This is a genomic window from Aurantiacibacter xanthus (genome assembly GCF_003584015.1).
In the GTDB taxonomy this organism is placed as follows: domain Bacteria; phylum Pseudomonadota; class Alphaproteobacteria; order Sphingomonadales; family Sphingomonadaceae; genus Alteraurantiacibacter; species Alteraurantiacibacter xanthus.
Genome location: NZ_QXFM01000142.1, coordinates 1 through 56,895, shown reverse-complemented (window position 1 = coordinate 56,895; position 56,895 = coordinate 1). Strand labels below are relative to the sequence as shown.

Sequence of the window (56,895 nt, the reverse complement as noted above, 5' to 3'; positions counted from 1 at the left end):
GTTTCAAGTGGGGACTTTCGTCTGATAGGCTTGTTCTCGGCGTCCGGAACGTAGACTTTCGGAACTCCAAAGATGAGAGCGGACGTTCCGCAAATGGCCAGTTGCTGCCTGTAGCGGTCGGATAAATGAACGGCATCTATCGACGAACGATGCGCCCGCAATGAACGACCGCTGTGTTGGCGATAGGTCGCTTGCCAACTTCTCCTTAATGCTGCTCAGCTGCCTCGCCGCAGCGTAGCGGTCGTATCACGGTGCCTCATTGCCGAAGTTCTGCTATTTGACAGCGACGACGGGAGGGAAGATGGCTGATACTACCATAACAGCAATTCTTGGACTGGCGACGATATTGGGTAGCGGCGTGGTGGCTGGGTATGTCACTCATCGACTGACGCGAAACCAAAACCAGTTTGTTTTTCTTCGTGAAAAGGCTGAGGCCCTTTACCTCGCCGCTGATGAATACGGGAGACGGTTTGGCGGGCAGATGGTCACATATTTCCCGCTGCTCGAGGGGCGCTACGATTACAACGACATGCTGGACAAACAGAATGAGTTCGGGTCCGCATCATCGAAATATGGTGGCGCAGAGACAATGACTATGATCGTCGAAATCTACTTCCCTAGTGTCAGGCCTGCGCTCCAGGGCGTGTGGGATGCAAGGGCAGAGTTCAACAAGGTGACGGCGGCAATCCGAGCGCTTTGGGAGCGACAGGCGGAGGTGAGCGAAATGGGCACGCCGTTCCGGCGCGCATCGCTGAAGGTCGATAAAGCCATCGAGAACCTGAAAAGCGAGATAGTGATAGCAGCGCGGGCAAAATCGGGCGTCAAACAGTGAGCGTGCCGTTTCCAGCCATTGGGCAAATCATTACGCAGATGAATGAATGGCAGGGTTCAGGGAGCGGATTTGAGACCGCGAATGTCACATTCGTCCGCGGTCGGCGACCAAAACAAGCCGTTAGCTTTTGACGAACCCAGCCACTCGCACTTCATCGAGCAGACCGACGCCAGTGCGCCCAAAGCTGTCCTCCACCTCGATGATCAAACATCATATAAGCCACCAGCTATGGCGCGGTCCCGACGGTCTCGCCAAGCGGCGAGAATTCCGCCAGCACGGCGGCAACAGGCCGCAACAATCACGCGTTGGCGTCTCTGGAGCGCCCGCCATTGACTCGCTGGGCGACAAGTTCACCGCCCATGGCGGAACGGCTTGAGTCGCGAGCGCGGCACGGTCCTGCCGGATGAGACGGATTCCGCTGCGCGATCATATTCGGCGTCGACGATCCTCCAAGCATTGAACTGAAAGGACGTTAAAAAATCCGGCCGCGCCACGAGATAGGACGCGCCTTGCGCGGCAGCTTCCCGGAGATGGCCGAGCTGGATGTTTAGTTCCTCAGCGAAGGCTCCCCGCGGTGAGATGGCCAAACTAATTGCGTTGCTGAGCCGCACAAGTTGCCGACGGTCCTCGTCAGTGTCGATCGGAGGCGTTTGCAGCATCCACTCGACGATGGAAAGCAAGTCTGCAAAATCTTCATGCAATCGTGCCGCACGCCGCTCGACGATATCGGCATACTTCGTGGCCGCCGCGTTTTCGAGCTCAATCGTCTTGAGATCCGCCAACGTGGAGGCGGTGGCCGCTGCTTGCTCAGCCATTGCGGCGCCGTGTCGTTGAAAGGCTTGGGTAAAGCGGATGTTACGGGCGTTCACCACCGCGGTCAGCATGACGGTCAGGATAGCTGCCGCCAAGGTCGTGACCGCTGCGGGCCAAGTGGGTTGTGCAAAGAAATTTTCGAACATGTGATGTGTTCTCCTAATCTTGCCTCATCGACTGACGCGGCGTTTTGTCCTTCAGTTCAGTCGATCGCCAATTTGGCTACCGTCGCGTCAATATTCGAGGCGAACCTTACCAGACCACCCCCTGGGCCCTTCATTTTGGAGCTCCAGCCGCAACGGCAATTAATCGCCCGAGGAATGTTATGATTGCCGACGCAACCTCAGATTGGCCAAGCTATCTAACGAGCGATTTGGTGCTGGTGTCGGTGCCCGTGTTCGTGATGGGGAACTGCGTGCCTCCCTGCACGAACAGCAGGTTTCGGGGCAGCAATTTAACATTTCAAATGGCTGCCTTGTCAGCGCATAGCGGCGGCACGCACGCGTACCACTTTTCTTCGAAAGCGTCACAGTGGAACCGGTGGCTGTGACTCAATCATAAAGTCGCACGCGATCTGTACCAGACTGGAATGTCGACAGGTGTCCAAATCTATGAAATACTTGGAACGGGAATAGTAATCGACAGGGGGAGCCTGACAATGGCCAAGATGCCGAAATACGATCTAAACAAGCGCGATGATGGTAAGTGGGCACTTGAGCCCGAAGGCGGCGGCAGAGCGAAGAAGCTGTTCGATCGCAAGAGCGACGCAATTGCTGGTGGCGTCTTGGGCAACGCCTTGGGGCCAAGTGGTGGATCTGTTCGGATACGTAAGGAAAACGGGCAATATCAGGAAGAGCGGACCTTTCCTCGATCAAAGGATCCAAAAAGCTCGCCTGGATAACTCTTCGTCACAGCGAGCGGTGGCAGGCCGCCACGGCACCATTGTATGCTTATGGGCTAGGAAGAACCCATCACCGCTTGCAAGTTGACCGCTTTGGTCTCCGGCGACCCTCAAGAAGGCAGTTCCTGAATTGATATTTGGTTTGGGAGATGTCGGCTCTCCCAGTTTCTGATGCTAAAGACGGAAGGTAGAAGACGCCCCAATCTCCGTCATCCGGTAGCGGCGCAGTTGTCGTGGCCGGCGAATGCCTGAACCTAGGGCAGCTTCTGCGATCGCAAGCATTTCACCTTCGGGCGCATCGACGATGCGCTGGTGACAGTCGCGGTACCGCTTGCCGTTCCCGCATGCGCAGGGGTCGTCGAGGCCGAGCTGTTGGAGTGGCTTCATGGGGCAAGAATAAATTCGGGTGCCATCCACGGCAATGTTGGATTTTCTGTCGCAGCGAAATAACGCAGGCGGTTGTTGACACCGACGCCTGCTCAAACGACTTCGCTCGTCACTCTCGCCTGAGTTGCCATTGATGACTGCATCTGTTCCTGCTCCACTCAAAGGTTCCGCCGAGCGTGAGGCCGTCGACTCGCTGCGCGGTTATTCCTTCCAGATACTGCGCAGCATCGAGGCATGGATTGACCTTCCAGACGGCGCGATCCTTGTGCTAGAAGGCGCCGAGGATCTCGATCGCATCGAGGAAACCGGCACTGTCACGGTCGAGCAGGTGAAGGACACCTCGGGCTCTGGCAACGTCACCTTGCGGTCCGAAAGCGTCCTCGAGGCAATTGGCAATTTCTGGGATCATCTTGGACGAAATACTGGCGTCTCGATCCATTTCAGGTTTCTCACCACATCGGGAATAGGCCGCGAAAAGAAGCGACCTTTCGGGTTTGGCCTTCCAGGACTCGAAGCGTGGCAGCGCATCCGGATAGCTCCAGACGACACCGTGTCGGTCGAGATGGCGGCGGGCATACAGGCCTTTCTCAAGGACAATGACACGCTCAGTGAGCCGTTCAGGCTGTGGCTTGGCAGCGCCTCAACGGAAGATTTCATCGCCCGCATCGTCCTGCCAATGGAGTGGGTCGCCGGCTGGCCCACATCGACCGACCTCTATGACACGATCGTCGCCAAGCTCGTGGAACTGGGCGAGAAACGCGATGTCGGTTCCGCCGATGCGGTCAAGGCGCTCGATGCCTTGCACACTGAAGCTTGGCGCATCGCGACCACCAAGGGCAGCCGCGTGCTGAGGCGCGGCGATCTACACAGGATATTCGACCAGGCGGGCACGACCGCCATTCCGAACAGCCAACTGCTGGCGCTTCTTGGCGTCGTCACCGGTGATCAGACCGGCACCACTGCCATAGCGGTCGCTCCTGAGCCTTTCTCTCCACCACCGAGAGCGATCGCCGGAAGGCATCCGCGTCCGGCGCTTGAGGGGGCGATCCGTGAAGGGCTCGCGGTGGGAACGGTCCTCATCCATGGCGGAACCGGCATGGGCAAGACCGCCTTGGCGCTCGCGGTAATCGCAAGCCCTGACAGGTGTGCATGGTTGGATCTGCGGGATATACCGCCAGCTACCGCGGCCTCACGCATCGATGCCGTGGCCGTCCGGATCACCGAGACAGCCAGCGTCTATGACGTCGTACTGGACGACCTACCCGCCGGAGGTGACGCCCGCGCCCTTGAAGGCGCGCTCGGCCGACTGCGGAGCGTTCAGGACAGGTTCGCTGGCACGCTGCTGGTGACCTACTCCGACCGATTGCCGACCCGCCTTGCAACCCAGATCGCGCTGGACCCGGCTCGCACATTCGCAGCGACTGCCTTCGAGGTCGAGGATATTGACGGCTACCTTGCCGCCCGTGGCTGTCCAGCTCCTTATGCCGAGAGCTGGGCCAAGCTCATCCACGCTTCCACGAGCGGTCACCCCCAGCTCGTCGACGCCCGAGTCTCGGCCCTAACCGATGAAGGCTTTCCAAAGCCCGACCTCGCAGAGCTGCTGGTGGTGCCGGCGGGCATCCTTGATGTCAGATCCGAGGCGCGTCGTCTGGTGGCCGCGCGGCAGGAAGAGGATCGCGAGCTCCTTGCCCGAACCAGCCTGCTTCTCGGCCAAGCGTCGCGCGACAGGCTGATGGCGGTCGCGCAGATCCGGCCACCCATCCTTGAACCTGGCGATGTCATCGACCGGCTGGTCGGGCCCTGGCTCGAGCGCGTAGAGAGCGACAACCTTCGCGCCTCGCCGTTGCTGCGCAATCTCGGCATCGACACGCGGGGACAGGAGTGGGCCACCGGCATGCACCGGGGAATCGCGCACTCCTTTTTGAGGGGCGGCACGTTGCTCGCCACTGACATTTTCGAGATCGCGACACATGCGATGCTGGGCGGCAGTGCCGCCCCGCTGATCCCGATCTTGCCCGGCCTCCTGCAGGCGTCGCCCGAGGTGTGGGAGCAGGTTGCCCAGACCTCCTCGATGCTGACCTACATGGGGCTCGACGGAACAGCATTGCCTTTCCGCGACCCTCTCGACACAGCGGCGTTCCGCACCCTGCAAGTTCGGATCGCCATCGAACTGGGCGACCACGACCGCGCCTCCAACATCGTGACGCAAGCCCTCGACGAATTTGACGCCGCAGGCGAGGCCGCCGTCCTGGGCCCGGGTCTGTTCGAGGTGGTCTTTCTTTGGCAGGTCCTGCAGCGACCAGGGAACATTTCGCTTGAAGAGCGCCTGCGTCTCTCGATCCGCTTTGTGAAGGCAGGTGCCCGAACGGCAGAGGTCCTCCGCAAGGCTGTTCTCCCAGAGGGGGTTGATCCAGAAGACAGGCATTTCCCGGACCTGTCGGCCTTCGTTCCAATGACGCTGGTTCCAGCAGTCTCCGACGTCGAAGACTTCGCCAGGCTGCTGGACTTGGTGGAAGGGCTGGACGAGGAAGACCGCACCACCGCACTCGGCGGCTATGCCGCCAACGGCGAGGCGGCTGCTCTCGCACTTGATCGAATATGGCTGGGCGAAGCGTCGCGTCCCGACCCACGTTGGTCAGATCTCGAACGCGAACTGAAGCGCGCGATAGCACTCGCCGGCGAACTGACGATCCCGCAGCTCGGTGTAGCCGCCGCGCCGTTGCTGATACGCGTGATCGACGAAAACCTGCAGCAGCCGGACACAGCTCTTGCGCTGGCCGATGCGATGATCACCGATGATGCTCGACCCGCGCGCGTGCTGACAGCCAAGGCGAAAGTATTGTGGCGAAGGGGGCAGGCTGCAGAGGCGATACCTCTCTATGAGGAAGCGCTTCCGGTCTTTCCGTTGGGCCTCTCTTGGAAGACTGACGCGCTGCGCGAAGCAGCCATGGCGGCCAGCAAGGTCAACGATTGGCCGCTTGCCACCCGCCGCCTGACTGAGGCTGTCGCTAACCTCGCAGAAGACGAGCCACTCGTGCGGCACGTCGGATTTCGGTTCGATCTCGCGATCGCGTTGCAGCTGTCGTCTAGGACGAGGGAAGCCGTCAACCAATTGGGCGAGGCAATTGGTCTTCTCGTGGACGACGGCCAAGAGACACCGCCCGAGCCGCTGCGCTCAGTCCGACAGGTCGGGTCCCAGGCGATCAAATCCATCGGTTTCTCCCTTGGGTTGAAGGGTCTGCTCGGGGATCCCCAGATGCCGCTCGAGACCCTTTTTGGCTCGACGAGCAGTCTTGAAGAATTGCAGTGGGGCGATCAGCAGCCGGCCCCGCTCGACATAGTGGTTCTGGTCATGGCCGAACTCGACGTCCAGCTCCCCGAATACCCGCTGATCGCCGAGCGCTTGTCGCCGAGGCTTCGCGCCTCGCCTGATCTCCTTGCACAGAGCACGCAGGGCGATCTCCTGACGAGGCTCGCCGTCCGCACGCTTGATATCGCGGACGGCGCCGATGACGCGATCCGCGAGGTTCGCGCTCTTGCCTTTGCCGTTGCCGAGAGGAAAGCCGGTCGCGACACGGCTGGCCAGATTCTCTCGTCAGCCCCGATCGCACTGGAACCGCGCTGGCAGGAGCTCGTCAAATACCGTCTTCTCGCGCGTGTTGTTGCCATGATTGCGGCAGGAAGGGCTAGCGCCATTCCAGTCGAAATATGGCGCGACGCCGTCAGTCGGGCAGAAATGGGCGACGTTCTCGCAATGGTCGACGACCTTGGCCGGTTGATCAACGGATCCGAGGACGCGTCACGCCGCGTCATGGGCGGTAACGCAAGCTGGAATGACCATCTGCTCGCAGCGCTGATGGCACCCGTCCAACGCCCGATAAACCCGGATCAGCAACTGATATGCCATGCCGTTGCCGCGCGCTATCTCCACCAGGAAAAGCTGACAGAGTTTACCGCGCAGCCATTCTCGGCCATGGTAACAGACGCTTGGTTGGATCGATGCGACAACCCGGCCCAGCTTGTGACGCCCCGCTTGACCGTTCCGGCAATACGACGCGCGGCCACCAGCACGGCCGCAGGCTGGCAGCGCGTTCTGGCGGTACTAGAAGAAGCCAGACACGCAGTGTCGGCATCCACATCATCGTCTCTGAAGGAGACCATGAACGAACTCCGAAAAGCCATTGTCGGGTAACCAGCGCCGCTCACGTGCAAAGTCTGGCCCTTATATACGCCGGACTGACACGCCTAAAAAGGAACGAACTTAGCAGTTGGTTGACCGTTGCTTGTTGCGCGCCAGAATTAGCAGATTTCGGCGCATCGTTTCCCGATTATCAGACTGGAAGTGACCCAGCCGACGTTAATGAAACCGCCGTTGTGGTTTCATAGAGGAGTTATCCGAGCGCCATCCAAGAAACCCAATGAGCTTGTTCTCGACAGCCGACATCCTCGAAAGTCGCATTTTGGCAAGAGCTGCCCTTCAACATGTCGCATACAAACGGCAGTAATGTCCCAAACCCGCCAGCCAAATCGTCCAAAAGCAACGGCTGCTTCCGGGCATCCGCCGGCTTGGCCGTAATGACCGAGATGAGGGCGCGAACCATCCGTTCCCCACTCGACTTCCATGAGGCAGGACCGGAAAGAGCCGCTTCAGAACAATACTTGAATGCCCAGCGTCATGCCGACGCGAATCTGGCACCGCTCTGTGCGTGCGCGACCGTAGCCATCCGCAGAACAATATTTGACGAATATTTGACAAAATGAAGGCCGCGCCCACTAAGTCATTGAAAAACTGGTGCACCCGACAGGATTCGAACCTGTGGCCTCTGCCTTCGGAGCGATCCCGCAAAAAATGCCCCGACTTTCATCTCATGAGGCGCTTCGCCCCGACACCACAAAATAAAATAGTGCGCCCGGCTGAACTGCTTAATGGGCAAAAAACCCGGCGTCGCGCGCTTTGCCACGATCAGTTTCCACTCTGCGTCGAACTACGCGAAATGCGATGCCTCGGTCACAGCGCCAACCTTGCGAGCGCATCGGTCGCCGCCTGATCGGTGAGCTGGTAATAGTGTTCTTGCAACATCAAGACGCTTGTACCCGCCAACTTCGCGACAGTATTCGGCGGCACCCCGTGATCAACCAAATCGGTCAGCACCGCGTGGCGAACGTCATATGCCGACACACCATGCTGGCGGAGCAGCACAGCCCAGTCGTGTCGCTCCCACCGCTTCCCGTCCGGCTGGACGAACATCCACGCGGCAGGCGTCTTGCCCTTGCATTGTGCGGCGATGAAATGCCGCTGCGGACCTGAAAGAGGTATCCTCCTGCCAGCGCCTGCCTTGTCCGTGGGGATTGTAAGAGCGCCGCTGCGCTTGTCGAAATCCCTGACTCGCAAGGCTGCCAAAGCACCCGGACGGATGGGCAGAATCGTAAGCGCCTTAACCAGTGGGGTCAGCTCGGCGAGCGCCTTGCGTTTTTCCTTGGTTAGATAGGTCCGCTTGTGTTCCTCGGGTTTCACTTCCTTTTTAGGGGCCGGTTTCAGCGCCTCTTGCCACGCGGCGTCGGTTCCCGGTCGTCCCGCCTCCTTTACCGCGCCCAACGCCGCGCGGAGAGGAACCATGGCCCGATTGATCGTCGACGGCTTGCCTGTCAGCCGCGAGCGCCATTCTCGCAAATGGTGGCGCCGCAGCTTATCGAGTTTCACATCTCCAATTGGATCGCTGAACACCAATCGTTGGAGTGTAGCCTTGTCATTCCCCTTTGCCTCATAAGCTCGGCAGGCATCGGCCACGGTTTCAACCTCGCGATGGATTTCACCACCGGTGGCGATGATCTCGGCCAGCTTCTCAACCTCGCCCTTGGCGGCTGCGAACCGATCCCGCGCCAGGAGCGCCACGAAATCTCCCAACGCTTTTAGGTGATACTTGCGAGCGTCGTCATCGTAGATGCGAGCGACCCAAGTGCCCAACCCTTCGCGCTGAGATGGCCGATAGCCGAGAAAGCGGCCAGGGCTAAGCCGCTGCCAATACGGTTCCCTTCGCGCTTTGAGTTTCTGTCGCTCGCCAACTTTGCTGAGGTCCATATCAGCCGCCTTATCCGTTTCGTACGGAAAACGTACGGAAAACTTCGGTGGATTTCAATAGACGCGCATCGACAGAAAGTACCTATTTTCCGTGACTTATTGGTCCACTCCAGTCCGCCAAAGTCCGGAATTTCCCCCTTCACACGGGTGGGGTCGCAAGTTCAATCCTTGCCGTGCCCACCATTTCCATCGCACCCGATTTGGCCCAAGCTCCGCTGGACAAGGCGCGCCCCGTCGGGGCATAGGCCGAGCCCATGCACGACCTCAGATTCATCCGCGAAAATCCCGCAGATTTCGATGCCGCCCTCGCCCGTCGCGGGGCTGAACCCGCTGCGCAGCGGCTGCTCGCCCTCGATAGCGAACGGCGCGACAATTCGACCCGGCTGCAGCAGGCGCAGAGCCGCCGCAACGAGGCCTCGAAGGCCATCGGTCAGGCCATGGCGCAGGGCGACAAGGACAAGGCCGAAGCGCTCAAGGCCGAGGTCGCCGAACTCAAGCAGACCATGCCCGAGCTGGAAGAGCGCGACCGTCAGCTCGGCGCGGAGCTGGAGGCAGCGCTTGCCAGCCTGCCCAACCTGCCCGCCGACGACGTACCCGAAGGTGCCGACGAGGCGGACAATGTCGAAGTCAGCCGCTGGGGCACCCCGCGCGAGTTCGCCTTTACCCCGGTCGAGCATGCCGACCTCGGCCCGGCGCTGGGCATGGAGTTCGACACCGCCTCGGCCATGAGCGGCGCGCGCTTCACTTTCCTGCGGGGCCCGATGGCGCGGCTGCACCGGGCACTCGCCCAGTTCATGCTCGATTTCCAGAGCGGCGAGCGCGGCTATACCGAGTGCAACCCCCCCTTGCTGGTGCGCGACGATGCGGTTTTCGGCACGGGCCAACTTCCGAAGTTCAAAGCGGACCTATTCGAGACCAGTCTGAGCTTTGATCGCGAGAAGATCGAAAACGACGTCAGAACAAAAGCCCTCGCTCAGTTCGATGCAATGGGTTTTGGTAATGCGAGTTCGACGCTACCATCGTCAGAAGAACTAACCGAGAAGCTGATTTCTCAGATGTTTGCACGCTTTGACGAAGACATCGAACGACGCCGCTGGCTCATCCCCACCGCCGAAGTCAGCCTCACCAATTCGGTGCGCGAGCAGATCATCGACGACCTCTCCGCGCCGCTGCGCCTCACCGCGCTGACCCCGTGCTTCCGCTCCGAAGCGGGCGCGGCGGGCAAGGACACACGCGGCTTCATCCGCCAGCACCAGTTCGAAAAGGTCGAGCTGGTCTCGATCTGCCGCGAGGAAGATGCGGCGGTCGAACACGCGCATATGGTCGCCAGCGCCGAGGCCGTGCTTGAGGCGCTCGAACTCCCCTATCGCAAGATGCTGCTGTGCACCGGCGACATGGGCTTTGGCGCGCGCAAAACCTTCGACCTCGAAGTGTGGCTGCCGGGGCAGGACGCCTACCGCGAAATCAGCTCGGTCAGCTGGTGCGGCGAGTTTCAGGCGCGCCGCATGAACGCGCGCTATCGCCCCGAGGCGGGCGGCAAGAAGACTGCCTTCTGTCACACGCTCAACGGCTCGGGCCTCGCCGTGGGCCGGACGCTGGTGGCGGTGATGGAGAACTATCAGCAGGAGGATGGCTCGATTATCGTGCCTGCGGCCCTCGCGCCCTATATGGGCGGGATCGAACGGCTCAGCCCTGCCTGAGCAAACCACCCCCGCTCGTCCTGAGCTTGTCAGTAGCGAAGCTGGCCAAGGGCCAACGACCGCTTTTCTTCTGGCGCTCGCATCAGGATAAAACAAAAGAACAATCCTTCGACAAGCTCAGGATGAGCGGACATAGTTGCTGATCAAGGAAAGACACATTTTGCGCATCCTCCTCACCAACGACGACGGCATCCACGCTCCCGGCCTCGCCCTGCTCGAACAGATCGCCCGCACGCTGAGCGACGACGTGTGGGTCTGCGCCCCGGCGGAGGAGCAGTCGGGCGCGGGCCATTCGCTCACCCTGCACAGCCCGGTGCGGCTGCGTGAACACGGCGACAGGCGCTACTCAGTCACCGGCACGCCAAGTGATTCAGTGAACCTCGCGCTGCGCAAGCTGTTTGCCGAGCAGATGCCCGACCTCGTGCTGTCCGGCATCAACTCGGGCGAGAACCTCGCCGACGACATCACCTATTCGGGCACCGTCTCGGCGGCGATGGAGGCCGCGCTGGCGGGCATTCCGGCCATCGCGCTCAGTCAGGCCTTTCGCGACATGGGCCGCAGCTTCGCCGTGGCCGAGGAATGGGGCCCGAAGGTGCTGAAGCCGCTGATGGCCACACCCATGGCCAAGCGCACGCTCGTCAACGTGAACTTCCCCGCCTGCGCGCCCGATGCGGTGCGCGGTATCCGTGTGGTGCGGCAGGGCTTTCACGACTATGCCCGCGGCAGCGTCGTCGAGGGCACCGATCCGCGCGGGCGCAACTACTACTGGTTCGGGCTCGAAGAGATGGAGCACACGCTCGATCGCGGCACCGATCTGGAAGCGGTGGCGGAAAAGTTCGTGGCGGTGACGCCGCTTCAGCTGGACCTCACCGACCACGCCGCCATCGGCCGCCTTGCGGAGCAGTTCGGCGGATGACATGAAGGGAGGATCAGGCATGTCCGAAGACCATCCTCCCAAGCGCGTCACCGACCACAAACGCCGCTATTCCCCGCTGCGCCGCGCGGTGCAGATACCGGTCTGGGGCGATCTCGGCATCCGGCTTTCGGTTGCGCTGGCGCTGATCATGCTGGTGGTGATGATCCACTGGTGGGACCGCGACGGCCTGATCGACAATGCCGATGGCCACGTCAGCTTTCTCGACGTGGTCTATTTCACCATGATCTCGATCACCACCACGGGGTTCGGCGATATCGCCCCCATCTCCGACCGCGCCCGGCTGGTCGAGGCGGTGATCGTGACCCCGGTGCGCTTTGCCGTGCTGTTTATCTTCGTGGGCACCGCCTACAATTTCCTCATCAAGCGATCTTGGGAGAAGTTCCGCATGGCCCGCATTCAGGAACAGTTGTCGAACCACGTCGTGGTGCTGGGGTTCGGCGTATCCGGCAAGGAAGCGGTCGAGGAGCTGATCGAGCGCGGGACCGACCCGGCCTGCATCGTGGTGATGGACACCTCGTCCGAACGGCTCAGCCACGCCGAAACGATGGGCTGCAACGTGATCGAGGCCGATGCCACGCGCGACGACAATCTGCGCGCGGTGCGGATCGACCAGGCGCAAACCGTGCTCGTCTCGGCGGGGCGTGACGATGCCTCGATCCTGATCGTGCTGACCGCGCGCCATCTGGCCCCCAACGTGCCGATCAGCGTGGTGGTGCGCGCTGCCGACAACGAGCTGCTGGCGCGGCAGGCGGGCGCCGATAACGTGATCAACCCAGTGCGCTTTACCGGGCTGCTGCTGGCGGGCAGCGCGCGCGGGGCGCATATCGCCGAATATCTGGCCGACCTCGCCTCGGTGACGGGCCGGGTGCAGCTGGTTGAACGGCCGGTGCGGCCCGATGAGATCGGCAAGCCGCTGAGCACGCTGGCGACCGGCGGACGCGGAATGCGGATCTATCGCAATGGCCGCGCCTGCGGGTTCTGGGAGCCGGAAACCGATGCGCTGCAGGCAGGCGACATCGTGGTCGAAATTCTCCCCTGCGCGCCAACCGAGAGCGAGGGCTGAGCCGCGTCCTCTAACCCCACATCCGCTCAGCCCAGCAGGATAAACGCGCCCCCGACCAGCGCCATGCCGACCACAAAATAGCCCGCATCGATGGCGAACAGCTTTCCGGGGCGCATCTGGTAGAGATAGTTGATCCCCAGCGCCGGGGTCATCACCGCCACGGCGAGGCCGGTGGCCATCATCATGATCACGTGCGGCGCCGGATTGGTCCGCGCAATCAGGTGGCCGAGCATCAGCACCACCACCATCTCGAAGGCGAAGCTCAGCAGCATGATAAGCCACATCGGGTTGGTCGTGCGGGTGGCATCCTTCACCATCCGCCCGTTGATGCCGTTCATCCTGCGCCACGCCCTGCCGAACAGCGGCCCGTACCAGACCGCGCCCAACAGCCAGAACACCGCGGTTCCGACCAGCACCGCCAGCAGGTTGATATTGCCCATCGCTCGGCTCCTTTTCTCACAAGCAGCGCCCATCTAGCGCATCGCGGCCATCGGGTGTAGGGGCGCTGCGATAATGGCTACCCAAATTCCAGATCCCAAGCGCATCGGCATGGTCTCGCTCGGCTGCCCCAAGGCGCTGGTCGATTCCGAGCGCATTCTCACCCGGCTCCGCGCCGATGGCTATGCCATGAGCCCCGACTATGCCGGGGCCGACGTGGTGCTGGTCAACACCTGCGGCTTCCTCGACAGCGCGAAAGAGGAAAGCCTCGAAGCGATCGGTGAGGCGATCGCCGAGAACGGCCGCGTGATCGTAACCGGCTGCATGGGCGACGAGGCGGACGCAATCCGCGCGCGCTTCCCCGAGGTGCTGGCGATCACCGGCGCGCATCAGTACGAGGATGTGGTCGAAGCGGTCCACGAAGCCGCCCCGCCGACGCAGGGGCCCTTTGTGGACCTCATTCCCCAACCCGACATCAAGCTGACCCCGCGCCACTACAGCTATCTGAAGATTTCGGAGGGCTGCAACCACTCCTGTGCCTTCTGCATCATCCCGCAGCTGCGCGGAAAACTCGCCAGCCGCCGCATCGACGCCGTGCTGCGCGAGGCGGAGAAGCTGGTCGCGGCGGGCACACGCGAGCTGCTGGTGATCAGTCAGGATACCTCGGCCTATGGCGTGGACACCCGCCACGAGGAGCGCATGTGGAAGGGCCACCCGGTCCGCGCGCATATGACCGACCTCGCCCGCGAACTGGGCCAGCTGCGCACGCCCGACGGCGCGACGCCGTGGACCCGGCTGCACTACGTCTACCCCTACCCGCACGTCGACGCGGTGATCCCGCTGATGGCCGAAGGGCTGCTCACGCCCTATCTCGATATCCCGTTCCAGCACGCCGCGCCCAAGGTGCTCAAGGCGATGAAGCGGCCGGCCAACGAGGCCAAGGTGCTCGAACGGCTGAAGAGCTGGCGCGCCACCTGCCCCCAGATCGCGGTACGCTCTTCCTTCGTGGTCGGCTTCCCCGGCGAGACCGAGGAGGACTTCCAGTACCTGCTCGACTGGCTCGAAGAGGCCCAGCTCGACCGCGTCGGCGCGTTCCGGTTCGAACCGGTCGCGGGGGCGCAGGCCAATGCCCTGCCCGATCCGGTGCCCGAGGAGGTGAAGGAGGAGCGCTACGCCCGGATCATGGAAGTGACCGAGCGGATCAGCGCCGCCAAGCTGGCGGCGAAGGTCGGCAAGGTGATCCCCGTCATCATCGACGAGGTGGGCGAGCCCGACGAGGACGGCGATGTCGGCGCAACAGGCCGCTCGCAGGCCGATGCACCCGAGATCGACGGCGCGGTGTTCCTGCGCAACGTCCCCGCGGACCTGCAACCGGGCGACTTCGTAAGCGTCGAGGTCGAGGACGCCGACGCGCACGACCTGTTCGGGGTCATTGCCTGACCCTGTCACACCCTAAGGTGTGACAGGTGTGACAGTGTCCTGGAGAGAAAAAGCTCCGGGTCAAAAAAGCACCGCAAAGCCGCAGGAAATCGACGATGGGAAAGAGCGCAGGCGCAGGGCCTTCGCTCTTATGCCTGCGCTTGGCGCGTGTAGGAAAGCGGCCAGTTTCCGGCCCCGCCGCTTTCTAGGTCCGGTGGATATACTCGCACGTGAACGATCGTCCGCTATCGGGAAGTTGGTCCTGCGATCGAATGACCGGGACTGGGGTGGTTAGCTGCCGTCTTCGCTTCGAGACTTATTTTCATCAAGCCGCTGCTGAGCGCGCCTGCGATTGCTGCGTCGGGCAACGCGTTCCGAACGAGAAGTGGAGAACGCTCCCACACCATTCATCCGACGAATATGTATCCAAATGATTATGACCGCGTAAGCAAGAAAACCAACTACAAGCGTTGGTACACCCAGCGCATACGACCATTGTTCCAAAATCATCGCTGGCAGAAGCAAGATGGCGGCAGGCGCAAAGGCGATCAGATGATGGCGCAGCGTGGGCATACCTGCCCAGCCAACCCTAATCCATTCCTTGTCGATAGCGACACGGATGCTCTGAAATGGACCCTTCATCTCCCCAACTTGCAAAATGTTCCCAATGACCGCAATGGAGGCGTTAGCGGTCAATCGGTTTTCCTCGCAATCCCGCGAAAGCAGCCATGCCACAGCACATAGCATCGTCGCCCCGTGCTTGACACGGGGCTTGGCTTTTCTTTCTTCCGATTTGGCGCGATACCCGGCGCATGGGGAAAGGTGGCTGGGTCTACATCATGGCCAACCGCTATCGCGGCGGGATGTATGTCGGCGTGACCGCAGATGCGCTCGCCCGCGTTTGTCAGCATCGCGAGGGTAAGGGTTCGCGCCATGTCGCTGATTTCGCAAAGAGGCGGCTTGTCCATGTCGAACGCCACGAGACCATCGAAGGCGCCATCATCCGCTAGAAGCTGGTCAAGAAATGGCGGCGCGAATGGAAGTTCGCCTTGATCGAGGCCGACAATCCCGAATGGGACGATCTTTGGGAGCAATGGTTCGCACCCGAGCCTGAGCAGAAGTAGCCAAGCCCCGTGTCAAGCACGGGGTGACGATGAGGGGATGGCCGCCAGCCCCACGCATGACCGGGCTTGGGAAGTAAGCTGCAGTTATGCCCACCCTCGTCACCCCGGACTTGATCCGGGGTCAGGCTTTCTTCCTTTCCGTTCGTTCCCGAAGGGAGCCAAGCCCCGTCTCAAGCACGGGGCGACGACCCTGATATGTCTGCCTAGGCGTCGGACCTACTCCGCCCCGCCTAGTCCGACCACACCAGCTTCGGCTTGCGCGCCGCCGCCGTCTCGTCGAGCCTCGCGCGCGGCGCGTACAAGGGGGCAAGGTGCAGCGCTTCGTCCCCCGCCCTGGCCCGCTCGACAATCCCGCGCAGCGCGCCGATGAACTCGTCGAGCGCGGCCTTGCTCTCGCATTCGGTCGGCTCGATCAGCATCGCGCCGTGGACCACCAGCGGGAAATAGACCGTCATCGGGTGAAAACCCTCGTCGATCAGCGCCTTGGCCACGTCGAGCGTCGAGAAGCCCTTGGCAAAGCCCTCGTCGGAGAACAGCGCCTCGTGCATGCACGGCCCGGCATGGGCAAAGGGCGCCTCCATCACGTCTTCCAATGCGCGCAGCACATAGTTGGCGTTAAGCACCGCGTCGCCCGACACCTGTGCCAGGCCATCGGCCCCGTGCGACAGGATATAGGCGAGCGCGCGGGTGAACATGCCCATCTGCCCGTGAAACGCCGCCATCCGGCCAAAGCTCTCGCCCGCGCCTTCGTCGCCTTCCTCGACCAGCTCGAAGCTGCCGTCCGCCGCCTTGGTGACGTAGGGCAAGGGCGCATAGGGCGCGAGCGCCTCCGACAGCACCACCGGCCCCGAGCCCGGCCCGCCGCCGCCGTGCGGGGTGGAGAAGGTTTTATGCAGGTTGATGTGCATGGCGTCGATGCCGAGATCGCCCGGCCGCACGCGCCCGACGATGGCGTTGAAGTTCGCCCCGTCGCAGTAGACATAGCCGCCCGCCGCGTGGACCGCCTCGCAGATCGCGATCATGTCGCGCTCGAACAGGCCGCAGGTGTTGGGGTTGGTGATCATCAGCCCCGCCACGTCCGGCCCGAGCCGCGCCTTGAGTGCTGCGAAGTCGATGCGCCCGTCGTCACCCGCCGGGATCGCCTCGACCTTGTAGCCGGCGAAGGCGGCGGTGGCGGGGTTGGTGCCATGCGCCGAGCTCGGCACCAGCATCACCTCGCGCGGATCGCCCCGTGCTTCGAGCGCGGCGCGAATGCACAGGACCCCGCACAGTTCGCCATGGGCACCGGCCTTGGGGCTCATCGCCACCGAATGCATACCGGTGAGCGTCACCAGCCAGTGCGCCAGCTCGTCGATCACGCCAAGCGCGCCCTGAATCGAGTTCATCGGCTGGAGCGGGTGCAGATCGGCAAAGCCGGCCATCCGCGCGACCTTCTCGTTAAGCCGCGGGTTGTGCTTCATCGTGCAGCTGCCGAGCGGGAACAGGCCAAGGTCGATGGCATAGTTCTGGCGCGAGAGGCGCGTGTAGTGCCGCACCATTTCGGGTTCGCTTAACCCCGGCAGGGCGGGAGGGGTAGATCGTGACATCCCGCCCAGCCGGGTGGACGTCTCTGCCGAAGGGGTTGGCAGGTCGACGCCGCAATTGTTGAGTGAACCGATTTCGAAAATCAGCCCTTCTTCGAGCATCAGCGCCCGGTTGCCCGTGCTGGTGGGCGCGCCTTCGCCATCGAGAGTGACGGCCTCGGGGGTGGACGGACGCCAGCCGGAGGGGTTCGCGTTCATGCAAGTTTCTCCCGGATAGCGGTGACAAGGGCGTCGATATCGTCCTCGCTGGTGGTTTCGGTGACGGCGACGAGCAGCCCGTTGGCGAGCCCCTCCTCACCCGGATAGAGCCGCCCGAGCGAAACGCCCGCCAGCACGCCGTCAAGCGCAAGATCGCGCACCAAAGCGCGCGCGTCGGTCGGCAGCACGAGGCAGAACTCGTTGAAGAAGCTGTCGTTCAGCACCGAAACACCCGGCAGTTCGGCCAGCTTGTCAGCCGCGAGGCAGGCCAGCCGGTGGTTTTCCGCCGCCAGCGCCGCGAGGCCCGTGCCGCCGAGCAGGGTCATATGGATCGAGAAGGCCAGCGCGCAGAGCCCCGAATTGGTGCAGATGTTGCTGGTCGCCTTCTCGCGCCGGATATGCTGCTCGCGCGTGCTCAACGTCAGCACGAAGCCGCGCTTGCCGCTCGCATCGACGGTCTCGCCGCAGAGCCTGCCCGGCATATGCCGCACGTGCTCCGAGCGGCAGGCGAACAGGCCGAGGTACGGCCCGCCGAACTGCAGGCCGACGCCAATCGACTGGCCCTCACCGACGACGATGTCCGCCCCCAGCTCACCCGGCGAGCGGATCGCGCCGAGCGCGACCGGCTCGGTGACGACCGCCACCAGCAGCGCACCTTGTGCGTGGGCCGCTTCGGCGATCTTGGCGAGATCGGGCAGGCGGCCCAGAATGTCGGGATATTGCACCATCACGCACGACGTTTCGCCGTCGATCTGGGCGATCAGCGCATCCTCGCCCGCATCGGCGCTGAGGCTGGGCGCATCATACACGATCTGGTCGCCGGTGAACTTTGCCATGGTCTTGATATTGCCCGCATAGTGCGGATGCAGACCGGGCGAGAGCAGCGCCTTGCCACGCTTGGTGATGCGGCGCGCCATGGCCACCGCCTCCCAGGCCGCGGTCGAGCCGTCGTACATCGAGGCATTGGCAATGTCGCAGCCGTAAAGCCGGGCGACCTGCGTCTGGAACTCGAACAGCATCTGCAGCGTGCCCTGCGCGATTTCCGGCTGGTAGGGCGTATAGGCGGTGAGGAACTCGCCGCGCTGGATCAGATGATCGACCGAGGCGGGCACATGGTGGCGATAGGCCCCGGCACCGAGGAAGAACGGAGCCTCCCCGGCAGCCGTGTTCTGGCCCGCGAGCCGCGCCATGTGCCGTTCCACCGCCATTTCGCTGGCGTGGCCCGGCAGGCTCTCAATCGGCCCGTCGAGCAGCGCGGCTGAGGGCACATCGGCAAACAGCGCCTCGATCGAAGAGGCACCGATAGCCGACAGCATATCGCCCCGGTCAGCCGGGGTAAGCGGAAGATAACGCATGGACTTGCCTCGTGTTAGTCGAGATCGGCGCAGAAGGCGGCGTAGGCTTCGGCGTCCATCAGCCCTTCGAGTTCGGACGTGTCGGCAATGGTGGCCTTGAAGAACCAGCCGTCGGTCTCGGCGGCGGTGTTGACCAGCGCGGGGTCCTCTTCCAGCGCGGCATTGCCTTCGGTCACTTCACCGGTGATCGGGCTGTAGACGTCGCTCGCCGCCTTGACCGATTCCACCACGGCGGCTTCCTTGCCCTTGGCCACGGCAGTGCCTGCTGCGGGCACCTCGACGAAGACGATATCGCCCAGTTGCTCCTGAGCGTGATCGGTGATCCCCACGGTGGCATTGCTGCCCTCGACCTCGATCCATTCGTGGTCTTCGGTGAAGTAGCGGGTCATTATTTTCCTCCTTGGCGGCGGTAGTTGTGGGGAACGAAGGGAAGCGGTGCGACCGTGGCGGCAAGCTTGCGGCCGCGCACGTCGATTTCAAGCTGGGTGCCATCGGTGGCGAGGCCTGCCTCGACCTGGCCCATGGCCACGGGCCGCCCGAGCGTGGGCGAATGTCCACCCGAGGTCACGACGCCGACCACGCGGTCGCCCGCCATGATCGTCGCACCTTCGCGTGCGGGCGCCCTGCCCTCGATGGCGAGACCGACGCGCTTGCTCGGCGCGCCTGCGGCCAGCAGCGGCAGGATCGTCTCGGCCCCGGCAAAGCCCCCCTCCTCGCGCCGCCGCTTGGAGATGGCGAAAGCGAGATCGGCGCTGACCGGATCGGTGCTGGCAGTCATGTCGTGCCCGTACAGCGGGAGGCCCGCCTCAAGCCGCAGACTGTCGCGCGCGCCGAGACCGGCGGGCTTTACCCGCAGATCGGCCAGCAGCGCATCGGCCAGCTTCACCGCCTTGTCGGCAGGCACGGCGATCTCGAACCCGTCCTCGCCGGTATAGCCCGAGCGGCACACGATCAGGTGCGTGTCGAGGCCGCCGCGGCTGGCCGAGGACATGAACGGCAGCGCATCGGCAATGCCCGGCAGCAGATCGTCAAGCACCGAGGCGGCCAGCGGGCCTTGCAGCGCGATCAGCGCCATCTCGCTGTGATAGGCAAGCGTCACCTCCTCGGGCAGATTGGCGCGCAGATAGGCGATATCGTCGTGCTTGGTCGCACCGTTCACCACCAGCCGAAACGAATCCTCGCCGGTGCGGGTGATGAGCAGATCGTCAAGAATCCCGCCATCCTCAGCCAGCAGCAGCGAGTAGCGCGTGCGGCATTCCTTCAGCGCACCAAGATCGGCCGGGAGCAGCTTTTCGAGCGCCGCCCCCGCGCCCGGTCCGGCCACCGTAAGCTGGCCCATGTGGCTGACATCGAACAGGCTCGCGCTGGTGCGGGTCCACTCGTGCTCGGCCATGATCCCTTCATACTGGATCGGCATGGCATAGCCCGCGAACTCGACCATCCGCCCGCCCTTGTCGCGGTGCCAGCCATCGAGCGGCAGCAGCAGCGGCCCGGCTTTCGCTTCCATCGTGGCAGCCTCAGTCATCGAACCATCCTCCAAAGCCGCCAATTGGCATCCCGGGCGGGATCTCGGGTGCCTCTTCCTTGTTCGCGAGCACTGCCGCGAGCGCTTCCGGCTCGTCGAGCAGATCGGCCACATAATGCGCCCAATCGGCATCGACGCCACCCTTGGTGCCCTCCAGCTCGTCCTTCAATCGGTCGAGCCGTCCGGCGATGATGGCCGCCGCCTCGGGCGACACCTCTTCATCGCGCATGGCTCCGGCCAGCGAGAGCACGGTGCGCCAGGCAATCCGACGTCCGACCTCGTTGCTGCGCGCATTGATCACATCTGAAACCAGTTCGTCAACCAGATCCGTCACCCCGGGCATGCTCGCATCCTGCCGGTGCTGCTCGACCATGCGAGTGAGGCGTGCAGGCGCGAGCAGGCTGTCGAGCGTGATCTGCGCGGCCACGTCGGCGGCAACCAGCGGATCGAAGGCAGCCGCGCCCGCGTTGCGGAACACCTCGGTATCGAACTGCGGATCGCCCGTGCGGGTGATCGGCACCGACAGCATCGGCAGCAACCGGGCGGGCACGGTGAGGAAATCCTCGTCGAGCGTGCCGATCAGCGCCGCGATAGCCGCCCGCTGGGTGGCCGCGTCGATCCATTCGGGCAGCGGGTGGTTATCGCCCGCCACCTTGTAATCGTAGGCGTAGCCGCCGATCAGCTTGCCCGCCGCGTCGATATCATAGCGGTGCAACAGCCAGATCGGCACGAACTTGCGGCGCAGATTGGCCAGCGGCTCGCCCGGCAGCAGCACCTGCTCGCCGAAGTTGGTGAGCGCGATAGCGCGCACCGCCTCCATATGGTCGAGCGCGGCGATGGGGTCGGGGCCGTCGTCCCACATGCTCGCCGCCGCACTCGGCAGCGAGGGGTCGCGCCCGTCGATATCGGTCGCGAAGGCGAGCCCTGCCTCTTCTGCCGCCAGCGCCTTGGCATCGGCGCTTTCGGCGCTGCCATAGAGCCAGTCGACCGAAAAATCGTCCCAGTCACCACCACCGTGCTTGTAGGCGTCGCGCAGGCTGATCTGGCCGTCTTCGAGCAGGATGCGCGGGGCGGGATAGTCCATCACCGTGGTGCGATCCTGCGTCGAGCCGGCGAAATTGTGCATGAAGCCGATGGCGTGGCCAACCTCGTGCGCGCCGAGCTGGCGGATCCGGTCAAGCGCGGCGCGGACCGGGTCGTTCGGACCGCCGGAGCCGTTCTGCGCGGTGCCGACGAGGCCTTCGAAAATCGTGATGTCCTGCCGCACGCGCAGCGCGCCGAGCACAACGTTGCCCTTGATGATCTCGCCGGTGCGCGGATCGCGGATGCCGCCGCCATAAGACCAGCCGCGCGTCATCCGGTTGGCCCAGTTGACCATATTATAGCGCACGTCGAGCGGGTCGGCGCCCTCGGGCAGGATCTCGGCACGGAAACCGCCGATGAAACCCGCCTTGTCGAAGGCCGAGGACCAGTAGTTCACACCCTCCATCAGCGCGGTGCGCACCGGTTCGGGCGCGGCGCGGTCGATATAGAACACGATCGGCTTGACCACCGGGCTCGCCTCGGCGTCGGGGTCGGTCTTTTCGAGCCGGAACCGGGCGGCAAGCGGGATCGCCACCGGCTGGCCGAGCGGCGAGCCATAGTCGTAGATGGTGGGGCCGGATACCGGCGCGCGCGGATCCGCCACGCGCGGCAAAAAGCCGGGCTCGGGCAGCGCGATAAACGAATGGTGGACGATGAAGCTCAGCGCGCGCGGCTCGGGCGAGAACTGGCTCATCGTGCGTGTCGGGCGCGCGCTGGTGAAGGTCTGGATCGTGTCGATCTCGGTGTTGAGCGGAAAGCTCTTCACCGAAGCGGCGTCGATGCCCGAAAGGTCAGCCGCCGCACGATAGTCGCCCCCGCCTGCCAGCGCCGCCGAGACATCGATGGAATCGCGCAGCAGGAACTTCGACATGTCGACGACCACCCCGCCCGCGCCGCGATCATCCACGATCGGCAGCATGGCGACCACGGCGGTGGGGAAGCTCTCCGCAGCGCCGGTGGCGGTATCGGCATCGCCACTGGCCTGGAACTTGGGATTTTCAAACACAGCGGCGATCTGGCTGCCGATCTTGCGGAAGCACAGCAGTTGCTCGTCACCCAGCATCCCCCGGTCGAGCCGCATGTTGGGCGAACCAAGCCCGGAACGCAGCGAGGTCGCATAGATATAGCACCCCGAGTCGCCCTCGGCATCGAGTGCAGGCAGCGTGAAGTGAACCGCGCCGCTACCCGAAGGAATCGCGGGACTGAGGAGGCGATCCTGTGCATGCGCGGGCGCGCAGGCGATCAGGGCAGCCATCCCGATGACCGCACTCGACGATGCCGCGCGCAGGCGGGAAGTGTTTGAAAGAAAAAGCATGAGGCCCCCATGATTGCTCCCCGCACGACCTTGCGCGGCTGTCTAATCAGGGGAATACCACCAAAGCCATTGCGTTTATCGTGAAATATGCAAAAGTTTGACAGACATTTTTTTAAAATCGAATGCCAGGAAAGGATATATCGTTGAAATCCACCATCGCATCAATGGATCGTACCGATTTGCGAGTCTTGAAAGGTCTGGTGGCCAATGGTCGCGCGGCCGATGTGGCGCTGGGCGAAGAGGTCAACCTGTCGAGCACAGCGGTCGCCCGTCGCCGCAAGATTCTCGAGGAGGCAGGCGTCATCTCCGGATATGCGGCCATTATTGACCAGAAAAAGCTCGGCTATTCAATCACCGCTTTGGTCCTGATTCAGCTCAGTTCGCAAGATGAGAGCGCGCTGGTGGAATTTGAAGAGGCCGTGCTTGAATGCCCCTCGATGTCGTTCTGCTCGTTCATCTCGGGCGAGAACGACTTTATGATGCTGATTAATGTGCGCAGCTTTGAAGAGTACGACCACGTCTATCGGCGCGAGCTTTCCAAACTGCCGCACGTATCGAAAATTCGCTCGTCGTTCCTGATGCGCGAGGTGGCGCGCAGGCGCGTCGCACCGATAATTCTCGAATCAGACGGTCGACTTTGACGAATCACAATAGTGTTTTGGCAGTTGAAATTGGAATCCGTTGAGAGAGGAGAGAATTTTGACGGATTCCACCGATGCATGCCAAAATTTACGCAAACTTTGCGACATCCGGGCGCTGGATTTGAATTATAAATTCTCCAGGGCGCGCAGCTCGGCAAGTTTCGATCAGGGACGAAACGCCATAGCCGCAGAATGACCCGAAATACCGTTTGGGGAGGATCGACACACACCTAGAAAATGGGGGTTCGATCCATGAGTAATCCGCTTTCCGCTACCACCCGTGTCGCTGGCCTTGCCCGCGTCAGTTTGCTTGCTTCTGCCGCCAGTTTCGCTGGCCTCGCTTTGCTTCCAACCGCCGCCCTCGCCCAGGACAGCGACGACAGCAGCCGCATCGTCGTTACCGGCAGCCGCGTTGTGCGCGACGGGTCGAATGCGCCGACCCCGCTCTCGGTCATCTCGGGTGACGAGATCGACGCCGAAGCACCCGCCAACATTGCCGACTTCGTCAACACCCTGCCCTCGGTCAACGGGAGCCAGACCGCCGTTTCGAACTCGGGCAGCCTGTCCAACGGCAAGTCGGGCATTTCGGCGCTGAACCTGCGCTCGCTCGGCCAGTCGCGCACGCTGGTGCTGCTCGACGGTCAACGCTCGGTCGGCTCGACCTCGGACGGCCTCGTCGACATCAACACCTTCCCGCAGGCGCTGATCGAGCGCGTCGAAGTCGTGACCGGCGGTGCCTCGTCGGTTTACGGTTCGGACGCAGTGGCCGGTGTGGTGAACTTCATCCTCGACAAGGATTTCACCGGCATCAAGGCCAGCTACGAATACGGTGTCACCACGTATTCCGACGTGCCCAACCACCTCGCCCAACTTACCCTCGGCACCGAATTTGCCGACGGTCGCGGCCACCTCATCGTCAGCGGCGAGTATTTCAACCAGACCGGCAAGGACTTCATCGACCGCGACTGGAACAAGTCCGGCTATTTCATGATCGAGAACCCGGACTATGCGCCGGGCAACGGCCTGCCCTCGCGCATCATCCAGTCGGGTATCGGCTCGTCGAACTTCACCCCGGGCGGCCTGATCACCGGCTGTCGCGCGGGCACTGCCGCTGCCGCCTGCCCGTTCAACGGCACCTATTTCGGCACCCTGGACGCCAGTACCGGGCTTGCGTCGACCAACGAGCTGAACTTCGGCCAGGTTTCCGGCCAGTGGATGATCGGCGGTGACTATCAGTATGCCAGCCAGGGCCACGCCGGTTCGAACTCGCTGGCAAACGATGAGGACCGCATCGGCCTGTTCGGGCGCCTCAGCTACGAAATCACCCCGAGTTTCGAGGTCTTCGCTCAGGCGAGCTACAACAAGTTCGAAGGCGAGAGCTTCTACCAGCAAACGCCCTCGGTGAACGTCGATATCGCGATCGACAACGCCTTCCTGCCGCCCGAACTCGCGGCCGAGATCGCGGCCTACAACGCCACCGCCGCCACCCCGATCACTGCGATCCGCATGGGCACCTCGAACGCCGGTATCCCGGCCGCCGGGGCGCACAACACCCGTGAGGTTTCGCGCTTTGTCGTCGGCGGCAACGGCTTCTTCAACCTCGCTGGTCTCGATGTCGATTGGGACACCTATTTTCAGCACGGTCAGACCAAGACCGACGAGATGCTGATCAACACCTGGCAGAACTCGCGCCTTGCCGCGATGCAGGATGCGGTGTTCTCGGGCGGGACCATCCAGTGCCGGGTCAACACCGATGGCAATCCGTCGAACGATCTTCCGGGCTGCGTGCCAATCAATCGCCTCGGTGTCGGCGGCGTGACGCAGCAGGCGCTCGACTATCTGTTCGAAGTCTATCCCTCGCGCCAGCAGGAGATCAAACAGGATGTGGTGGCGCTGAACTTCGCCGTCGCCGACCTGTTCAACACCTGGGGCGGCCCGGTCAGCATCGCCTTCGGCGGTGAATACCGCGAGGACTCGGTTGATGGCTATATCGACCCGGTCAACCTCAACACCTTCCTTTACGGCAACTTCCGGGTCACCTCGGGCGGCGTGAACGTGAAGGAAGGCTATGTCGAGGCGCTGGTTCCGCTGGGCTTCGGGGCCGAGTTCAACGGCGCGGTACGCGTCACCGACTATTCGACCTCGGGCACGGTGACGACCTGGAAGGCAGGCCTTTCATGGCAGCCGATCGACGACCTGCGCTTCCGCGGTACGTTGTCGCGCGACATTCGCGCACCCAACCTGCTCGAACTGTTCGATGCGGGCACCGCGCGCACCAACTCGGTGAACATTCCAGTTAGTGGCGGCGGAGTTCGGGCTGAGGAGTTTATCGAACGGACACTCGGAAATCCGAGCCTTGCGCCCGAAAAGGCCGATACGCTCGGGCTCGGCGTTGTCTTCACTCCGCTGTTCCTGCCCGGCTTCACCGCTTCGGTGGATTACTTCGATATCGACATCAAGGGCGCCGTCTCGACCATCACCGCACAGCAGACGGTCGATCTGTGCTTCGATGGCAGCCAGCCGGAACTGTGCGATCTCATCCTCTACAAATCCGGCTCGACCACCGACGTCGAATACATCAACCGCTTCCCGATCAACTTCGCCAGCCAGAAGAGCCGTGGTTTCGACTTCGAGGCGAGCTATCGCGCTCCGGTCGGACCGGGTGCACTGACCCTGCGCGGTCTGGCGACCTACACGATCGAGAACGTGTCCGACTCGGGCTTCGAGGTGGACGATATCGCCGGCGTCAACGCAGGCGGCGGCATCCCCACCCTCGTCTACCGCGTGTCGGCGGGCTACGCCTTCGACAACGGCCTTTCGGCTGTGTTCGTGGGCCGGGGCTTCGGCGATGGCGTCTACGACAACGACTGGATCGCATGCACCACCGGTTGCCCGGCGAGCGACAACCTCAACCGCACGATCAATACCAATTCGATCAACGGCACCTTCTACCTCGACAGCAACTTCACCTACGATTTCGAGATCGGCGGGGTCGAGGCGACCGCGCTGTTCGCGGTGAAGAACCTGTTCGATCGCGATCCGGTGCTGATCGGCAACGGGCCGTTCGGGAACAACACCCCGGCCTACCCGCAAACGAACCGTTCGCTTTACGATACGATGGGCCGAACCTTCCGCCTCGGCCTGAGCGTCAAATACTAAGACGAACCCGCGGGGGCCGACATCAGGGTGTCGGCCCCCGCTTCGCATTTCCCACTGCAAACGACCCGCCTCACGCGGGCAACTCACGTCCCCAACCCAAGCGCAAGGAACCACCAGAGATGATGTCTGTTCGCTCCACCTTCCTCGCCGCGGCGGCCACGCTGTCGCTCGCACTGGCCAGCCCCGCCGCCGCCGAACTTCCCGACAACCTGCGCGATGAAGCCGTCGCCGGGGTCGATTCCCGCGCCAAGCTGGTGCAGGAAATCGTCGACTCGATCTTCAGCTTCTCCGAGCCCGGCTTCCAGGAATTCAAGACGCAGGAATACCTGACCGGCATTCTGGCGGAGAACGGCTTTACCATCGAACTCGGCTCGGCCGGTATCCCCAGCGCCTTCACCGCCACCTGGACCAACGGCACCGGCGGCCCGAAGATCGCGCTCGGCTCCGATGTCGACGGGCTGCTCGGCCTCAGCCAGGTGCCCGGCATTACCGAACTGCGCCCACAGATCGAAGGAGGGCCGGGTCATGGCGAGGGCCATAACTCGGGCATGGCCGCGATGGTCGCCGCCGCGCTGTCGGTGAAGGACATCATGGAGCGCGAGAATATCCCCGGCACGCTGATGCTGTGGCCCGGCATCGCCGAGGAACTGCTCGCAACCAAGGCCTTCTTCGTGCGCGAGGGCATGTTCGAGGGCTTCGACGCCTGCATCTTCACCCACGTCGGCAACGGATTCGGCACCAGCTACGGCGACAGCGGCGGCAACGGCATGGTCTCGGTCGAATATACGTTCCACGGCTCGTCGGCGCACGGCGCGGGCGCGCCATGGGCCGGGCGCAGCGCGCTCGACGGCGTGGAACTGATGAACACCGCCTGGAACATGCGGCGCGAGCACCTCTACCCCACGCAGCGCTCGCACTATGTCATCACCAACGGCGGCGGCCAGCCGAACATCGTGCCCGATGTGGCCTCGGTGTGGTACTATTTCCGCGAGCGTAAGTTCGATTCCATCCGCAACCTCTACGAGACCGGCAACCGTATCGCCGAGGCCGCCGCCATGGCCACCGACACGACGGTGACGCGCCGCGTGCTCGGCTATGCCGCCCCGCAGCACGGCAACAAGCCGATGGCCGAACTGGCGCAGCAGTACATCGAATTTGTCGGCATGCCCGAATGGACCGAGGCCGACGAAACCTTCACCCGCCTGGCGCAGGAAGGCCTTGGCCGCCCGGTCCAGCCGCTGACCACCGAGGTTTCGGAACTGCGCGCACCGCCCGAGTTCTCGATCGGCGGCGGCTCGGACGATATCGGCGACATCATGTGGGCCGTACCGACCATCACCATCCGCTTCCCCTCGAACATCCCGAACATGATCGGCCACCACCAGACCGCCGCCGTCGCCATGGCCACGCCGATCGCCCACAAGGGCGCGGTCGCCGGCGCCAAGGCTGTCGCGCTGACCACGCTCGACCTGATGATGAACCCCGACGAGCTGGCCGAAGCCAAACGGTATCAGCAAGAAGTGCAGTTCGCCGAAGAGAGCTACGATCCCGTGCTGACCGCCGAGGACATGCCCGGCATTCACCTCAACAAGGAGATAATGGAACGCATCCGCCCCGAGCAGGAGCAGTTCTACTACGACCCGAGCAAGTACGACACTTACCTCGATCAGCTCGGCATTCCCTATCCGCCAACGGGCGGCTGAGCCCCTCGGGCTTCCTCGCGGCGGGCGGCCTTTTGCTTCGTGCGGAAGGCCGCCCGTTGCCGCTCTTGCCGAACACCAACACGCAATCGGGACATACTTGGCGTGGCGACTATCTACCGAACCACAGGCTCATGCTGGCCGCTGTGTGCGAGCGTGCTGGCGCTCTGCCTGCCCATGCCTGCTGTGGCCGAAACCATGGCCGCAGCCAGCGACGGTCAGCCCGAAGAGATCTTCGCCATCCCTTCCGCTCCCACGGCGGATCAGGCGGAAACCACGCAGACGGTGGCCGAGAACGCCATCGCCCAGAGCAACGACGCCTTTGGCCGCCAGGTCGGCAGCGAGCGGACCGGGCTCTATTCCTCGCGCGAGGTGCGCGGGTTCAACCCGGTCGACGCGGGCAATGTCCGGCTTGAGGCGCTGTACTACGATCAGGTGAACGGCCTGTCGCCGCGCATCAACTCCTCAAGCACGATCAGGGTCGGCATTGCCACGCTCGGCTATGCCTTCCCCGCCCCCACCGGCCTGGTCGACTATGGCCTGCGCAAAGCGGGCTTTGGCCGCTCGCTGACACTCGACATCAGCCGACGCGAGCGCGGCCATGAAGGGATCGGCTACGACCTCAGGCTGGGCGGGATCGCGCCGGGGCTGGGGCTGTTCTCGGGCGGCTTCTACCGCGCGGTCCAGAGCGACGATGCGAGCCGCGCCCACCGCGCCAATGTGGGCTTCGTGCTCTCCTACGATCCAAAGGCCCAAACCGAGCTACTCGCCTACGCCTCCGTGGGAGGAACACGCGACGAAGAGGCGCGCCCGATGATCTTCGTGGCGGGCGATGCCCTCCCGCCGGAGATCGAGCGCTTCCGCTTCCTCGGGCAGGACTGGGCCGACAACGAAAACGACACGCTCGATGCCGGGCTGATCCTGCGCACGCCGCTCGCCCCCAACCTGCGGCTCGAAAGCGGGACGTTCTTCTCGGGCAAGCGCGACCTCAGCCGCTTCTCCGATCTGATGACCGGCGTCACCGCCGATGGCGCAATCGCCGACCGGGCGATCATCGCCTCGCCGCGCAGCTTCGACCGCTCGTTCTCGGGCGAGCTGCGGCTGGTGCAGGAGCTAAGGCTGTTCGGGCAGGCCCAGCAGATTTCGGCCAGCCTGCGCGGGCGCGACCGTTTGCGGACCTTCGGCGGCGCACAGCGGATTTCGCTCGGCGCGGGCTCGCTGTTCGTCCACGATCGGCGCCCCGAACCGGTCTTTACCCTTGGCGATACCAACCGCGACAAGGTGCGCCAGCTGTTTGCCGGGCTCGCCTGGTCGGGCGCGCTGACCCGGTTCCTGCGCTTCGACCTCGGGGCCAGCGCAATCGACTATACCAAGACCGTCGACTATGCCGCGCCCGGCACCCCCGATGTCGCCACCGGTGCGAAGCCCATCGCCTGGAACGGATCGCTGGCGCTGGCCCTCACCAGGCGGCTGACGCTGTTCGGCGCGCTCGCCCGCGGGATGGAAGAGGCCGATGTCGCCCCCGACCGCGCCGTCAACCGGGCCGAGGCCCCCTCCGCCATCAACACCCGGCAGGAAGAGCTGGTGCTGCGCTACGACCCCGATGACGCGGTGACGATCCTGCTGGGCGCGTTCCGCATCTCCAAGCCATACTACAATCTCGACAGCGGGCTGCGCTATCGCCTGCTCGGCACGGTGGTGAACGAGGGGCTGGAGTTCTCCGCCATCGCCCGCCCCGTGACCGGCATGACCCTGCTCGGCGGTGCGGTTCTGTCCGACCCTTCGCTCAGCGGCGAGGCGGTGGACGAGGGATTGATCGGCACCCGCCCGGTGAGCCAGCCCAGACTGCGGATGACCGGCAATTTCGACTGGCGGCTCGATCAGGGCACCTCGCCCTTCTCGTTCGACTTCACGCTCGATCACAAGGGTTCGCGCCCGGTCAACGCGCTGGGCACGCTGCTGGTCGGTGCGGAAACCACGCTCGATCTGGGCATGCGCTATCGCTTCATGCTCGGCGATGCCGACATGGTGCTGCGCGTGCGCGCCGAAAACGTGCTCGACGACTATGGCTGGAACGTCAGTTCGAGCGGCGCGCTCACCTATTCCTCGGCGCGCACCGTGCAGTTCCAGCTTTATGCGGAGTTCTAGAGCCTGATGACATTAGCCTGATCCCCCTTCCTCCCCTCCCCTTGGGGAGGGGCTGGGGGTGGGGGCTCGACGCTGACGGGAACCCCCATCCCAACCCTTCCCCACAGGGGAAGGGCATTGCGAGACAATGCTATGTCATCGCGCTCTAACTCGGCAGGCCCAACCATGCCCGTTCGTGGTGAGGGGACGGCTCCCGAGCTATTCCTTCACCGCGCCATATTCCAGCGCAAAGGTCGGATCGCACTCGTAAGGGTAAATGTGCTCGCCCTCGCGCTTTTCCCAGACGATCCAGCGCGCGCCGTTGTTCTCGATCGCAGCCGGGTCGGAGAACCACTGCGTCGCCAGCAGTCTGGAGCCGTCCTCGCTCAACCGATAGCGTTCGACCATCCTGATATCGTCGGTATGGTCGAGCCCGTTGTTGGTGATGGTGCTGGCGGCAATATGATCGGTCTCGATCACCAGATCCCGCCCTTCCCAGTGCCCGACCGAAAAGCCCATCTTCGAATGCGGCAGGCCTTCGGGTGCAGAGCGTCCATCCATGAAGATGAGCCGGGTCTGGTCGAAATACTCGTACTGGAACACGATCAGTTCGGGCGTCTGATGCACCTCGAACGGGAACGGCCCCTGCACCGCATAGACGATGCTCGGCGGCAGGCACACGCGGTCGAGCGTCATGTCATCCTCGCTGCGCCAGGTCTCGGCATGGGCCTTCGCTTCGGGCGTGAGGATCAGGCCGCCGAATTCACCGCTCGGAAACTCGGCCGCCCCGGTATCGTCGATCACCACGGTGTTGGGCGGCAAGGCCGCGACCATGCCGGCATCGGGTTCGCCAGCCGACCACGACAGGCCCCAGAACCCTTCGAAGTTCGGCGCATCCTCCGCCACGGCAGGGGCGGCGGCGACCAGCGCCAGCGGCGCGATTGCGAGCCAGCGCGAGCGCTTAGTCATCGTTGGTGCCAAACCGGCCCCCCACCAGCTTGCCATCGGCATCGCGCACTTCGCCCATGCGGATGTAGCGGCTGCCATCGCGCGCGCGCCAGCCCTTGATCGTGATCACCTGCCCCGGCCGCACGCTCGACCGGGTCCACCCGCGTCGCTGCAAGACCGAGGGGGCGTTGGTTTCCGCGCGCCAGTGCTGAACCTGACCGTCCGGCCCCGTCACGTCGAAAGCGAGCGTGCCGTGCGGATTGGTGAAGCGGAACATGGTGACGGTGCCGCGCAGGGTCACTTCCTGCTTGTCGTCGAAGAACACCGCGAAAGAATGGTGCGCACTGGCGAGCGTGGCGGTCAGCACCGTCGCAAGCGCCAGGGGTGCGAGAAAAAGTCTGCTCATCAAATTACCTCTCGTGAGTAACGATTAAGCATTTTTGACTTTGTCACGCAAGAGACTCCCGCTCTAAACCGGCGGTATGCGACAGCACCAGACCCGCTTCACCATTCCCACCCACGGCAAGGGCCTTGTCGAGATCACCCGCGAGGTGGCCGACTGGCTCGACCAGACCGATATCGAGACCGGCCTCGTCACGCTGCTGTGCCGCCACACCTCGGCCAGCCTGCTGATCAACGAGAACGCCGCCAGCGCCGTCCCGCGCGACACCCTGCGCTGGTTGGAGCGAATTGCGCCCGAAGGCCCGCACTACGAGCACGACGACGAAGGACCGGACGACATGCCCGCACACCTGCGCTCGGTGCTGACCGGGGCCTCGCTGTCGGTGCCGGTTGGCGAGGGTCGCCTGTTGCTGGGAACGTGGCAGGGGATTTTCCTTGCCGAGCACCGCGCCCGCCCGCACAGGCGCGAAATCGTGGCCCATGTCATTGGCGACTAGGAACTTCGCACAAGGCTGGCCGTAAGCATTCAGAGCGCCCGTCCCGCCCCTCTTTCGCGAAAGTCTCCCGAGCCCATGCCGCTGTCGATTTCCGCCCATTTCGGCTTCACCCTCTGGCAGCCGACCGACGTGCTGTTACAGTTCGAGGCAGCCGCCCTGCCCGAACAGCAACTGCTGGCTGCGGACACCTGGATTCCCAAGGCGATGCACACCGCCCGCGTGCCCGCGCAGGACAATATCGGCGACCGCTTCTGGATTCACGCCGAGGGTCAGTGCCGGGTCGACTATACCGCCACGGTCGAAGTGATGCGCCAGATCGGCGAACTGGACCTGATGGGTCGGGTGCCGCCGCGGCTGCTGCCGGGCGAAGCGGTCAAATACCTGTTCGATTCGCGCTATTGCCAGGCCTCCAGCCTGTTCAATCTTGTCGGCAGCGAATTTGCCGGGCTTGAAGGCGGTGCCAAGATCGCCGCGATGCGAGACTGGGTGGCGCAGAATATCGCCTATACCCCCGGCGCGTCGAACGCTTCGACCACCGCGCTCGATACGATCGACGCGAAGGCCGGCATCTGCCGCGACTTCGCCCATGTGCTGGTGTCGCTGGCCCGCGCGGCGGCGATCCCGGCGCGCTATGTCAGCTGCTTTGCGCCGGGCGTCACCCCGCCGGACTTTCACGCCATCGCCGAGGTGTTCCTGGCTGACCCGGACACCCCGCAGGGCGGCACCTGGCAACTGGTCGACGCGACCGGAATGGCCGAACCGGCGCAGACCGCCAAGATCGGCGTCGGACGGGACGCGGCGGATGTCAGCTTCATGACCGTGTTCGGCCCCTCACAATTTGACTTCAGTGAGGTGGCGGTGAAAGAAATCTCCGGCTAGAGCTTGCCTGCCATTGTGCGACGCAGCACTATTGCATATGCCGTTCGCGAACATTGAGAACGTTCTCAACAGGGGATTTATGACCGTTAGGGCTGACACGCTTGTTCTTTTTGGTGCCACTGGCGATCTGTCGCAGCGGATGCTGTTGCCGAGCCTTGCGGCATTGCATGCCGATGGTCTGCTCCCCGAAGATCTGAACATCGTCGGCACGGCGCGCTCGGACATGAGCGATATCGAGTTTCGCAACTTCGCCCGCGCCGCGCTGGAGAAACACCTCCCCGCCGAGCGGCGCGGCCCGCTGGCCGATTTCCTCAACTGCCTGCACTATCAGCCGCTCGACGTGACGACGCCCGAGAACTACGCCGATCTGGCGGAGAAAGTCGGCAAGGACCGGCAGGTGGCGATCTTCCTCTCGACCGCGCCGAGCCTGTTCAAGCCCACCATCGAGGGGCTGGCGGCGCATGGGCTGGCGGGCGAAAACACCCGTATCTGTCTCGAAAAGCCGCTCGGCACCGATCTTGCCACCTCGCGCGAGATCAACGATGCGGTCGCCTCGGCCTTCAGCGAAGACCGGATCTTCCGCATCGACCACTATCTCGGCAAGGAGACGGTGCAGAACCTGATCGCGCTGCGCTTTGCCAATATCCTGTTCGAGCCGCTGTGGAACGCGCGGCTGATCGAGCATGTGCAGATCACCGTCGCCGAGACGGTCGGCCTCGAAAGCCGGGTCGACTTCTATGACGACGCGGGCGCGCTGCGCGACATGGTGCAGAACCACATGCTTCAACTGCTCGCGCTGTTCGCAATGGAGCCGCCGACCCATTTCGACGCCAGCGCCGTGCGCGACGAAAAGGTGAAGGTGCTGCGCGCGCTGCGCAAGATCAGTCCGGGCGAAAGCGTCACCGGGCAGTATCGCGGCGGTGCCAGCGTGGGCGAGATCGTGCCCGGCTATGATGAGGAACTGGGCCGCGACAGCGACACCGAGACCTTCGTTGCGCTCAAGGCGCATATCGACAACTGGCGCTGGCACGGCACCCCGTTCTACCTGCGCACCGGCAAGCGCATGCAGCGCCGCGTGACCGAGATCGTGGTGCAGTTCCGCGAGATCCCGCATTCGATCTTCCCCGGCGCGAAGGTGAAGTCCAACCGCATGGTGATCGGCATCCAGCCGGAAGAAAACATCACCCTCTCGGTGATGGCCAAGGTTCCGGGTATCGAGCAGGAGGGCATTGCCCTGCGCGAAGTGCCGCTCAACATCGCCATGCCCGATGCCTTCTCGGGCAAGGAAAAGCGCATCGCTTACGAGCGGCTGCTGCTCGATCTGGTCAAGGGCGATCAGACGCTGTTCGTGCGCCGCGACGAGGTCGAGGCGCAGTGGAGCTGGATCGATTCGATCCGTCAGACCTGGGCCGAGGAAGACCTCAAGCCGAAGACCTACGGCGCGGGCAGCTGGGGCCCCTCCGCCGCCATCGCCCTGATCGAGCGCGACGGGTCGAGCTGGCATGAGTAGGTTTTGCGCTCATAGGGCCACTGGAGCACAGAGGGTTTTGCGCTGTGATCCCTTGCGCTCGCAGAGGCGCGGAGGCGCAGAGGAGATAGTCCTGCGGCGCAGCCGCTCTCAGATATCAAGCTGCCGTCTGAATCGCAAAACCCGTTTCGTTGATAGCGCCTCCGGCGCGGTGCAGATCCTCTGCGTCTCCGCGCCTCTGCGAGCGCATGAAATTTCCCCTCTGTGCCCCAATGCCTCTGTGAGCCTATAATGACCCATCCCACCATCACCACCGTCACCCAGCGCATTATCGAGCGCTCGAAGCCCACCCGCGAGGCCTATCTCGCGCTGATCGAGCGCGAAGGCGGCAAGGCACAGGACCGCACCATGGTCTCCTGCTCCAACCTCGCCCACGCCTTCGCCGGGGCCGAGCAGGATCAGGAAGCACTCAAGACCAACGCCGGGCCCAACATCGCCGTCGTCTCCGCCTATAACGACATGCTCAGCGCCCACGCGCCCTATTATCGCTATCCTGAGCGGCTGAAGGTTTACGCCCGCGAGGCCGGTGCCACGGCGCAGGTCGCGGGCGGCACCCCGGCCATGTGCGACGGCGTGACGCAGGGCGAAGCGGGCATGGAACTGTCGCTGTTCAGCCGCGACACTATTGCGCAGGCGACCGGTATCGCGCTCAGCCACGCGATGTACGACGGCATGGTGCTGCTCGGCATCTGCGACAAGATCGTGCCCGGCCTCCTGATGGGCGCACTGCGCTTCGGCCACCTGCCCGCGCTGTTCGTGCCCTCGGGCCCGATGCCGAGCGGCGTCTCCAACAAGGAGAAGCAGCGCGTGCGCCAGCTCTACGCCGAGGGCAAGGCCAGTCGCGCCGAGCTGCTCGACAGCGAACTGGGCTCCTACCACAGCCCCGGCACCTGCACCTTTTTCGGCACCGCCAACTCCAACCAGATGATGATGGAGATGATGGGCCTGCACATTCCCGGCGCGGCCTTCGTGCGCCCCGGCAGCAAGCTGCGCCAGCAACTCGACCGCGCGGCAATCCACCGGGTGACTGAACTCGCCAGGGCCAAGGCCCGCCCGCTCGGCCACTGCGTTGACGAGAAGGCGGTGGTGAACGCCGCCATCGGCCTGCTCGCCACCGGCGGCTCGACCAACCACGCGATCCACATCCCCGCCTTCGCCCGCGCGGCAGGCGTGGTGATCGACTGGAGCGACCTTGCCGAACTCTCCAGCGTCGTGCCGCTGGTGGCGCGGGTCTATCCCAATGGCTCGGGCGACGTGAACCACTTCCACGAAGCTGGCGGCATGGGCTACGTAATCCGCGAGCTGCTCAGCGCCGGGCTTGCCCACGCCGACGTACTCGCCTCGGGCGCTGACGACATGGCGACCTATGGCGAGGAGCCGTGGCTCGACGACGAGACGCTCGCCTGGCGCGATCCCGGCCCCTCGGGCGACACCGAGATGCTGCGTCCGGCCACCGAGCCCTTCCTGCCCGATGGCGGCATGCGGCTGGTGGCGGGCAATCTGGGCCGCGCCTGTTTCAAGTCGAGCGCGGTCGATCCCTCGCGCTACACCATTGAAGCCCCGTGCCGCGTGTTCCAGACCCAATCCGCCGTGGCCGAGGCCTTCAAGGCGGGCGAACTGGACCGCGACGTGGTGGTCGTGGTCCGCTTCCAGGGGCCGCGCGCCAACGGGATGCCGGAACTGCACAAGCTGACCCCGCCCCTGGGCGTGTTGCAGGATCGCGGCTACAAGGTCGCGCTGGTGACGGACGGGCGCATGTCCGGCGCCTCGGGCAAGGTGCCGAGCGCGATCCACTGTTCGCCCGAGGCACTGGGCGGCGGCCCGCTCAGCCTGCTGCGTGATGGGGATGTGGTGAAGGTGTGTGCGGTGACGGGCGAACTTTCGACCACTGCCGATCTCTCCACCCGCACCCCGGCTCCTGACCCTGAACCCGAAGACGGCACCGGGCGCGAGCTGTTCGCGATGTATCGCCTGCTGGCCGACGAGGCCGAAAAGGGAGCGTCGCCGATGCTGGCTGCGGCAGGCCTGTAATGGATCTCGTTGCAGTAGACATCGGCGGAACCCACGCCCGTTTCGCCCTCGCCAGCGGCGCGGGCGGCACCATCACGCTCGAAGAGCCGGTCACGCTCCATACCGAGGATCACGCCAGCTTCCAGACCGCCTGGGAAGACTTCCGCCACCGGATGGGTGGCACGCTGCCGCGCAACGTGGCCATCGCCATTGCCGGTCCGGTGCAAGGCGAGGTGATCCGCTTCACCAACAACCCGTGGATCATCCGCCCCGCGCTGGTGCGCGAGAAACTCGACGTCGACAACTATGTACTGGTCAACGATTTCGAGGCCGTGGCCCATGCCGTCGCCCGCGCGCCGGAGGATCAGTTCCTCCATCTCGCCGGGCCGGAGGGGCCCCTGCCCACCAGCGGCACGCTGAGCGTGCTCGGGCCGGGCACCGGGCTCGGCGTGGCGCACCTTTACCGTGACGGATCGGGCCATACCCATGTGCAGGCGACTGAAGGCGGCCACGCCGACTTCGCCCCGCTCGATGCCATAGAAGACACGCTTGTCGCCCGGCTGCGCAAGCGTCACCGCCGCGTCTCGGTCGAGCGGGTGGTGTCGGGCCCCGGCATCGTCGACATCTACGCGACGCTCGCCGCGATGGAAGGCCGCGCGCTTGCCGAGCAGGACGACGTCACGATCTGGACCGCCGGCATGGAACACCGCGACAGCCTTGCCGAAGCCGCCATCGATCGGTTCTGCCTCTCGCTGGGCGCGGTCGCGGGCGATGCGGCGCTATGGCAGGGTGCCAGCGGCGTCGTGATCGCGGGCGGGCTCGGCTATCGCCTGCGCGACCATCTGCCACGCTCGGGCTTTGCCGAGAGATTTCGCGCCAAGGGCCGCTTCGAAAGCCTGATGGCGGCGCTGCCCGTCAAACTCATCACCCATCCTCAACCCGGCCTGTTCGGCGCAGCTGCCGCCTTCCTTCAGCGCCACGGAGACCTCTCATGAGCCAAATCGAAACCATCATGCGCATGGCGCCAGTCATCCCCGTTCTGGTGATCGATGACATCCATCAGGCCCGCCCCATCGCCGAAGCGCTGGTGGCCGGCGGCCTCAAGGTGCTCGAAGTGACCCTGCGCACCCCCGATGCGCTGGAGGCGATCACGCGCATGAACCTCGTGCCCGGCGCGGTCGTCGGCGCGGGTACGGTGACCAACAAGGACCAGCTCGATGCCGCGCTTGCCGCAGGCGCCGAGTTCATCGTTTCGCCCGGCCTTACCGAGGCCCTCGGGCAGGCGGTGAAGCGCTCCGGCGTGCCCTATCTCCCCGGCATCGCGACGCCGAGTGAGCTGATGACGGGGCTGGACCTCGGCTTCACCCACTTCAAGTTCTTCCCCGCCGAGGCCAATGGCGGCATCCCGGCGCTGAAGGCGCTCACCGCCGTGTTCGGCCAGTGCAGGTTCTGCCCCACCGGGGGCATCTCGGCCAAGACCGCGCCCGACTGGCTCGCCATCGAGCGGGTCTTGTGCGTGGGTGGCAGCTGGGTCGTCCCCAAGGGCGCCACCCCCGCCGAGATCGAGGCTCTGGCCCGAGAAGCTGCGAGCCTGGCTGGATGAGCGAGGCCCTCACCTCCGTCTCCGCCCTCACCGCCCGCCTGCAAGACCTGCACGAGCACACCGGACAGACCCCGCTGTTCAATCCGGTGTTCCAGCTCTCGCTCGACCTCTCGCGCCAGCTCGAGGCGGGCGAGCTGAGCCTTGCCCAATGCGAAGCGATGATCGCCGAGCTGGAAGTCGCCGCGCTGCAAAACCGCTGTGTGCGCATGTCCAGCTTCGTCGCCCCCGTCGCGCAGGACGAGAACACCAAGGCACTGCAAGCCAGCTTCGACAGCCCCACCTTCGCCGCCTTCAAGGAGCGGTGGGAGCGCCCGCAACTCCACGCGGTGTTCACCGCCCACCCGACCTTCCTGCTCTCCCCCAAACAGACCGCAGCGCTGGCCGATTGCGCCTCTGGCGCGGGCACAATTGATGCAACCTGCGTTGGCGAGCCGCGTCCGCAGGTCACGCTGGCTTACGAGCATGACCGCGCGATGTTCGCCATCGCCAATGCGCAGGATGCACGTGACAAGGTGGTCGCCACCTTGCTTGGCCATGCCGCACAGCAATGGCCCGGCGACTGGCACGATCTGGCCCCGCTGCCGTTCCGGTTCGCGACCTGGGTCGGCTATGACATGGACGGGCGGACCGACATCACCTGGTCGAACTCGATCGGGTTCCGCCTCGCCGAAAAGGCCGAGCGGCTGGCGCGCTATGTCGCGCAGCTGGAGGGGATCGACGCCAAGCACCCGCTGCTGTCCGAACTGGTCCCCGCGCGCGACTATGCCGCCGAGCGGGCGCAGGACTTCGCCGCCGACCTCTCCGAACCGGCCGCGCTTTCGGTCGCCGCCAACCGGCTCACCGCTTCCGACCCGCGCAAGCTGCTGTCGCTCAAAGGCATGATCGCACAGCTTGAGGCCGAAGCGCGCGCAGCCGATCATGACCGCGCTATCGCCTTGAAAACGCTCGCCGCCGCCATGCGCGCCGACGGGCTCGGGATGGGCTGGATCCACTTCCGCGTCAACGCCAAGCAGCTCCACAACGCGATCCGCCGCCGGGTCGACCCCGAAGGCAGGATCGACCTCGCCAGCAAGGGCGCCATGGTCCACCTGCGCAAGGCCATTGCCGAGGTGAAGCCGCTGCGCTCGAACTTCGGCGCGCTCGCGATCGAGGCCAGCACCGCCACCCGCCAGTTCCTCGCCATGGCGCAGATCCTCGCCCATATCGACGCCGACGCCCCGATCCGCATGCTCATCGCCGAATGCGAAGAGCCCGCCACGGTGCTCGCCGCGGTCTATTTCGCCAAGCTGTTCGGGATCGCCGACAAGGTCGACTGCTCGCCCCTGTTCGAGACCGAGACCGCGCTCGAACACGGCGGCCGCTTCCTTGACGAACTGCTCGCCGAGCCCGAATATCAGGACTATGTCCGCAAGCGCGGGCGCGTCTCCATTCAGGCGGGCTTTTCGGATGCCGGACGCTTCGTCGGCCAGCTTCCCGCCAGCCTCGCGATCGAGCGTCTGCAAGGCCGCCTCGCCGAGGCGATGGACGCCAATGGCCTCACCGATGTCAGCGCGCTGATCTTCAACACCCACGGCGAAAGCATGGGCCGCGGCGCGCACCCCACCAAGATGGCCGACCGGCTCGACTGGGCGCTCTCGCCCTGGGCCAAGCGCCGCTTCGTGCGTGCCGGGATAGCGCTTGAGCCCGAGGTCAGCTTTCAGGGCGGCGACGGCTACCTGTGGTTCGCCACCCCCGAGCTGGCGCTGGCCATGCTCACCCGCATCGCGGTGCTGCGCCCCAACGACACCGATGCCGATGTCGCGCCCGACGAGTTCTATCGCCGCACCGACCTCAGCCTCGATTTCTACCGCGCGATCAAGGAGCACCAACGCGACCACCTCGAAAGCCGCACCTACTCGCGCGCGATCACCGCTTTCGGGCTCGGCCTGCTTAACTCGACCGGCAGCCGCGTCAGCCGCCGCCAGAGCGACCTCAACGCCGACCGTGACATGAGCCTGCGCCAGATCCGCGCGATCCCGCACAATTCGATCCTCCAGCAGCTCGGCTATCCGGTCAACGTGATCGCGGGCGTGGGCGAAGCGGCGGAGGGCAATTACGAGGAAATCGCCGCGCTGCTGCGCGAAAGCCCGCGTGGGCGCGAGCTGATCCGGCTGGTGCGCGCCGCCAATGGCCTTGCCAGCGTGAAGACGGTCGCCGCTTTTGGCGAGCTGTTCAACTCGGCCTACTGGGCGAGCCGCCCCTATCGCGGCACCGAAACCCACCTCACCGACGCCTGCGAGGCGCTGAGCGAATACCTCGTGAAGGACGACCGTGCGGGCGTGTTCCGGCGGCTGGCGAGCCGCTTGCGGGTCGATGCGATGAAGCTGCACCGGCTGCTCGCGCTGATCCCCGAGGAAGACCCCGACCCGGCCCGCGAGGAGAAGCGCCGGATGATCGGCGCGGCGCAGGCGCTGCGGCTGGCCTTGCTGCAACACATGTTCCTGCGCGCGGTCAGCGTGCCGGTGTTCAGCCGCGCCAACGACGTCAGCCGCGACGACGTGCTGGAGATGGTCTTCACCCTGCGCGTGGACGAGGCGCTGGCGCAGCTCAGGCGGGCCTATCCGGTGAGCTTCCCGCAGATCGACCAGTTCAACCTCACCGAACCCACCGACTGGCCCGAAAACACCGACCACGGCTACGAGGCGATCCACCGCAATTTCATCGAGCCGATCGACGCGGCGCACAGCCTCTCGCTGCGGATCACCACGGTGATCGCCAATGTGTTCGGGGCGCATGGATAGCACTCGCTCCTAGGGCGGAATGCCATAAAAAGCCCTTCCCCTCGGGGAAGGGTTGGGATGGGGGGGCCACGCCAGCGCTGTCGAGCCGCCACCCCCAACCCCTCCACAAGGGGAGGGGAGCAAGGTGGCTCGGGCTTTGCCTTCGCCCTCCTCAGCACGAACGGATGGCGAGCAGCACTGGAAATATTTACCTCCCTGCCCCATTACCTCGTGCATGAACGCAAGCGTAAAGTGGATAGGCGGCGTGAGCCTCGTGCTGGTGGCAGTGATTGCGCTGCTGCTGGTGGCCGGTCGCTCGCTTGAGCCCAAGGAAGTGCTCGATGGCTGGCTGACGCGCGAGGACGTGCTCGCCGACAGCCCCGCAACGCCCGCCGCGAACGCTACTGCCGTGGCCGATCCCACCGCCGATTATGACGGGTTCGATCCGGTCGATCCGCAGGCGCGGGCCGAGGCCGAGCGCGCGCTTGCCGCCGCGCCCGACTACGATCCCAACGATCCCTTCGTCATCAAGCGCGTGCTGCCGATCGAAGGGCCGATCCGCTATGGCGAGTGGCACTGGGACGACGCGGGCGTGCCAGATGGCCCGCTGCGCATCACGGTCGATCTTCAGGCGCGCGTGATCAGCGTGTTCCGCGCCGGCTACGAGATCGGCGCGGCTGCCGCGATGCTGGGCACCCCCGCGCACCCCACCCCTACGGGTGTGTTCCCGATCCTGACCAAGGAGCGGCACAATGTTTCCGAGAAATACGGCAATGCGCCGATGCCCTGGACGCTGCGGCTGACCTGGGACGGCATTGCCATCCACGGCGGCAGCGAGGTCGAGCGCGGCTATGCCAGCCATGGCTGCATCGGGGTGCCGGATGCCTTTGTGTCGAAGCTCTACGATATTGCGAAGGTCGGCGATGTGGTGATCGTCACCGATGGTGTGCGGACCGGTGTGGGCGGTTCGCTGAAGACGGGGTGAGAGATGGGGTGAGAAACTCCGCTCGTCCTGAGCTTACAATATGCCTAAAACCCCTGTCCGTTCGTCCTGAGCTTGTCGAAGGACTGTTTTTCCTTCCGCCCCATGCACCTGATCAAAGATAAGGGCGACCCTTCGACAAGCTCAGGGTGAGCGGGTGTTGGAATTAGCTCAGGACGAGCGAGGTTTGATTCAAGCCCGCCGCACCGGCTCCAATCCAAGCACCCATTCGCCGCGCTTCACCCGCGCCAGCACGCCCGCGACATTGCCGCCCTCGCCCGCTTCCAGCTTCATCAGCAACCGCGCCACATCGCCGCCGCGTGGCCTGCCGCCGAGTTTTTCGAGCACCCGCGCCAGCAGCCGCCGGTTCATCTCGCGCGCGGCCACCGGGGTAATGACATAGCCCGACCCCTCGGCCCGCACCGCCTGCGGCCACAGAAGATCGGCATAGGCCTCGACCGCCTCATAGGCCTCGGCAAGAATGCTGGCCGAGCGGGCAATCGCCAGCGGATCGAGCCAGTCACACGCGGCAAGGTTCTGGCGCATCGCCACGCGGTCGAAGCGCGGATCGTGGTTGGAGGGATCGTGCACGACCGCCTCGCCCGCCACCACCTGCGCCAGCTCGGCGCGGCGGAAGTGCAGCAGCGGGCGGATGACCGCGCAATCGAAGCCACTCGGCTGGTTGCGCTCGCGCACCCCGGCAAGGCCCGCCACGCCGCTGCCCCGGTTGAGCCGCATCAGCAGCGTTTCGGCCTGATCGTCGGCATGGTGCGCGGTGGCGACGGCGGCAAGGCCCTGCGCATCGGCCCAGCCACACAGCGCCGCATAGCGCGCGGCCCGAGCCTCGGCCTGAACGTTGCCCTCGCCCACCCGTATGGCGAGCACCTCGCAGGCAATCCCGCGCTGCGCGCAAGCCGCAGCGACCAGCGCGCATTCGTCCGCCGCCTCCGCACGCAGGCCATGGTTGACCGTGGCGACCGCAAACCGGCCCGGAATCGCCGCGTGCGCGAGCAGCAGCATGGCCATGGAATCGGGCCCGCCAGACACCGCAAGCCCGATCTGGCGCCCTTCGGGATTGAGCCGCCCCAGCGCCTCACGAAACCGCGCGACCAGTTCGGGCGGCACAGCTTCGCTCACCGGCTCAGTTGCAGCTTACGCGGCCCTTCAGCCCGTCGTACATCGTCTGCAACCGGCCCGTCGCCAGCGCCGGATAGGTGTCGCCGAACTCGGCAAGCGCGATACAGGCGCGGCGGGTGTCGTCGAGCTGGATCATGCTCTCGGCCAGATACAGCAGACTGTCGCCGGCGCGCGCACCCTGCTTGTCGGACTGGTAGTTCTCGAAGAAGTGCGTCGCCGCAGTGCGCGGATCACCGGCATCGAGGTAGGCGCGGCCAAGCAGGTTGCGGCCATAGGAGATCATCCGGTGGCTCGGATACTTCTCGATATAGAGCGCCAGCTGCTGCTGCGCCTCGGGGTAGTACTTGGCCTCCCACAGGCGAAAGCCGTAGGTGTACTCGTCCTCACCCATATCGCCGGTGGCGGGTTTGGAAATGGCCTGCACCCCGGCCAGACGCGCGGCGCTGGGGCCGCTGGTGCCCGAGCCGGGAACCGCGATCACGCCGCTCGGCTGGTTCGACGCCGGGGCCGGGGCCGGCGTCGGGCCCGGAGTGGGCGTCGGCGTCGAGATCGGCGCCGGGGTTTGCAGCGCGGGCTGGGTCGAGGGGGTGGTCACCGCCCGGCCCGCTTCCATCGCCGCCACCCGCTGGGTCAGCGCATTGAGCGCGTTCTCGTTAACCTCGGTCGCGGCGGTCAGCCGGGTCAGCTGGGTTTCGATCGCCGCAATGCGCGCAAGCACATCGGTCATCGCACTGCTCGAAATGCCGGGCGTGGGCGTGTTGGCATTGTTGCTCTGCGGCGTGATCTCGGGTTCGAAGAACCGCTGGTCACCGCCGGGGAACACGGTGCGCTGAAGCGCGCGCAACTGGGCCTCGATGCGCTCAAGCCGCGCGTCGACCTGCGCCGCTGCCGGAGTGCTCACAACCATGGCCAGCGCCACCGCGCCGCTCATCATCAGGCCGTGTCGTGCCCGTGCAATCTGCTGGATCATCGTGCTTGCTTATCCTCCTGCCTCGATGTCGCCCCCGCTGGATCAGATGCCAGCCTTAACCAAGATAGGCGATTAACCACTACGGGAAATAGGCCAGGAGCCCTAATCCCCGGTCAATCGCCAGAGCCTGCTTCGGCTCGTGAGCCGTTAGCGCGGGGTTGCCGCGCTGGCTGGTTCCGCCTGCGCCTGAGCCGACGCCTGCGCGCCCTGCCCGCGCGCCAGCAGCGCAGCGGCGCTGAACGGCTGGTTCATCATGGTGCGCATTTCGTCCGCCAGCTTGGGCACCGCCTTGCCGCCGATCGTGATCGCCAGCAGATCGGGCCGCGCGGTGGAAATCTGCGGGTTTTCCGCGTCGGCAGGTACGGTGTAGCTCTCTCCCTCGGCGAGGATCGCTTCCTTCAGCACGCGCCCCTCGCCATCGGCGATGCGGACCCAGGCCTCGCCCTCGGCGGTGATGGCAACCTCGCCGCCGGCATCGGGCACCTGCGCCGCCGCCTGCTCGGCCGCGGCACTTGCCGCCTGCTGCGCTGCTTCCTCGGCCTGTTCCTGCTCGACCAGCGAAGGCAGATCGGCGGCCGGGGCAAACAGCTGCCGGGCAAACACGAACAGCCCCGCCAGCAACAGCACCACGGCGAAAACCGAGAACCACAGCAGCTTGCGCCCCGGCGCACGGGCGGGATCGCCCGGCTCGAACGTGGCGTTATAGCCCGCGTGATCGACCCGTTCCTCGCCCATTTCGGCGCGGACCTGATCGGCCACCGTCTCGGGGTCGAGACCGACTTCCCGGGCATAGGTCTTGGCGAAACCGATGGCGTAGATCCGGCCTGGCAGCAGGTCGAACTCGCCCGCATCGAGATGCTCGATATGGCGCACGGAAATGCGCGTGGTCATCGCCATATCTTCCACCGACTTGCCCTGCGCCTCGCGCGCGGCGCGCAACTGAGCGCCGACGCCAGCGGGCGGCGTCTCGTGGACGGCCTCGGTCATCTCTTCGTCTTCTGTCATTATCCTACCTGCGACCCTTGGGGCTTCGCACAGCCTGGCGGCCCGGACCAACCGTTACCCCAAAAGAAAGACAAGCGTGCGGCAAGTCAAGGGACGCCCCCAGCAAAATCAGGGCATTTTTTAAGACCCTACTCGAATTCGACCCCTTGCTCCTGCGCCCAGTCACGCAAGGCGGCACGCATATCGGGCGGAGGATGGGCCAGCCACTCGTCCATCCGCACCGACAGGGCGCGGGTGTCAATCGTGCTGATCAGCTCCTTGAGCGGCCCCACCGCGGCCGGGGTGATCGACAGGCGGCGCAGGCCGATCCCGATCAGCGCCAGCGCTTCCAGCCGCCGTCCGCCCATCTCGCCGCAGACCCCGACATCGACCGGCCACGGCGCGCAGGTCTTCACCACACGGGCGAGGAACCGCAGAATCGCCGGGCTCAGCCAGTCGTACCGCTCGGCCAGTGCCGGATTCGAACGGTCGGCGGCGAACAGGAACTGGGTGAGATCGTTGGTGCCGATCGAGACAAAGGCGATCCGGTCGAGCAGCAGGTCGAGCACCTCGGCGAGCGAGGGCACCTCAAGCATGACGCCATAATTGATCTTGCTCGGCAGCTGGTGCTTGCGCATCCGCAGATAGGCGACCTGATGTTCGAACACCTTGCGCGCCTCGTCGAACTCCCACGGCTCCGACACCATCGGGAACATCACGTTCAGCTCGCGCCCCGCCGCCCCTTCGAGCAGCGCGCGCGCCTGCGCCTTGAGCAGCCCCTCGCGCTCCAGCGAGAGGCGCAGCGCGCGCCAGCCCATGGCCGGGTTCTCGTCTTCCTCGCCGGTCTTGTTGACGAGATAGGGCAGGCTCTTGTCGCCGCCGATATCGACGGTGCGGAAGATCACCTTTTTGCCCTTGGCCGCCTCCAGCACCTCGCGGTAAAGCCGCGCCTGCCGCTCGCGCGCGGGCAAGGCGGCGGAGACGAGGAACTGGAACTCGGTGCGGTAAAGACCGATGCCGTCCGCCCCGGTCATGCCCAGCATCGCCACATCGTCGCGCAGCCCGGCGTTCATCATCACCTCGATGCGCACGCCGTCCTTCGTGCGCGGCTCGACGTCGCGCAGCTTGGCATAGCCCGCGCGCCGCTCGCGGCTGCGGGCGAGACGCTCCTCGAAGGCGTCGGACACGGCCTGCGTCGGGCGCAGCGTGACCTGCCCGGTGTCGCCATCGACCAGAATTTCATCGCCCTCGCGCACCAGCCCGCGCAGGTTCCTGAGGCGGCCCACCACCGGAATGCCCATGGCGCGCGCCACGATCACCACATGGGCGGTGAGCGAGCCTTCCTCCAGCACCACCCCGCGCAACCGGCGCTTGTCGTATTCGAGCAGTTCGGCGGGGCCGAGGTTCTTCGCGATCAGGATCGAATCGCCGGTCAGCCCGCTGGTCGCCGCCGTGCCGACCTTGCCCGAGACGATCCGCAACAACCGGTTCGACAGGTCTTCCAGATCGTGCATCCGGTCGGCCAGCAGCGGGTCCTGAATCTGCCGCATCCGCATCCGGGTGCGCTGCTGCACCCGCTCGATCGCGGCCTCGGCGGTAAGGCCGGAATCGATCGCCTCGTTGATGCGGCGGCTCCACCCCTCGTCGTAGGCGAACATCTTGTAGGTTTCGAGCACCTGCTCGTGCTCGCCATCGACGCCGAATTCGGCCTGGGTCGACATCTGCTCGATCTGGTCGCGCATCCGGTCGAAGGCCTGATAGACCCTTTCGCGCTCGGCCTCGATATCCTCGGCCACGGTCTGCTCGATATGGACGCGCGGCTGGTGGAACACCGCCTTGCCGCGACTAAGGCCCTTCACCAGCATCAGGCCGTTGATCTGCGCCTGCCCGGTCTGCGCGCTGCTCGCCCCGTCGAGCTGCTCGCCATCGACGAGGCCTGCGTTGTTGATCAGCTCGGCCAGCACCATGGCGACCGTCTGCAGCGCTTCGATCTCCACCTCTTCGTAAAGCCGGGGCTCAACATGCTGCACCGCCAGCACGCCAATCGCCCGCTCGCGCCGCACGATCGGCACGCCCGCGAAGGAATGGAACCGTTCTTCGCCGGTTTCGGAGCGATACTGGAATTCGGGGTGGATGGCCGCTTCTTCGAGGTTCAGCGTCTCGATATTCTTGGCGATGGTGCCGGTCAGCCCCTCGCCCACGCCGAGCCGGGTGACGTGGACGGCCGCCTGATTGAGCCCGCGCGTGGCGAACAGTTCGAGCATGCCCTCGCGCAGGAGGTAAATCGAGCAGACTTCGCTATCGAGCGTCTCGCCGATCACCTCGACCACGTTGTTCAGTTTCGCCTGCGCGTGGGTGCGCGCCGCCATCACCTCGTGCAGCCGGGTAAGAATCGTGCGGGCAGCGGAGGCGGCGGACAAAGGCATGACCGTCAGGCCTATAGCACGAACGCGAAAATGCAAATCGGCGCGCGGCTGCTCCGGCAATAAAAATCGTGCCGGTGCAGCGCCGCGCGCCGCTTACGGGCTGTCAGTGCAGCGCGATTTCTTCTTTCAGCTTGAGCTTGGCTTTCTTGAGGTCCTGAACGAGCGACGCATCGGGCGACGGACGGCTCATTTCTTCCTTGAGGCGACGGTCAAGGCCTTCGTGCTTTTGCTGAAGCGCACTGACATGGGAAGATTGCATAGGGCTGTTCTCCTTTCGCCATGGCCGACAAGGGGGTCGGCGCAGTTTGGACCGCGCGGAAAACCCGCCTCAATCGGCCGACTCAGGGGAGCCGGGAGATGCGAGGCGAGCCGCGCAATTGTCATCAAATCACAATAGTCCTAAACGGACAATTACGCGTTGCGGCGAAGCGGTAGAACGCAAGGATATGTCGCCCATCGCACAGGAGGAACGCTTCGAGGATGGCCAGGATTGCCGCATGACGGAAGAAGAAATGCGCAAGGCGCTTGCCATGCTCCAGGTCGAGCATCGCGACCTCGATATTGCCATATCCGCGCTCACCGAAAGCGGCGGCCCCAACCTGTTGCAGGTGGCGCGGCTGAAGAAGCGCAAGCTGCGCCTGAAAGACCAGATCGCCGCCATTACCGACTATCTGACGCCCGACATCATCGCCTGAACCTTTCGGCAAAAACCGTGCCCCGGCGGGACAGGTCGCGGCTTGTTGGAAAAACGCGCCAAACCTTACTGGCGCTGCCGCCACCGCGACGCTAGCTGTTCAGGCGTTATGCGAACCGCTCCCACCGTTACGCCCGCCATTCTCGAGGCGCTCTATGAAGAGGCGCTGTGCCTGACCGAAGCTGCCCGTGCCGAGTTTTCGATGACACGCACCACCCACACGCCCTTGCGAGCGGTGCGCAATGCCGGCGGCCCGGCGGCTGTGAGCGATAAACGCACGAGCGAGCGCATGGCCCTGTCTTGCGAGGCCTTGCGGACCACCACCCGGCTGATGCACGCCATGGCCTGGCTGCTCAACTTCCGCGCCTATTTCAACGGCGAGCTGGACGCGTTCCAGCTGCGCCGGTTCGGCCGTCTGCCCGCGGCGCAGCCGGCAAGCTCGGCAGAAGAGCTGGCCGCGCTGAGCGCACCGGCCCGGGCCGTGGTCGAGGCGAGCTGCATTTTCTACGCACGGCTGGCCCGGCTCGACCGGGCGTTCTACCGTGATGAGGAGACCGCGTCTCCCACGCTGGAGCACCTTCACAGCCGCATCGGGCGTGCCTTCGCCGCCGGCTAGAGGTCACACTTTCGCCAGCGCCCGTTCCCAGTTCGCCAGCCGCATGGCGCGGGTGGACGGGGCCATCTCGGGCGTGAACCTGTCTGCCGCGCCCGTCATCGCCGAGACCGCATCGGCCAGCGTGCCATAGGCTCCGCAGCCCAGGGCCGCGAGGATCGCCGCGCCCAGCGCCGTGGTCTCGACGAACTGCGGGCGGGTAACGGGCAATTGCAGAATGTCGGCGATGTCCTGCGCCATCCAGTCGTTTGCCGCCATGCCGCCGTCGATCCTGATGCCGCGCCAGCGTGCGCCGTCGGCGGCGAAGGCGGCGGCGAGGTCGCGGGTCTGGTGCGCCATGGCCTCCAGCGCCGCGCGCACCACATGGGCCTTGCTGCTGGCAAAGCTGAGCCCGGTGATACTGCCCCGCGCCTCGGGTAGCCAGTGCGGCGCGCCAAGGCCCGAGAGCGCAGGCACGACCACCACCCCGCCGCTGTCGGTCACGCTGCGGGCGAGCGCTTCGGTCTCGCCCGCGCTGGCGATCAGGCCGAGCCTATCGCGCAGGTACTGGATCAGGCTCCCCGCAACGAACACCGAGCCTTCGAGCGCATAGGTCCGCGCGCCGTCGATTTGGGTGAGGACGGTGCCGAGCAGGCGGTTGTCGGAGTGCGGCACCTCAGCGCCGGTGCTGGCGAGGATGAAGGCGCCGGTGCCGTAGGTCGCCTTGGTCGCGCCCGGTTCGAGACAGCCCTGCCCTATTGTCGCGGCCTGCTGGTCGCCGGCCATGCCGCAGATCGGGATCGCCTTGCCGAACAGCTCGGGCGTGGTTTGCGCAAGGGCTCCGGCGCAGTCGACTACCACTGGCAGCGCGGTGATCGGAACGCCGAACAACTCGCACAGCCCCTCGTCCCACGTATCACCTTCGAGCGGGAGCAGCAGGCTGCGGCTGGCGTTGCTGGCATCGCTGACATGGGCCCTGCCGCCCGAGAGGCACCACACCAGCCAGCTTTCGACCGTCCCGAAAGCCAGCGTCCCGCGCTCCGCCGCCGCGCGCACCTCGGGCACATTGTCGAGCATCCAGCGCATCTTGGTGGCGGAGAAATAGGGGTCGAGCAGCAGACCCGTCTTTTCGCGCACCCCCTCCTCGTGCCCACGCGCCTTCAGCTGCGCGCAGAACTCCGAGGTGCGCCGGTCCTGCCACACGATAGCGCGGGTGAGCGGCTCGCCGGTCTGCTTGTCCCAGGCGACCACGGTTTCGCGCTGGTTGGTGATGCCGATGGCGGCGATGCGCTCGGCCCCACCAGCCTTGGCCACCATCTCGCGCGCGCAGGCGAGCGTCCGGTCGCGGATCTCGGCGGCATCGTGTTCGACCCAGCCATCGCGCGGATAGAACTGCGTAAGGTCGGCCTGCGCGGTGCCGCTCGGCTTGCCATCCAGCGTGAACAGCATGGCCCGCGTGCTGGTGGTGCCTTCGTCGAGAACGCAAATATACTGGTCGCTCATGGCAATCCGCCTCCGTTGTGGCCATATGGCGGGCATGTCCCTGCCCCCGCAAGCCCAATGGCCGACCGGCGACGTCGAACAGCTTGAGCCGCTGGTCGCGCGCGTGCTCGCGCCCAATGCCTCGCCCTATACCTACACCGGCACCCAGACCTATCTCGTGGGCACCGGTGAGGGCCTCGCGGTGATCGACCCCGGCCCCGCCGATCCCGCCCATCTCGAAGCGCTTACCCGCGCTATCGGCGAGAGTCCGGTGGTCGCGATCCTGTGCACCCACACCCACCGCGACCACTCCCCCGCCGCCGCCCCGCTGGCGCAGATGACCGGCGCGCCGATCATCGGTTGCGCGGCGCTGCATATCTTCTCCGACGAACCGCGCGTCGATGCCCCGTTCGATCAGGACTATGCGCCCGACCGCGCGCTAACCGAGGGTGAGCAGGTGACCGGCCCCGGCTTCACCCTCACCGCCGTCTCCACGCCGGGGCACACCTCGAACCATCTGTGCTATGCGCTGGAGGAGACCGGCGCGCTGTTCACCGGCGATCACGTGATGGGCTGGTCGACCAGCGTGGTGGTCCCGCCCGATGGCGACATGGCCGACTACATGGCCAGCCTCGACAAGCTCTACGCCCGCGAGGACCGCATCTATTACCCCGCCCACGGCCCGGCGGTCGAAAAGCCCAAACAGCTGGTGCGCGGCATGGCCGGACACCGCCGCGCGCGCGAGCGGCAGATCGTCAAGCTGCTCACCGAAGAAGCCCGCCCCATCGCCGCTTTGGTGCCGGTGATGTACAAGGGCGTATCCGAAAAACTCTGGCCAGCGGCGGGGCAAAGCGTACATGCCCACCTGATCGATCTGGAACGGCGCGGCATGGCCACGCGTTCAGGTGACATCTGGGCAATTGGCTGACAAACAGCAACCCAAACAAGCAGTGAGGATTCGCCCATGAGCGAAGTGAAGACCATTCCCGCCGGGACCGACCTGATCGAAGAGATCAAAGCCTTGCGCAAAGAGCGTAATGCGGTGATCCTCGCGCACTACTACCAGAAGCCCGAGCTGCAGGATCTGGCCGATTTCGTCGGTGACAGTCTCGAACTGAGCCGCAAGGCCGCCGAGACCGATGCCGATGTAATCGCGTTCTGCGGCGTGAAGTTCATGGCCGAGACCGCCAAGATCCTCAGCCCCGAGAAAATCGTGGTGTTGCCCGATATGGAAGCGGGCTGCTCGCTTGAGGATAGCTGCCCGCCCGAGAAGTTTGCCGCCTTCCGCGCGCGCCATCCCGATCACATTGCGATCACCTACATCAACTGCTCGACCGAGGTGAAGGCGCTCAGCGACATCATCGTCACCTCGTCCAGCGCCGAGACGATCCTCCAGCAGATCCCGAAGGACCAACCGATCATCTTCGGCCCCGACCGGCACCTTGGCGGCTGGCTCAGCCGCAAGTTCGACCGCGAGATGCTGCTATGGCCGGGCGTCTGCATCGTGCACGAAGCCTTCAGCGAGACCGAACTGCTCAAGCTGATGGCGCAGCACCCCGGCGCGCCCGTAGCCGCGCATCCCGAGTGCCCGCCCGCGATCATCGACCATGCCGATCATGTCGGCTCGACCAGCTCGATCCTCAATTTCGCGCGCGATTTCCCGGGCGACACGCTGATCGTGGCGACCGAGCCGCACATCATGCACCAGATGGAAAAGGCCCTGCCCGAGAAGACCTTCATCGGTGCGCCGGGTGCCGACGGCAACTGCAACTGCAACATCTGCCCCTACATGGCGCTGAACACGCTTGAGAAGCTCTACGTTGCGCTGCGTGACCTCGAACCGCGTGTCGAGATCGAGGAAGGGCTGCGCTTGAAGGCCAAGGCCAGCCTCGACAAGATGCTGGAAATGGCCAGCGCCTCGGTTGGCAAGGGCGATCTGGGGCCGGTCTCGGCTGGCTGAAAAGAGCCATGAAAGCCGATCTGCGCTGGTTCTGGGCCCGCCTGACGGCCAACTACTGGTTCTTCCCCTCGCTGTTCGCGATTGGTGCGGCGGTGCTCGGCTTTGTGTGCGTGGCGATTGATCGCTCGGGGCTGGTCGAAGGCCTGACCGACGAGAAATGGCTGATCGCCGCGCGCCCCGAAAGCGCGTCGAACATGTTGCAGGTCATCGCCGGGTCGATGATCGGGGTCGCCTCCACGGTGTTCTCGATCACGATCGCGGCGGTCGCCTATGCCAGCGGCACCTACGGCCCGCGCCTGCTCACCAACTTCATGGAGGACAAGGGCAACCAGCTCAGCCTTGCAACCTTCATCGGCACCTTCGTCTATGCCCTCACCGTGCTGCACACCGTGCGCGGCGAGGACGAGACCCCCGCCCTTGGCGGTGCGGGCGATGCCCTGCCCGGCTTCGTGCCGCAGCTCTCGCTGCTGGTGGCCTATGCGCTGATGGCGCTGTCGGTCGGCGTGCTGGTCTACTTCCTCAACCATGTGCCCTCGGCCATCCGCATCAACAAGGTGCTGCACGATATCGGCCGCCGCCTGCTCGGCATGGTCCGCGACGATTTCCCCGAACAGGCCGCTGCCGAGCCGTCGCAGGCGCGCCCCTCGGGCGAGCCGCTGCTGGCCGAGCGCACCGGCTATGTGCAGCTGATCGACTTCGAGGAAATGCTCGGCGTGATGCGCGAAGGCGGCGGCAGCTTTGCGCTGTCGGTGCGGACGGGCGATTTCGTCCATCCGGGCATGGCGCTGGGCGAAATCTGCGAGACCGAGGCGAGCGATGAGCTGGCCGGGCAGCTGCGCGCCAGCTTCACCTTCGGCTTTGCCCGCACGCCCGAGCAAGACCCGCAGTTCCTGATCGACGAACTGGTCGAGATCGGCCTGCGCGCGCTGTCACCGGGGATCAACGACCCGTTCACCGCGATCACCGCGCTGCACTGGCTGGGCGCGGCCACCGCCGAACTGGGATCGCGCAGGCTCGACAAGATGCTGCGCGACGATGGCGACGACAAGGACAAGGCCTGCGCGATCTATCCGCTGCCCGACGATTTCGCGCACTATGTGAAGCGCGGCTTCGGCGCGATCTCCAGCGCGGTCGCCACCAGCCCCATCGCCACCGAAGTGATGTTCGACACGCTGCGCCACTGCGCCGATGCACTCGCTTCGCCCGAGCGGCGCGCGCTGCTGGCACGGCAGGGATCACGGCTGCACGATCAGGCGCGCGAGGCCCTGCGCGGCCCTGACCTCGCCGAGGTCGAGGTGCGCTATACCAAGTTCGCCCGGTCGTTCGCCGACTAGAAAGGAGCAGTCCCGCCATGCCGATCCGATCCTGGCTGTTCGTGCCCGGCGACAGCGAGCGCAAGCTGGCCAAGGCCGCCGGTGCCGGAGCCGATGCCGTGGTGATCGACCTGGAGGACGCCGTGCCCGAGGCCGCCAAGCCGAAGGCCCGCGAACTGGCGTTGCAGTGGCTGCACGTCCATCGCACCGAGCTGACCGCCGGCCCGCATCTGCGCCGCTGGGTGCGGATCAACGCGCTCGACACGCTGCACTGGCGCGATGACCTTGCCGCTGTCGCGCCCGCCGCTCCGCACGGGATCGTTGCCCCCAAGGTCACATCGCCCGAGCAACTGCGGATGCTGGCGGCAGAGCTTTACGAGCTGGAGCAACGCGCCGGACTGCCGAGCGGCCAGATCGCGATCATGCCGATGCTCGGCGAAAGCGCGGCGGCGGCGCTGGCGATTCCCGCCTTTGCCGATCCCGGCTTCACGCTGAACCGCCTCGCGGGCTTTGGCTGGGGCTCGGAAGACCTTGCCCGTTCGGTCGGCGCGCAGCGCAAGCGCGACGAGGCTGGCCGCTGGACCGACCTGTTCCGCCATGTCCGCACACAGGTGCTGCTCACCGCCGGAGCCAAGGAAGTGGCCGCCATCGAGACCATTCATGCCGACTTCCGCGACCTCGACGCGCTGGCGCGGATCGCGGGTGAGGCCTGCGCCGATGGCTTTTCGGGCATGCTGGCGATTCACCCGGCGCAGGTGCCGGTGATCAACGCCGCCTTCACCCCCAGCGAAGAGCAGATCGCCCGCGCCCGCGCCATCGTTCAGGCCTTCGCGCAGCAGCCTGAGGCCGGTGCGCTCCAGCTTGATGGCGCGATGATCGAAAAGCCGCACCTGGCGCAGGCGCGGCTGTTGCTGAGCCGCTGCTAGTCCGCCGCTTCGTCTGCGGCGGGCGCTGCGTCCGCTTGCGCAGTCTCGTCAGCGGTGCCGTCGCCAGCCGGTTCGCTCGCGGTGTCCGTCGCCGCTTCGGTTGAGGGCGCCGCACTCCCGCTCGCGCCGCTCTCGACCGCATGCGGCGCGGTGGAACGCAACTGGTCGAGCGGCAGCATGTCGTCGGAGATCGTGCCTTCCAGCACCTCGCCGCTCACATTGCTTTCGTCGATGGCGCTGTCGTCGGGCTCGCCCTTGAACAGGTCGCAGGCCGTCAGCATGGCGCAGGCGACGACGAGCAGGCTGGCAGTCAGGATCGGTTGGCGCATGGTCACTCCGCAGCGTCGAGCGCAGCAAGGAACTCCCCGCTGCGCGCCCGCAATGCCTCATCCCATAGCTCGGGCGCAAGCGGCTTGCCCAGCCTTTCCATGCTGGTGACGCCGTATTCCGAGATACCGCAGGGCACGATGCCCCCGAAGTGCGACAAGTCGGGCGACAGGTTCACCGCCAGCCCGTGCATCGTCACCCAGCGCCGCACGCGTACGCCGATGGCGCCGATCTTGGCCTCGCGCCCGTCGATATCGTGGGTCCAGATGCCGATCCGCTCGGGCACGGCGAAAGCCTCGACCCCGAAGTCGCCGAGCGTGGCGATCACCCAGTTCTCGATCCCGTGGACGAACCGGCGCACGTCGCGCCCGCGCCGGGCGAGGTCGAGCAGCACATAGGCCACCCGCTGGCCCGGCCCGTGGTAGGTATACCTCCCGCCGCGCCCGGTCTCGACCACGTCGAAGCGCGGGTCGACCAGATCGGCGATGTCGGCGCTGGTTCCGGCGGTGTAGACCGGCTCGTGTTCGAGCAGCCAGATCAGTTCGCCCGCCTCGCCTGCGGCGATGGCGCTGTTGCGCGCTTCCTGCTCGGCCAGCGCGGAGCGGTAGGGGATCGGCGCATAGGATTGGCGCCATTCAATCGGCTGAAAGCTCATAATCGGGTTTGCGTGCCGCTTGCCGATGCGCTTATCAAGCCCCCGCTGCGATTGTGGCCGCGAATAAGAGGATCAAGTGATGAAATTCGACATGGGGGCAGCCTGGGACGAGGCGGTTGCAATGATGGCAGCCAATCGCGAGGTGCTGGCGATCGTCGCCGGGATTTTCTTCTTCCTGCCCTCGCTGCTGCTGGCGATTTTCGGCCCGGACCTCAACGCGATGATGGCCGGCGACCTGAGTTCGGCGGAACAGGTGGAGCAGATGGGCGAACAGGTCATGGCCGCCTATTCCGATAGCTGGTGGATCTTCGCGATTGCGACCCTTGCCCAGATGATCGGCTATATCAGCCTGCTGGCGCTGCTGCGCGACAAGGGCCGCCCGACCGTGGGCGAGGCCATTGCGATGGGCGCGAAGGGCCTGCTGCCCTCGATTGCCGCCTACCTTATCGTCACCATCGGCCTGTCGGTGCTGTTCGTGATCTTCGTGGCGCTGGCGGCGGTGAGCGGCGTGGCCGCGCTAGCGGCGGTGGCCGTGCTGCTTGCCTGTGTGGTCATGGTCTACGCGATGATCAAGTTTTCGCTCGCCGCGCCGGTGATCGCCATCGAGAAGGTCACCAATCCGATCACCGTGCTGAAGCGCAGCTGGCATCTGACGAAGGGCAACTCCGTGCGTATCCTGCTGTTCTTCATGCTGATCTTCGTCGTCTATATGGTGGTCTCGATTGTCGCCGGGCTGATCCTGGCCGGGCTTGTCTCGGCGGTCGGCAGCGAGGCGGGCAAACTGATACAGGGCGTGGTCGGCGGCCTGCTGGGCATGGTCGCCACGGTGGTGGTGGTGGCGGTTCTGGCCGCCACCCACCGCCAGCTTTCCGGCGGCAGCGCCTCGGCCAGCGATACCTTCGCCTGAAGTCTGATGACATTGCATTGACCCATCTTGCTCCCCTCCCCCAGGGGAGGGGCTTGGGGGTGGGGGCTCGGCGCTGGCTGGCGTAGAACCCCCACCCCAACCCTTCCCCAAGGGGAAGGGCTTTACGAGTAAATGCTCTGTCATCCCGCTCTAGAGGATCTCCTCGACCCGCTCCTTGGGCCGGCACAGGCGCACGCCCTTGTCGGTCTCGACCAGCGGGCGCTCGATCAGGATCGGCTCGGCCACCATGGCATCGAGCACCGTATCGGCATCGGCATCGGGCAGGCCGCGCTCCTCGGCATCGGTGCCCTTGAGGCGCAGGCCTTGCGCGGGCGTGATCCCGGCATCGGCATAGAGTTGCGCCAGCTTCTCACGGCTCGGCGGGGTCTTCAGATATTCGATCACCTCGACCTCGACGCCGTCACGCTCCTCAAGGATGGCGAGCGTGTTGCGCGAGGTGCCGCACCTCGGGTTGTGCCAGATCGTAGCCTTCATTCTGTCGGTCCTTCTTCGTCACTAACCAGCGCCGGGACCG

General features: G+C 65.0%; 48 protein-coding genes. 27 read left to right on the top strand and 21 right to left on the bottom strand.

The genetic code is table 11. From position 1 onward, the window contains the following. Positions 1 to 301 precede the first annotated feature (301 nt). Positions 302 to 832, top strand: a complete 531-nt coding sequence (locus tag D2V17_RS19400; RefSeq protein ID WP_119594790.1) for a hypothetical protein — start codon at positions 302 to 304, stop codon at positions 830 to 832. Between the two features lie 350 nt (positions 833 to 1,182). Here the strand turns inward: D2V17_RS19400 and D2V17_RS19395 are convergent, their stop codons facing one another. Then, positions 1,183 to 1,791 (bottom strand): hypothetical protein, encoded by a 609-nt coding sequence (locus tag D2V17_RS19395; protein WP_119594789.1) that lies wholly within the window; start codon positions 1,789 to 1,791, stop codon positions 1,183 to 1,185. Positions 1,792 to 2,303: 512 nt separating this feature from the next. Here D2V17_RS19395 and D2V17_RS19390 point away from each other — a divergent pair. Further along, positions 2,304 to 2,546: a DUF2188 domain-containing protein gene (locus tag D2V17_RS19390; protein WP_119594815.1), complete on the top strand. Its 243-nt coding sequence runs from the start codon at positions 2,304 to 2,306 to the stop codon at positions 2,544 to 2,546. Positions 2,547 to 2,720: 174 nt separating this feature from the next. On the opposite strand, the gene D2V17_RS21615 is transcribed toward D2V17_RS19390, so the two are convergent. After that, on the bottom strand, positions 2,721 to 2,933 hold the full coding sequence (locus D2V17_RS21615; RefSeq protein WP_147367481.1) for a hypothetical protein: 213 nt from the start codon (positions 2,931 to 2,933) through the stop codon (positions 2,721 to 2,723). Positions 2,934 to 3,066: 133 nt separating this feature from the next. On the opposite strand from D2V17_RS21615, the gene D2V17_RS19385 reads away from it, so the two are divergent. Next, a complete protein-coding gene (locus D2V17_RS19385) occupies positions 3,067 to 7,125 on the top strand; it encodes a tetratricopeptide repeat protein (RefSeq protein WP_119594788.1) in 4,059 nt (1,352 codons plus the stop codon). A gap of 816 nt (positions 7,126 to 7,941) precedes the next feature. On the opposite strand, the gene D2V17_RS19370 is transcribed toward D2V17_RS19385, so the two are convergent. Further along, positions 7,942 to 9,012 carry a tyrosine-type recombinase/integrase gene (locus D2V17_RS19370; RefSeq protein ID WP_119594786.1) on the bottom strand — a complete coding sequence of 357 codons (1,071 nt, stop codon included), beginning with the start codon at positions 9,010 to 9,012 and terminating at the stop codon, positions 7,942 to 7,944. Between the two features lie 254 nt (positions 9,013 to 9,266). Here D2V17_RS19370 and serS point away from each other — a divergent pair, with 254 nt between their 5' ends. The 3 genes from serS to D2V17_RS19355 all read left to right on the top strand — a co-directional run bounded on the left by serS (position 9,267) and on the right by D2V17_RS19355 (position 12,712). Next, on the top strand, positions 9,267 to 10,712 hold the full coding sequence (gene serS, locus D2V17_RS19365) for a serine--tRNA ligase (RefSeq protein WP_119594785.1): 1,446 nt from the start codon (positions 9,267 to 9,269) through the stop codon (positions 10,710 to 10,712). A gap of 160 nt (positions 10,713 to 10,872) precedes the next feature. Beyond that, positions 10,873 to 11,628 (top strand): 5'/3'-nucleotidase SurE, encoded by a 756-nt coding sequence (gene surE, locus D2V17_RS19360; RefSeq protein ID WP_119594784.1) that lies wholly within the window; start codon positions 10,873 to 10,875, stop codon positions 11,626 to 11,628. A gap of 19 nt (positions 11,629 to 11,647) precedes the next feature. Beyond that, positions 11,648 to 12,712 (top strand): potassium channel family protein, encoded by a 1,065-nt coding sequence (locus D2V17_RS19355; RefSeq protein WP_119594783.1) that lies wholly within the window; start codon positions 11,648 to 11,650, stop codon positions 12,710 to 12,712. 26 nt (positions 12,713 to 12,738) lie between these two features. On the opposite strand, the gene D2V17_RS19350 is transcribed toward D2V17_RS19355, so the two are convergent. Beyond that, on the bottom strand, positions 12,739 to 13,152 hold the full coding sequence (locus D2V17_RS19350) for a DUF1761 domain-containing protein (protein ID WP_119594782.1): 414 nt from the start codon (positions 13,150 to 13,152) through the stop codon (positions 12,739 to 12,741). 73 nt (positions 13,153 to 13,225) lie between these two features. On the opposite strand from D2V17_RS19350, the gene rimO reads away from it, so the two are divergent. After that, positions 13,226 to 14,590 carry a 30S ribosomal protein S12 methylthiotransferase RimO gene (rimO, locus tag D2V17_RS19345; protein ID WP_119594781.1) on the top strand — a complete coding sequence of 455 codons (1,365 nt, stop codon included), beginning with the start codon at positions 13,226 to 13,228 and terminating at the stop codon, positions 14,588 to 14,590. A 270-nt stretch (positions 14,591 to 14,860) separates the two neighbouring features. On the opposite strand, the gene D2V17_RS19340 is transcribed toward rimO, so the two are convergent. Continuing rightward, the gene (locus tag D2V17_RS19340) at positions 14,861 to 15,265 is read right to left on the bottom strand and encodes a hypothetical protein (protein WP_119594780.1); all 405 of its coding nucleotides are present in this window, start codon (positions 15,263 to 15,265) and stop codon (positions 14,861 to 14,863) included. Between the two features lie 116 nt (positions 15,266 to 15,381). Between D2V17_RS19340 and D2V17_RS21980 the strand changes: the two genes are divergently transcribed. Further along, positions 15,382 to 15,579 (top strand): GIY-YIG nuclease family protein, encoded by a 198-nt coding sequence (locus D2V17_RS21980; protein WP_342767860.1) that lies wholly within the window; start codon positions 15,382 to 15,384, stop codon positions 15,577 to 15,579. A gap of 344 nt (positions 15,580 to 15,923) precedes the next feature. Here D2V17_RS21980 and gcvPB read toward each other — a convergent pair whose 3' ends face one another. The 5 genes from gcvPB to D2V17_RS19310 are packed head-to-tail and all read right to left on the bottom strand — an operon-like array spanning position 15,924 to position 22,752. Beyond that, a complete protein-coding gene (gene gcvPB / locus D2V17_RS19330; RefSeq protein WP_119594779.1) occupies positions 15,924 to 17,474 on the bottom strand; it encodes an aminomethyl-transferring glycine dehydrogenase subunit GcvPB in 1,551 nt (516 codons plus the stop codon). Continuing rightward, complete coding sequence (gcvPA, locus tag D2V17_RS19325) at positions 17,471 to 18,829, bottom strand: aminomethyl-transferring glycine dehydrogenase subunit GcvPA (protein ID WP_119594778.1); 1,359 nt, start codon at positions 18,827 to 18,829, stop codon at positions 17,471 to 17,473. Before gcvPA ends, gcvPB begins: the two co-directional genes overlap by 4 nt. A gap of 14 nt (positions 18,830 to 18,843) precedes the next feature. Then, positions 18,844 to 19,218 (bottom strand): glycine cleavage system protein GcvH, encoded by a 375-nt coding sequence (gene gcvH / locus D2V17_RS19320; RefSeq protein ID WP_119594777.1) that lies wholly within the window; start codon positions 19,216 to 19,218, stop codon positions 18,844 to 18,846. Next, the gene (gcvT, locus tag D2V17_RS19315) at positions 19,218 to 20,354 is read right to left on the bottom strand and encodes a glycine cleavage system aminomethyltransferase GcvT (protein ID WP_245978827.1); all 1,137 of its coding nucleotides are present in this window, start codon (positions 20,352 to 20,354) and stop codon (positions 19,218 to 19,220) included. Before gcvT ends, gcvH begins: the two co-directional genes overlap by 1 nt. Beyond that, positions 20,347 to 22,752: a zinc-dependent metalloprotease gene (locus D2V17_RS19310; protein WP_245978826.1), complete on the bottom strand. Its 2,406-nt coding sequence runs from the start codon at positions 22,750 to 22,752 to the stop codon at positions 20,347 to 20,349. The genes gcvT and D2V17_RS19310 overlap by 8 nt, the downstream gene beginning before the upstream one ends. A 143-nt stretch (positions 22,753 to 22,895) precedes the next feature. Between D2V17_RS19310 and D2V17_RS19305 the strand changes: the two genes are divergently transcribed. The 4 genes from D2V17_RS19305 to D2V17_RS19290 all read left to right on the top strand — a co-directional run bounded on the left by D2V17_RS19305 (position 22,896) and on the right by D2V17_RS19290 (position 30,400). Then, the gene (locus D2V17_RS19305) at positions 22,896 to 23,393 is read left to right on the top strand and encodes an Lrp/AsnC family transcriptional regulator (RefSeq protein WP_245978825.1); all 498 of its coding nucleotides are present in this window, start codon (positions 22,896 to 22,898) and stop codon (positions 23,391 to 23,393) included. A gap of 252 nt (positions 23,394 to 23,645) precedes the next feature. Continuing rightward, positions 23,646 to 26,552, top strand: coding sequence for a TonB-dependent receptor domain-containing protein (locus D2V17_RS19300; RefSeq protein WP_119594775.1), 2,907 nt, complete (start codon positions 23,646 to 23,648; stop codon positions 26,550 to 26,552). Positions 26,553 to 26,674: 122 nt separating this feature from the next. Beyond that, positions 26,675 to 28,255, top strand: coding sequence for an amidohydrolase (locus D2V17_RS19295; protein WP_425453658.1), 1,581 nt, complete (start codon positions 26,675 to 26,677; stop codon positions 28,253 to 28,255). A gap of 102 nt (positions 28,256 to 28,357) precedes the next feature. Further along, a complete protein-coding gene (locus D2V17_RS19290; RefSeq protein WP_147367479.1) occupies positions 28,358 to 30,400 on the top strand; it encodes a TonB-dependent receptor domain-containing protein in 2,043 nt (680 codons plus the stop codon). A gap of 198 nt (positions 30,401 to 30,598) precedes the next feature. Here D2V17_RS19290 and D2V17_RS19285 read toward each other — a convergent pair whose 3' ends face one another. Together D2V17_RS19285 and D2V17_RS19280 are read right to left on the bottom strand one after the other, a co-directional pair. After that, on the bottom strand, positions 30,599 to 31,348 hold the full coding sequence (locus tag D2V17_RS19285; protein WP_119594772.1) for a hypothetical protein: 750 nt from the start codon (positions 31,346 to 31,348) through the stop codon (positions 30,599 to 30,601). Beyond that, on the bottom strand, positions 31,341 to 31,733 hold the full coding sequence (locus tag D2V17_RS19280; protein WP_119594771.1) for a DUF6152 family protein: 393 nt from the start codon (positions 31,731 to 31,733) through the stop codon (positions 31,341 to 31,343). The genes D2V17_RS19285 and D2V17_RS19280 overlap by 8 nt, the downstream gene beginning before the upstream one ends. A 76-nt stretch (positions 31,734 to 31,809) precedes the next feature. On the opposite strand from D2V17_RS19280, the gene D2V17_RS19275 reads away from it, so the two are divergent. The 8 genes from D2V17_RS19275 (at position 31,810) to D2V17_RS19240 (ending at position 41,990) form a co-directional block, all read left to right on the top strand. After that, entirely contained in the window at positions 31,810 to 32,226 is a 417-nt protein-coding gene (locus tag D2V17_RS19275; RefSeq protein ID WP_119594770.1) for a secondary thiamine-phosphate synthase enzyme YjbQ, read from the top strand. Positions 32,227 to 32,301: 75 nt separating this feature from the next. Then, entirely contained in the window at positions 32,302 to 33,105 is an 804-nt protein-coding gene (locus D2V17_RS19270) for a transglutaminase-like domain-containing protein (RefSeq protein WP_119594769.1), read from the top strand. A gap of 79 nt (positions 33,106 to 33,184) precedes the next feature. Beyond that, positions 33,185 to 34,615 carry a glucose-6-phosphate dehydrogenase gene (zwf, locus tag D2V17_RS19265; protein ID WP_119594768.1) on the top strand — a complete coding sequence of 477 codons (1,431 nt, stop codon included), beginning with the start codon at positions 33,185 to 33,187 and terminating at the stop codon, positions 34,613 to 34,615. 249 nt (positions 34,616 to 34,864) lie between these two features. Continuing rightward, complete coding sequence (edd, locus tag D2V17_RS19260; protein WP_119594767.1) at positions 34,865 to 36,664, top strand: phosphogluconate dehydratase; 1,800 nt, start codon at positions 34,865 to 34,867, stop codon at positions 36,662 to 36,664. Continuing rightward, positions 36,664 to 37,638, top strand: coding sequence for a glucokinase (locus D2V17_RS19255; protein ID WP_119594766.1), 975 nt, complete (start codon positions 36,664 to 36,666; stop codon positions 37,636 to 37,638). Before edd ends, D2V17_RS19255 begins: the two co-directional genes overlap by 1 nt. Beyond that, positions 37,635 to 38,246: a bifunctional 4-hydroxy-2-oxoglutarate aldolase/2-dehydro-3-deoxy-phosphogluconate aldolase gene (locus D2V17_RS19250; RefSeq protein ID WP_119594765.1), complete on the top strand. Its 612-nt coding sequence runs from the start codon at positions 37,635 to 37,637 to the stop codon at positions 38,244 to 38,246. The genes D2V17_RS19255 and D2V17_RS19250 overlap by 4 nt, the downstream gene beginning before the upstream one ends. Continuing rightward, positions 38,243 to 41,026, top strand: coding sequence for a phosphoenolpyruvate carboxylase (locus D2V17_RS19245; RefSeq protein ID WP_119594764.1), 2,784 nt, complete (start codon positions 38,243 to 38,245; stop codon positions 41,024 to 41,026). Before D2V17_RS19250 ends, D2V17_RS19245 begins: the two co-directional genes overlap by 4 nt. Positions 41,027 to 41,240: 214 nt before the next feature. After that, entirely contained in the window at positions 41,241 to 41,990 is a 750-nt protein-coding gene (locus D2V17_RS19240; protein ID WP_119594763.1) for a L,D-transpeptidase family protein, read from the top strand. 189 nt (positions 41,991 to 42,179) lie between these two features. Here D2V17_RS19240 and tilS read toward each other — a convergent pair whose 3' ends face one another. The 5 genes from tilS to D2V17_RS19215 form a co-directional block, all read right to left on the bottom strand. Then, on the bottom strand, positions 42,180 to 43,124 hold the full coding sequence (gene tilS, locus D2V17_RS19235; protein WP_245978824.1) for a tRNA lysidine(34) synthetase TilS: 945 nt from the start codon (positions 43,122 to 43,124) through the stop codon (positions 42,180 to 42,182). A 4-nt stretch (positions 43,125 to 43,128) separates the two neighbouring features. Further along, the gene (locus D2V17_RS19230; RefSeq protein ID WP_119594762.1) at positions 43,129 to 44,094 is read right to left on the bottom strand and encodes a tetratricopeptide repeat protein; all 966 of its coding nucleotides are present in this window, start codon (positions 44,092 to 44,094) and stop codon (positions 43,129 to 43,131) included. Between the two features lie 147 nt (positions 44,095 to 44,241). Beyond that, positions 44,242 to 45,099, bottom strand: coding sequence for a helix-turn-helix domain-containing protein (locus tag D2V17_RS19225; RefSeq protein ID WP_245978823.1), 858 nt, complete (start codon positions 45,097 to 45,099; stop codon positions 44,242 to 44,244). Between the two features lie 128 nt (positions 45,100 to 45,227). Continuing rightward, positions 45,228 to 47,504 (bottom strand): phosphoenolpyruvate--protein phosphotransferase, encoded by a 2,277-nt coding sequence (gene ptsP, locus D2V17_RS19220; protein WP_119594761.1) that lies wholly within the window; start codon positions 47,502 to 47,504, stop codon positions 45,228 to 45,230. A 103-nt stretch (positions 47,505 to 47,607) separates the two neighbouring features. Next, positions 47,608 to 47,763, bottom strand: coding sequence for a DUF465 domain-containing protein (locus tag D2V17_RS19215; protein ID WP_119594760.1), 156 nt, complete (start codon positions 47,761 to 47,763; stop codon positions 47,608 to 47,610). A gap of 238 nt (positions 47,764 to 48,001) precedes the next feature. Here D2V17_RS19215 and D2V17_RS19210 point away from each other — a divergent pair, with 238 nt between their 5' ends. Together D2V17_RS19210 and D2V17_RS19205 are read left to right on the top strand one after the other, a co-directional pair. Beyond that, on the top strand, positions 48,002 to 48,199 hold the full coding sequence (locus tag D2V17_RS19210) for a YdcH family protein (protein WP_119594809.1): 198 nt from the start codon (positions 48,002 to 48,004) through the stop codon (positions 48,197 to 48,199). A 108-nt stretch (positions 48,200 to 48,307) separates the two neighbouring features. Further along, the gene (locus tag D2V17_RS19205) at positions 48,308 to 48,814 is read left to right on the top strand and encodes a DUF1465 family protein (RefSeq protein ID WP_119594759.1); all 507 of its coding nucleotides are present in this window, start codon (positions 48,308 to 48,310) and stop codon (positions 48,812 to 48,814) included. A gap of 3 nt (positions 48,815 to 48,817) precedes the next feature. On the opposite strand, the gene glpK is transcribed toward D2V17_RS19205, so the two are convergent. Then, the gene (glpK, locus tag D2V17_RS19200; protein ID WP_119594758.1) at positions 48,818 to 50,293 is read right to left on the bottom strand and encodes a glycerol kinase GlpK; all 1,476 of its coding nucleotides are present in this window, start codon (positions 50,291 to 50,293) and stop codon (positions 48,818 to 48,820) included. 34 nt (positions 50,294 to 50,327) lie between these two features. On the opposite strand from glpK, the gene D2V17_RS19195 reads away from it, so the two are divergent. From D2V17_RS19195 to D2V17_RS19180, 4 genes are read left to right on the top strand one after another with little or no spacing between them, the layout of a single operon-like run. Beyond that, positions 50,328 to 51,200 (top strand): MBL fold metallo-hydrolase, encoded by an 873-nt coding sequence (locus D2V17_RS19195; protein ID WP_119594808.1) that lies wholly within the window; start codon positions 50,328 to 50,330, stop codon positions 51,198 to 51,200. Between the two features lie 36 nt (positions 51,201 to 51,236). Then, positions 51,237 to 52,232 (top strand): quinolinate synthase NadA, encoded by a 996-nt coding sequence (nadA, locus tag D2V17_RS19190; RefSeq protein ID WP_191229307.1) that lies wholly within the window; start codon positions 51,237 to 51,239, stop codon positions 52,230 to 52,232. A gap of 8 nt (positions 52,233 to 52,240) precedes the next feature. Continuing rightward, positions 52,241 to 53,566: a DUF2254 domain-containing protein gene (locus D2V17_RS19185; RefSeq protein WP_119594757.1), complete on the top strand. Its 1,326-nt coding sequence runs from the start codon at positions 52,241 to 52,243 to the stop codon at positions 53,564 to 53,566. Positions 53,567 to 53,583: 17 nt separating this feature from the next. Then, positions 53,584 to 54,471, top strand: a complete 888-nt coding sequence (locus tag D2V17_RS19180) for an HpcH/HpaI aldolase/citrate lyase family protein (protein ID WP_119594756.1) — start codon at positions 53,584 to 53,586, stop codon at positions 54,469 to 54,471. On the opposite strand, the gene D2V17_RS19175 is transcribed toward D2V17_RS19180, so the two are convergent. Together D2V17_RS19175 and lipB are read right to left on the bottom strand one after the other, a co-directional pair. Then, positions 54,468 to 54,800 carry a hypothetical protein gene (locus D2V17_RS19175; protein WP_119594755.1) on the bottom strand — a complete coding sequence of 111 codons (333 nt, stop codon included), beginning with the start codon at positions 54,798 to 54,800 and terminating at the stop codon, positions 54,468 to 54,470. The genes D2V17_RS19180 and D2V17_RS19175 overlap by 4 nt on opposite strands. A gap of 2 nt (positions 54,801 to 54,802) precedes the next feature. Beyond that, positions 54,803 to 55,453, bottom strand: a complete 651-nt coding sequence (gene lipB / locus D2V17_RS19170; protein WP_119594754.1) for a lipoyl(octanoyl) transferase LipB — start codon at positions 55,451 to 55,453, stop codon at positions 54,803 to 54,805. A gap of 79 nt (positions 55,454 to 55,532) precedes the next feature. On the opposite strand from lipB, the gene D2V17_RS19165 reads away from it, so the two are divergent. Further along, positions 55,533 to 56,360 (top strand): hypothetical protein, encoded by an 828-nt coding sequence (locus D2V17_RS19165; protein ID WP_147367478.1) that lies wholly within the window; start codon positions 55,533 to 55,535, stop codon positions 56,358 to 56,360. A gap of 150 nt (positions 56,361 to 56,510) precedes the next feature. On the opposite strand, the gene arsC is transcribed toward D2V17_RS19165, so the two are convergent. Beyond that, a complete protein-coding gene (gene arsC / locus D2V17_RS19160) occupies positions 56,511 to 56,855 on the bottom strand; it encodes an arsenate reductase (glutaredoxin) (RefSeq protein WP_119594752.1) in 345 nt (114 codons plus the stop codon). Positions 56,856 to 56,895 lie beyond the last annotated feature (40 nt).

What these genes read in the sequence shown, in the direction of transcription:
- D2V17_RS19185 (WP_119594757.1), top strand. Translation starts at nt 52,241, where the DNA reads ATGAAAGCCGATCTGCGCTGGTTCTGGGCCCGCCTGACGGCCAACTAC.
- D2V17_RS19385 (WP_119594788.1), top strand. Translation starts at nt 3,067, where the DNA reads ATGACTGCATCTGTTCCTGCTCCACTCAAAGGTTCCGCCGAGCGTGAG.
- D2V17_RS19215 (WP_119594760.1), bottom strand. Translation starts at nt 47,763, where the DNA reads ATGCAATCTTCCCATGTCAGTGCGCTTCAGCAAAAGCACGAAGGCCTT.
- glpK (WP_119594758.1), bottom strand. Translation starts at nt 50,293, where the DNA reads ATGAGCGACCAGTATATTTGCGTTCTCGACGAAGGCACCACCAGCACG.
- D2V17_RS19295 (WP_425453658.1), top strand. Translation starts at nt 26,675, where the DNA reads ATGTCTGTTCGCTCCACCTTCCTCGCCGCGGCGGCCACGCTGTCGCTC.
- rimO (WP_119594781.1), top strand. Translation starts at nt 13,226, where the DNA reads ATGGCTACCCAAATTCCAGATCCCAAGCGCATCGGCATGGTCTCGCTC.
- D2V17_RS21980 (WP_342767860.1), top strand. Translation starts at nt 15,382, where the DNA reads ATGGGGAAAGGTGGCTGGGTCTACATCATGGCCAACCGCTATCGCGGC.
- D2V17_RS19230 (WP_119594762.1), bottom strand. Translation starts at nt 44,094, where the DNA reads ATGATCCAGCAGATTGCACGGGCACGACACGGCCTGATGATGAGCGGC.
- D2V17_RS19245 (WP_119594764.1), top strand. Translation starts at nt 38,243, where the DNA reads ATGAGCGAGGCCCTCACCTCCGTCTCCGCCCTCACCGCCCGCCTGCAA.
- D2V17_RS19300 (WP_119594775.1), top strand. Translation starts at nt 23,646, where the DNA reads ATGAGTAATCCGCTTTCCGCTACCACCCGTGTCGCTGGCCTTGCCCGC.
- D2V17_RS19350 (WP_119594782.1), bottom strand. Translation starts at nt 13,152, where the DNA reads ATGGGCAATATCAACCTGCTGGCGGTGCTGGTCGGAACCGCGGTGTTC.
- D2V17_RS19270 (WP_119594769.1), top strand. Translation starts at nt 32,302, where the DNA reads ATGCCGCTGTCGATTTCCGCCCATTTCGGCTTCACCCTCTGGCAGCCG.
- D2V17_RS19285 (WP_119594772.1), bottom strand. Translation starts at nt 31,348, where the DNA reads ATGACTAAGCGCTCGCGCTGGCTCGCAATCGCGCCGCTGGCGCTGGTC.
- D2V17_RS19390 (WP_119594815.1), top strand. Translation starts at nt 2,304, where the DNA reads ATGGCCAAGATGCCGAAATACGATCTAAACAAGCGCGATGATGGTAAG.
- nadA (WP_191229307.1), top strand. Translation starts at nt 51,237, where the DNA reads ATGAGCGAAGTGAAGACCATTCCCGCCGGGACCGACCTGATCGAAGAG.
- D2V17_RS19310 (WP_245978826.1), bottom strand. Translation starts at nt 22,752, where the DNA reads ATGCTTTTTCTTTCAAACACTTCCCGCCTGCGCGCGGCATCGTCGAGT.
- D2V17_RS19225 (WP_245978823.1), bottom strand. Translation starts at nt 45,099, where the DNA reads ATGACAGAAGACGAAGAGATGACCGAGGCCGTCCACGAGACGCCGCCC.
- D2V17_RS21615 (WP_147367481.1), bottom strand. Translation starts at nt 2,933, where the DNA reads ATGAAGCCACTCCAACAGCTCGGCCTCGACGACCCCTGCGCATGCGGG.
- D2V17_RS19280 (WP_119594771.1), bottom strand. Translation starts at nt 31,733, where the DNA reads ATGAGCAGACTTTTTCTCGCACCCCTGGCGCTTGCGACGGTGCTGACC.
- ptsP (WP_119594761.1), bottom strand. Translation starts at nt 47,504, where the DNA reads ATGCCTTTGTCCGCCGCCTCCGCTGCCCGCACGATTCTTACCCGGCTG.
- D2V17_RS19210 (WP_119594809.1), top strand. Translation starts at nt 48,002, where the DNA reads ATGACGGAAGAAGAAATGCGCAAGGCGCTTGCCATGCTCCAGGTCGAG.
- D2V17_RS19370 (WP_119594786.1), bottom strand. Translation starts at nt 9,012, where the DNA reads ATGGACCTCAGCAAAGTTGGCGAGCGACAGAAACTCAAAGCGCGAAGG.
- gcvT (WP_245978827.1), bottom strand. Translation starts at nt 20,354, where the DNA reads ATGACTGAGGCTGCCACGATGGAAGCGAAAGCCGGGCCGCTGCTGCTG.
- gcvH (WP_119594777.1), bottom strand. Translation starts at nt 19,218, where the DNA reads ATGACCCGCTACTTCACCGAAGACCACGAATGGATCGAGGTCGAGGGC.
- D2V17_RS19165 (WP_147367478.1), top strand. Translation starts at nt 55,533, where the DNA reads ATGAAATTCGACATGGGGGCAGCCTGGGACGAGGCGGTTGCAATGATG.
- D2V17_RS19175 (WP_119594755.1), bottom strand. Translation starts at nt 54,800, where the DNA reads ATGCGCCAACCGATCCTGACTGCCAGCCTGCTCGTCGTCGCCTGCGCC.
- D2V17_RS19275 (WP_119594770.1), top strand. Translation starts at nt 31,810, where the DNA reads ATGCGACAGCACCAGACCCGCTTCACCATTCCCACCCACGGCAAGGGC.
- D2V17_RS19395 (WP_119594789.1), bottom strand. Translation starts at nt 1,791, where the DNA reads ATGTTCGAAAATTTCTTTGCACAACCCACTTGGCCCGCAGCGGTCACG.
- serS (WP_119594785.1), top strand. Translation starts at nt 9,267, where the DNA reads ATGCACGACCTCAGATTCATCCGCGAAAATCCCGCAGATTTCGATGCC.
- D2V17_RS19250 (WP_119594765.1), top strand. Translation starts at nt 37,635, where the DNA reads ATGAGCCAAATCGAAACCATCATGCGCATGGCGCCAGTCATCCCCGTT.
- D2V17_RS19400 (WP_119594790.1), top strand. Translation starts at nt 302, where the DNA reads ATGGCTGATACTACCATAACAGCAATTCTTGGACTGGCGACGATATTG.
- gcvPB (WP_119594779.1), bottom strand. Translation starts at nt 17,474, where the DNA reads ATGAACGCGAACCCCTCCGGCTGGCGTCCGTCCACCCCCGAGGCCGTC.
- D2V17_RS19255 (WP_119594766.1), top strand. Translation starts at nt 36,664, where the DNA reads ATGGATCTCGTTGCAGTAGACATCGGCGGAACCCACGCCCGTTTCGCC.
- D2V17_RS19180 (WP_119594756.1), top strand. Translation starts at nt 53,584, where the DNA reads ATGCCGATCCGATCCTGGCTGTTCGTGCCCGGCGACAGCGAGCGCAAG.
- edd (WP_119594767.1), top strand. Translation starts at nt 34,865, where the DNA reads ATGACCCATCCCACCATCACCACCGTCACCCAGCGCATTATCGAGCGC.
- zwf (WP_119594768.1), top strand. Translation starts at nt 33,185, where the DNA reads ATGACCGTTAGGGCTGACACGCTTGTTCTTTTTGGTGCCACTGGCGAT.
- D2V17_RS19240 (WP_119594763.1), top strand. Translation starts at nt 41,241, where the DNA reads ATGAACGCAAGCGTAAAGTGGATAGGCGGCGTGAGCCTCGTGCTGGTG.
- D2V17_RS19355 (WP_119594783.1), top strand. Translation starts at nt 11,648, where the DNA reads ATGTCCGAAGACCATCCTCCCAAGCGCGTCACCGACCACAAACGCCGC.
- D2V17_RS19205 (WP_119594759.1), top strand. Translation starts at nt 48,308, where the DNA reads ATGCGAACCGCTCCCACCGTTACGCCCGCCATTCTCGAGGCGCTCTAT.
- D2V17_RS19195 (WP_119594808.1), top strand. Translation starts at nt 50,328, where the DNA reads ATGTCCCTGCCCCCGCAAGCCCAATGGCCGACCGGCGACGTCGAACAG.
- lipB (WP_119594754.1), bottom strand. Translation starts at nt 55,453, where the DNA reads ATGAGCTTTCAGCCGATTGAATGGCGCCAATCCTATGCGCCGATCCCC.
- gcvPA (WP_119594778.1), bottom strand. Translation starts at nt 18,829, where the DNA reads ATGCGTTATCTTCCGCTTACCCCGGCTGACCGGGGCGATATGCTGTCG.
- arsC (WP_119594752.1), bottom strand. Translation starts at nt 56,855, where the DNA reads ATGAAGGCTACGATCTGGCACAACCCGAGGTGCGGCACCTCGCGCAAC.